General features: G+C 38.6%; 72 protein-coding genes, 1 pseudogene, 1 riboswitch and 1 other annotated feature (2 of these 75 cut by a window edge). Of the genes and pseudogenes, 47 read left to right on the forward strand and 26 right to left on the reverse strand.

All coding sequences use genetic code 11. The features are described 5' to 3' along the window. The 5 genes in view from CEY16_RS13390 to CEY16_RS13410 are tightly spaced (at most 40 nt apart) and all read left to right on the forward strand, a layout consistent with a single transcriptional unit that may run on beyond the window. On the forward strand, nucleotides 1-153 hold the end of the coding sequence (locus tag CEY16_RS13390) for an ABC transporter ATP-binding protein (RefSeq protein WP_101332555.1). The gene continues 765 nt to the left of window position 1, outside the view; only the last 153 of its 918 coding nucleotides appear in the window; the start codon falls outside the window, past its left edge; it ends in the stop codon at nucleotides 151-153. Then, nucleotides 153-1100 (forward strand): ABC transporter permease, encoded by a 948-nt coding sequence (locus tag CEY16_RS13395; protein ID WP_101332556.1) that lies wholly within the window; start codon nucleotides 153-155, stop codon nucleotides 1098-1100. The genes CEY16_RS13390 and CEY16_RS13395 overlap by 1 nt, the downstream gene beginning before the upstream one ends. Nucleotides 1101-1140: 40 nt before the next feature. Next, on the forward strand, nucleotides 1141-1836 hold the full coding sequence (locus tag CEY16_RS13400; protein WP_101332557.1) for a response regulator transcription factor: 696 nt from the start codon (nucleotides 1141-1143) through the stop codon (nucleotides 1834-1836). Between the two features lie 3 nt (nucleotides 1837-1839). Continuing rightward, nucleotides 1840-3180, forward strand: a complete 1341-nt coding sequence (locus CEY16_RS13405) for a sensor histidine kinase (RefSeq protein WP_101332558.1) — start codon at nucleotides 1840-1842, stop codon at nucleotides 3178-3180. 21 nt (nucleotides 3181-3201) lie between these two features. After that, entirely contained in the window at nucleotides 3202-4188 is a 987-nt protein-coding gene (locus tag CEY16_RS13410; protein WP_101332559.1) for an HNH endonuclease signature motif containing protein, read from the forward strand. Here CEY16_RS13410 and CEY16_RS13415 read toward each other — a convergent pair. Continuing rightward, entirely contained in the window at nucleotides 4185-4508 is a 324-nt protein-coding gene (locus tag CEY16_RS13415; protein ID WP_101332560.1) for a nucleoside triphosphate pyrophosphohydrolase, read from the reverse strand. The genes CEY16_RS13410 and CEY16_RS13415 overlap by 4 nt on opposite strands. Before the next feature lie 96 nt (nucleotides 4509-4604). Between CEY16_RS13415 and CEY16_RS13420 the strand changes: the two genes are divergently transcribed. From CEY16_RS13420 to CEY16_RS13430, 3 genes are read left to right on the forward strand one after another with little or no spacing between them, the layout of a single operon-like run. Then, entirely contained in the window at nucleotides 4605-5021 is a 417-nt protein-coding gene (locus tag CEY16_RS13420) for a (deoxy)nucleoside triphosphate pyrophosphohydrolase (RefSeq protein WP_101332561.1), read from the forward strand. 2 nt (nucleotides 5022-5023) lie between these two features. Beyond that, nucleotides 5024-7918, forward strand: coding sequence for a DEAD/DEAH box helicase (locus CEY16_RS13425; protein WP_101332562.1), 2895 nt, complete (start codon nucleotides 5024-5026; stop codon nucleotides 7916-7918). 29 nt (nucleotides 7919-7947) lie between these two features. Further along, nucleotides 7948-8724: a Cof-type HAD-IIB family hydrolase gene (locus CEY16_RS13430; protein WP_101332563.1), complete on the forward strand. Its 777-nt coding sequence runs from the start codon at nucleotides 7948-7950 to the stop codon at nucleotides 8722-8724. A gap of 46 nt (nucleotides 8725-8770) precedes the next feature. On the opposite strand, the gene CEY16_RS13435 is transcribed toward CEY16_RS13430, so the two are convergent. The 9 genes from CEY16_RS13435 to CEY16_RS13465 all read right to left on the reverse strand — a co-directional run bounded on the left by CEY16_RS13435 (nucleotide 8771) and on the right by CEY16_RS13465 (nucleotide 12657). Next, nucleotides 8771-9403, reverse strand: coding sequence for an SdpI family protein (locus CEY16_RS13435; protein ID WP_162297943.1), 633 nt, complete (start codon nucleotides 9401-9403; stop codon nucleotides 8771-8773). Between the two features lie 5 nt (nucleotides 9404-9408). Beyond that, nucleotides 9409-9678 (reverse strand): autorepressor SdpR family transcription factor, encoded by a 270-nt coding sequence (locus tag CEY16_RS13440; RefSeq protein WP_202908639.1) that lies wholly within the window; start codon nucleotides 9676-9678, stop codon nucleotides 9409-9411. Nucleotides 9679-9791: 113 nt separating this feature from the next. Next, nucleotides 9792-10433 carry an alpha/beta hydrolase gene (locus CEY16_RS13445; protein WP_101332566.1) on the reverse strand — a complete coding sequence of 214 codons (642 nt, stop codon included), beginning with the start codon at nucleotides 10431-10433 and terminating at the stop codon, nucleotides 9792-9794. 226 nt (nucleotides 10434-10659) lie between these two features. Next, complete coding sequence (locus tag CEY16_RS15350; RefSeq protein ID WP_202908640.1) at nucleotides 10660-10830, reverse strand: hypothetical protein; 171 nt, start codon at nucleotides 10828-10830, stop codon at nucleotides 10660-10662. 44 nt (nucleotides 10831-10874) lie between these two features. Next, complete coding sequence (locus CEY16_RS13450; RefSeq protein WP_101332567.1) at nucleotides 10875-11069, reverse strand: hypothetical protein; 195 nt, start codon at nucleotides 11067-11069, stop codon at nucleotides 10875-10877. A gap of 124 nt (nucleotides 11070-11193) precedes the next feature. Next, nucleotides 11194-11451, reverse strand: coding sequence for a hypothetical protein (locus CEY16_RS13455; protein ID WP_202908641.1), 258 nt, complete (start codon nucleotides 11449-11451; stop codon nucleotides 11194-11196). 15 nt (nucleotides 11452-11466) lie between these two features. Beyond that, nucleotides 11467-11718, reverse strand: a complete 252-nt coding sequence (locus tag CEY16_RS15060; RefSeq protein WP_143484631.1) for a hypothetical protein — start codon at nucleotides 11716-11718, stop codon at nucleotides 11467-11469. A 73-nt stretch (nucleotides 11719-11791) separates the two neighbouring features. Continuing rightward, nucleotides 11792-12142: an NIPSNAP family protein gene (locus tag CEY16_RS13460; protein ID WP_101332568.1), complete on the reverse strand. Its 351-nt coding sequence runs from the start codon at nucleotides 12140-12142 to the stop codon at nucleotides 11792-11794. A gap of 176 nt (nucleotides 12143-12318) precedes the next feature. Next, nucleotides 12319-12657 (reverse strand): NIPSNAP family protein, encoded by a 339-nt coding sequence (locus CEY16_RS13465; protein ID WP_101332569.1) that lies wholly within the window; start codon nucleotides 12655-12657, stop codon nucleotides 12319-12321. A 182-nt stretch (nucleotides 12658-12839) separates the two neighbouring features. Here CEY16_RS13465 and CEY16_RS13470 point away from each other — a divergent pair, with 182 nt between their 5' ends. The 5 genes from CEY16_RS13470 to CEY16_RS13490 all read left to right on the forward strand — a co-directional run bounded on the left by CEY16_RS13470 (nucleotide 12840) and on the right by CEY16_RS13490 (nucleotide 16165). After that, entirely contained in the window at nucleotides 12840-13691 is an 852-nt protein-coding gene (locus CEY16_RS13470) for an aminoglycoside 6-adenylyltransferase (RefSeq protein WP_238378860.1), read from the forward strand. A 67-nt stretch (nucleotides 13692-13758) separates the two neighbouring features. Then, nucleotides 13759-14070, forward strand: coding sequence for a hypothetical protein (locus tag CEY16_RS13475; RefSeq protein ID WP_101332571.1), 312 nt, complete (start codon nucleotides 13759-13761; stop codon nucleotides 14068-14070). Beyond that, complete coding sequence (locus CEY16_RS13480) at nucleotides 14057-15046, forward strand: Gfo/Idh/MocA family protein (protein ID WP_101332572.1); 990 nt, start codon at nucleotides 14057-14059, stop codon at nucleotides 15044-15046. Before CEY16_RS13475 ends, CEY16_RS13480 begins: the two co-directional genes overlap by 14 nt. Nucleotides 15047-15056: 10 nt before the next feature. Further along, a complete protein-coding gene (locus CEY16_RS13485) occupies nucleotides 15057-15578 on the forward strand; it encodes an NUDIX hydrolase (RefSeq protein ID WP_101332573.1) in 522 nt (173 codons plus the stop codon). Continuing rightward, the gene (locus tag CEY16_RS13490; RefSeq protein WP_101332574.1) at nucleotides 15575-16165 is read left to right on the forward strand and encodes a tetratricopeptide repeat protein; all 591 of its coding nucleotides are present in this window, start codon (nucleotides 15575-15577) and stop codon (nucleotides 16163-16165) included. Before CEY16_RS13485 ends, CEY16_RS13490 begins: the two co-directional genes overlap by 4 nt. Nucleotides 16166-16485: 320 nt before the next feature. Here the strand turns inward: CEY16_RS13490 and CEY16_RS13500 are convergent, their stop codons facing one another. Continuing rightward, nucleotides 16486-16779, reverse strand: a complete 294-nt coding sequence (locus CEY16_RS13500) for a flagellar protein FlaG (protein WP_162297944.1) — start codon at nucleotides 16777-16779, stop codon at nucleotides 16486-16488. A gap of 29 nt (nucleotides 16780-16808) precedes the next feature. Then, nucleotides 16809-17063 (reverse strand): DUF2164 domain-containing protein, encoded by a 255-nt coding sequence (locus CEY16_RS13505; RefSeq protein WP_101332577.1) that lies wholly within the window; start codon nucleotides 17061-17063, stop codon nucleotides 16809-16811. A 363-nt stretch (nucleotides 17064-17426) separates the two neighbouring features. Between CEY16_RS13505 and CEY16_RS13510 the strand changes: the two genes are divergently transcribed. After that, the gene (locus tag CEY16_RS13510; RefSeq protein ID WP_101332578.1) at nucleotides 17427-17828 is read left to right on the forward strand and encodes a SecDF P1 head subdomain-containing protein; all 402 of its coding nucleotides are present in this window, start codon (nucleotides 17427-17429) and stop codon (nucleotides 17826-17828) included. 139 nt (nucleotides 17829-17967) lie between these two features. After that, nucleotides 17968-18714: a coiled-coil domain-containing protein gene (locus tag CEY16_RS13515; RefSeq protein ID WP_101332579.1), complete on the forward strand. Its 747-nt coding sequence runs from the start codon at nucleotides 17968-17970 to the stop codon at nucleotides 18712-18714. A gap of 128 nt (nucleotides 18715-18842) precedes the next feature. Here CEY16_RS13515 and CEY16_RS13520 read toward each other — a convergent pair whose 3' ends face one another. Next, a complete protein-coding gene (locus CEY16_RS13520; RefSeq protein ID WP_101332580.1) occupies nucleotides 18843-19709 on the reverse strand; it encodes a hypothetical protein in 867 nt (288 codons plus the stop codon). Between the two features lie 164 nt (nucleotides 19710-19873). Here CEY16_RS13520 and pepF point away from each other — a divergent pair, with 164 nt between their 5' ends. Both pepF and garR read left to right on the forward strand, forming a co-directional pair. Then, a complete protein-coding gene (pepF, locus tag CEY16_RS13525; RefSeq protein ID WP_420795537.1) occupies nucleotides 19874-21700 on the forward strand; it encodes an oligoendopeptidase F in 1827 nt (608 codons plus the stop codon). Beyond that, on the forward strand, nucleotides 21697-22578 hold the full coding sequence (gene garR, locus CEY16_RS13530; RefSeq protein WP_338015933.1) for a 2-hydroxy-3-oxopropionate reductase: 882 nt from the start codon (nucleotides 21697-21699) through the stop codon (nucleotides 22576-22578). Before pepF ends, garR begins: the two co-directional genes overlap by 4 nt. A gap of 75 nt (nucleotides 22579-22653) precedes the next feature. On the opposite strand, the gene dapA is transcribed toward garR, so the two are convergent. Beyond that, complete coding sequence (gene dapA / locus CEY16_RS13535; RefSeq protein WP_101332582.1) at nucleotides 22654-23544, reverse strand: 4-hydroxy-tetrahydrodipicolinate synthase; 891 nt, start codon at nucleotides 23542-23544, stop codon at nucleotides 22654-22656. Between the two features lie 108 nt (nucleotides 23545-23652). Then, nucleotides 23653-23831, reverse strand: a riboswitch (Lysine riboswitch). A gap of 299 nt (nucleotides 23832-24130) precedes the next feature. Here dapA and CEY16_RS13540 point away from each other — a divergent pair. The 11 genes and pseudogenes from CEY16_RS13540 (at nucleotide 24131) to CEY16_RS13570 (ending at nucleotide 32193) form a co-directional block, all read left to right on the forward strand. Further along, the gene (locus CEY16_RS13540) at nucleotides 24131-24322 is read left to right on the forward strand and encodes a hypothetical protein (protein WP_101332737.1); all 192 of its coding nucleotides are present in this window, start codon (nucleotides 24131-24133) and stop codon (nucleotides 24320-24322) included. Between the two features lie 111 nt (nucleotides 24323-24433). Further along, nucleotides 24434-24796 carry a hypothetical protein gene (locus tag CEY16_RS13545; protein WP_101332583.1) on the forward strand — a complete coding sequence of 121 codons (363 nt, stop codon included), beginning with the start codon at nucleotides 24434-24436 and terminating at the stop codon, nucleotides 24794-24796. Between the two features lie 133 nt (nucleotides 24797-24929). Next, the gene (locus CEY16_RS13550) at nucleotides 24930-25286 is read left to right on the forward strand and encodes a DUF3221 domain-containing protein (protein ID WP_101332584.1); all 357 of its coding nucleotides are present in this window, start codon (nucleotides 24930-24932) and stop codon (nucleotides 25284-25286) included. A 102-nt stretch (nucleotides 25287-25388) separates the two neighbouring features. Next, nucleotides 25389-25493, forward strand: a complete 105-nt coding sequence (locus CEY16_RS15465; protein ID WP_238378861.1) for a YobA family protein — start codon at nucleotides 25389-25391, stop codon at nucleotides 25491-25493. Beyond that, the gene (locus tag CEY16_RS15285; protein WP_162297945.1) at nucleotides 25490-25636 is read left to right on the forward strand and encodes a hypothetical protein; all 147 of its coding nucleotides are present in this window, start codon (nucleotides 25490-25492) and stop codon (nucleotides 25634-25636) included. Before CEY16_RS15465 ends, CEY16_RS15285 begins: the two co-directional genes overlap by 4 nt. Nucleotides 25637-25690: 54 nt before the next feature. After that, the gene (locus CEY16_RS15290; protein WP_162297946.1) at nucleotides 25691-25843 is read left to right on the forward strand and encodes a hypothetical protein; all 153 of its coding nucleotides are present in this window, start codon (nucleotides 25691-25693) and stop codon (nucleotides 25841-25843) included. A 43-nt stretch (nucleotides 25844-25886) separates the two neighbouring features. Then, nucleotides 25887-26243: pseudogene (locus tag CEY16_RS15065) on the forward strand (DUF6010 family protein); the annotation flags it as partial. A gap of 11 nt (nucleotides 26244-26254) precedes the next feature. Further along, nucleotides 26255-26731 carry a DUF4188 domain-containing protein gene (locus tag CEY16_RS13555; protein WP_101332585.1) on the forward strand — a complete coding sequence of 159 codons (477 nt, stop codon included), beginning with the start codon at nucleotides 26255-26257 and terminating at the stop codon, nucleotides 26729-26731. Nucleotides 26732-26857: 126 nt separating this feature from the next. Then, entirely contained in the window at nucleotides 26858-27415 is a 558-nt protein-coding gene (locus CEY16_RS13560) for an NADPH-dependent FMN reductase (RefSeq protein ID WP_162297947.1), read from the forward strand. Nucleotides 27416-27653: 238 nt separating this feature from the next. Continuing rightward, nucleotides 27654-27970 (forward strand) — a binding site (T-box leader). 50 nt (nucleotides 27971-28020) lie between these two features. Continuing rightward, nucleotides 28021-31107, forward strand: a complete 3087-nt coding sequence (gene ileS / locus CEY16_RS13565) for an isoleucine--tRNA ligase (protein ID WP_101332587.1) — start codon at nucleotides 28021-28023, stop codon at nucleotides 31105-31107. A gap of 219 nt (nucleotides 31108-31326) precedes the next feature. Continuing rightward, nucleotides 31327-32193: a DMT family transporter gene (locus tag CEY16_RS13570; RefSeq protein WP_101332588.1), complete on the forward strand. Its 867-nt coding sequence runs from the start codon at nucleotides 31327-31329 to the stop codon at nucleotides 32191-32193. A gap of 116 nt (nucleotides 32194-32309) precedes the next feature. On the opposite strand, the gene CEY16_RS13575 is transcribed toward CEY16_RS13570, so the two are convergent. From CEY16_RS13575 to CEY16_RS13590, 4 genes are all read right to left on the reverse strand, one after another. Further along, nucleotides 32310-33443: a zinc-dependent alcohol dehydrogenase gene (locus tag CEY16_RS13575; protein WP_101332589.1), complete on the reverse strand. Its 1134-nt coding sequence runs from the start codon at nucleotides 33441-33443 to the stop codon at nucleotides 32310-32312. 69 nt (nucleotides 33444-33512) lie between these two features. Then, nucleotides 33513-34670: an MFS transporter gene (locus tag CEY16_RS13580; RefSeq protein WP_101332590.1), complete on the reverse strand. Its 1158-nt coding sequence runs from the start codon at nucleotides 34668-34670 to the stop codon at nucleotides 33513-33515. A gap of 102 nt (nucleotides 34671-34772) precedes the next feature. Further along, nucleotides 34773-35756, reverse strand: a complete 984-nt coding sequence (gene guaC, locus CEY16_RS13585; protein WP_101332591.1) for a GMP reductase — start codon at nucleotides 35754-35756, stop codon at nucleotides 34773-34775. A 98-nt stretch (nucleotides 35757-35854) separates the two neighbouring features. Further along, entirely contained in the window at nucleotides 35855-36754 is a 900-nt protein-coding gene (locus CEY16_RS13590) for a DMT family transporter (RefSeq protein ID WP_101332592.1), read from the reverse strand. Nucleotides 36755-36908: 154 nt separating this feature from the next. Here CEY16_RS13590 and CEY16_RS13595 point away from each other — a divergent pair, with 154 nt between their 5' ends. The 9 genes from CEY16_RS13595 to CEY16_RS13635 all read left to right on the forward strand — a co-directional run bounded on the left by CEY16_RS13595 (nucleotide 36909) and on the right by CEY16_RS13635 (nucleotide 42851). Then, nucleotides 36909-37373, forward strand: coding sequence for a DUF2243 domain-containing protein (locus CEY16_RS13595; protein ID WP_238378862.1), 465 nt, complete (start codon nucleotides 36909-36911; stop codon nucleotides 37371-37373). A gap of 12 nt (nucleotides 37374-37385) precedes the next feature. Next, a complete protein-coding gene (locus CEY16_RS13600) occupies nucleotides 37386-38156 on the forward strand; it encodes a cytochrome c oxidase assembly protein (protein WP_101332594.1) in 771 nt (256 codons plus the stop codon). A gap of 95 nt (nucleotides 38157-38251) precedes the next feature. Further along, a complete protein-coding gene (locus tag CEY16_RS13605; RefSeq protein WP_101332595.1) occupies nucleotides 38252-38827 on the forward strand; it encodes a hypothetical protein in 576 nt (191 codons plus the stop codon). Nucleotides 38828-38844: 17 nt separating this feature from the next. After that, a complete protein-coding gene (locus CEY16_RS13610; RefSeq protein ID WP_101332596.1) occupies nucleotides 38845-39375 on the forward strand; it encodes a DUF4269 domain-containing protein in 531 nt (176 codons plus the stop codon). A 16-nt stretch (nucleotides 39376-39391) separates the two neighbouring features. Then, nucleotides 39392-39817, forward strand: a complete 426-nt coding sequence (locus CEY16_RS13615; protein ID WP_101332597.1) for an NUDIX hydrolase — start codon at nucleotides 39392-39394, stop codon at nucleotides 39815-39817. A 2-nt stretch (nucleotides 39818-39819) separates the two neighbouring features. Next, complete coding sequence (locus CEY16_RS13620) at nucleotides 39820-40758, forward strand: phosphotransferase (protein ID WP_101332598.1); 939 nt, start codon at nucleotides 39820-39822, stop codon at nucleotides 40756-40758. 4 nt (nucleotides 40759-40762) lie between these two features. Further along, nucleotides 40763-41770, forward strand: a complete 1008-nt coding sequence (locus tag CEY16_RS13625; RefSeq protein WP_101332599.1) for a S66 family peptidase — start codon at nucleotides 40763-40765, stop codon at nucleotides 41768-41770. Nucleotides 41771-41791: 21 nt separating this feature from the next. After that, on the forward strand, nucleotides 41792-42364 hold the full coding sequence (locus tag CEY16_RS13630) for a nucleoside/nucleotide kinase family protein (protein ID WP_101332600.1): 573 nt from the start codon (nucleotides 41792-41794) through the stop codon (nucleotides 42362-42364). Further along, nucleotides 42348-42851 (forward strand): GNAT family N-acetyltransferase, encoded by a 504-nt coding sequence (locus CEY16_RS13635; RefSeq protein WP_162297948.1) that lies wholly within the window; start codon nucleotides 42348-42350, stop codon nucleotides 42849-42851. Before CEY16_RS13630 ends, CEY16_RS13635 begins: the two co-directional genes overlap by 17 nt. 128 nt (nucleotides 42852-42979) lie before the next feature. Here CEY16_RS13635 and CEY16_RS13640 read toward each other — a convergent pair whose 3' ends face one another. After that, nucleotides 42980-43951, reverse strand: a complete 972-nt coding sequence (locus tag CEY16_RS13640; protein ID WP_101332602.1) for an RNA polymerase sigma factor — start codon at nucleotides 43949-43951, stop codon at nucleotides 42980-42982. A 237-nt stretch (nucleotides 43952-44188) separates the two neighbouring features. On the opposite strand from CEY16_RS13640, the gene CEY16_RS13645 reads away from it, so the two are divergent. From CEY16_RS13645 to CEY16_RS13655, 3 genes are all read left to right on the forward strand, one after another. Next, a complete protein-coding gene (locus tag CEY16_RS13645; RefSeq protein WP_101332738.1) occupies nucleotides 44189-45070 on the forward strand; it encodes a vanadium-dependent haloperoxidase in 882 nt (293 codons plus the stop codon). A 219-nt stretch (nucleotides 45071-45289) separates the two neighbouring features. After that, nucleotides 45290-45406 (forward strand): YjcZ family sporulation protein, encoded by a 117-nt coding sequence (locus CEY16_RS13650; protein ID WP_101332603.1) that lies wholly within the window; start codon nucleotides 45290-45292, stop codon nucleotides 45404-45406. Nucleotides 45407-45651: 245 nt separating this feature from the next. Next, nucleotides 45652-46083: a DinB family protein gene (locus CEY16_RS13655; protein ID WP_101332604.1), complete on the forward strand. Its 432-nt coding sequence runs from the start codon at nucleotides 45652-45654 to the stop codon at nucleotides 46081-46083. A 70-nt stretch (nucleotides 46084-46153) separates the two neighbouring features. Here CEY16_RS13655 and CEY16_RS13660 read toward each other — a convergent pair whose 3' ends face one another. The 4 genes from CEY16_RS13660 to CEY16_RS13675 form a co-directional block, all read right to left on the reverse strand. Next, complete coding sequence (locus CEY16_RS13660) at nucleotides 46154-46702, reverse strand: histidine phosphatase family protein (protein WP_101332605.1); 549 nt, start codon at nucleotides 46700-46702, stop codon at nucleotides 46154-46156. A 90-nt stretch (nucleotides 46703-46792) separates the two neighbouring features. Continuing rightward, on the reverse strand, nucleotides 46793-47083 hold the full coding sequence (locus tag CEY16_RS13665) for a hypothetical protein (protein ID WP_101332606.1): 291 nt from the start codon (nucleotides 47081-47083) through the stop codon (nucleotides 46793-46795). Between the two features lie 114 nt (nucleotides 47084-47197). Beyond that, nucleotides 47198-47728: a GNAT family N-acetyltransferase gene (locus CEY16_RS13670; protein ID WP_101332607.1), complete on the reverse strand. Its 531-nt coding sequence runs from the start codon at nucleotides 47726-47728 to the stop codon at nucleotides 47198-47200. A 15-nt stretch (nucleotides 47729-47743) separates the two neighbouring features. Then, on the reverse strand, nucleotides 47744-48679 hold the full coding sequence (locus tag CEY16_RS13675) for an acetamidase/formamidase family protein (protein ID WP_101332608.1): 936 nt from the start codon (nucleotides 48677-48679) through the stop codon (nucleotides 47744-47746). 146 nt (nucleotides 48680-48825) lie between these two features. Between CEY16_RS13675 and CEY16_RS13680 the strand changes: the two genes are divergently transcribed. Then, nucleotides 48826-49902 (forward strand): M42 family metallopeptidase, encoded by a 1077-nt coding sequence (locus CEY16_RS13680; RefSeq protein WP_101332609.1) that lies wholly within the window; start codon nucleotides 48826-48828, stop codon nucleotides 49900-49902. 12 nt (nucleotides 49903-49914) lie between these two features. Then, a complete protein-coding gene (locus CEY16_RS13685; RefSeq protein WP_101332610.1) occupies nucleotides 49915-50946 on the forward strand; it encodes a Gfo/Idh/MocA family protein in 1032 nt (343 codons plus the stop codon). 102 nt (nucleotides 50947-51048) lie between these two features. Here CEY16_RS13685 and CEY16_RS13690 read toward each other — a convergent pair whose 3' ends face one another. After that, nucleotides 51049-51483, reverse strand: coding sequence for a hypothetical protein (locus CEY16_RS13690; protein ID WP_101332611.1), 435 nt, complete (start codon nucleotides 51481-51483; stop codon nucleotides 51049-51051). Nucleotides 51484-51642: 159 nt separating this feature from the next. On the opposite strand from CEY16_RS13690, the gene CEY16_RS13695 reads away from it, so the two are divergent. The 5 genes from CEY16_RS13695 (at nucleotide 51643) to CEY16_RS13715 (ending at nucleotide 54004) form a co-directional block, all read left to right on the forward strand. Further along, on the forward strand, nucleotides 51643-52116 hold the full coding sequence (locus CEY16_RS13695; protein ID WP_101332612.1) for a hypothetical protein: 474 nt from the start codon (nucleotides 51643-51645) through the stop codon (nucleotides 52114-52116). A 31-nt stretch (nucleotides 52117-52147) separates the two neighbouring features. Continuing rightward, a complete protein-coding gene (locus CEY16_RS13700) occupies nucleotides 52148-52630 on the forward strand; it encodes an NUDIX hydrolase (RefSeq protein ID WP_101332613.1) in 483 nt (160 codons plus the stop codon). A gap of 153 nt (nucleotides 52631-52783) precedes the next feature. Further along, the gene (locus CEY16_RS13705) at nucleotides 52784-53134 is read left to right on the forward strand and encodes a VOC family protein (RefSeq protein WP_101332614.1); all 351 of its coding nucleotides are present in this window, start codon (nucleotides 52784-52786) and stop codon (nucleotides 53132-53134) included. 20 nt (nucleotides 53135-53154) lie between these two features. Further along, nucleotides 53155-53532: a DUF4440 domain-containing protein gene (locus tag CEY16_RS13710; protein WP_238378863.1), complete on the forward strand. Its 378-nt coding sequence runs from the start codon at nucleotides 53155-53157 to the stop codon at nucleotides 53530-53532. Nucleotides 53533-53551: 19 nt separating this feature from the next. Then, complete coding sequence (locus tag CEY16_RS13715; protein WP_101332615.1) at nucleotides 53552-54004, forward strand: DinB family protein; 453 nt, start codon at nucleotides 53552-53554, stop codon at nucleotides 54002-54004. A gap of 16 nt (nucleotides 54005-54020) precedes the next feature. Here the strand turns inward: CEY16_RS13715 and CEY16_RS13720 are convergent, their stop codons facing one another. Then, nucleotides 54021-54539, reverse strand: coding sequence for a D-glycero-alpha-D-manno-heptose-1,7-bisphosphate 7-phosphatase (locus CEY16_RS13720; RefSeq protein ID WP_101332616.1), 519 nt, complete (start codon nucleotides 54537-54539; stop codon nucleotides 54021-54023). 60 nt (nucleotides 54540-54599) lie between these two features. Further along, nucleotides 54600-54753 carry the 3' end of a LysM peptidoglycan-binding domain-containing protein gene (locus tag CEY16_RS13725; protein ID WP_238378864.1) on the reverse strand. The gene runs 728 nt beyond the window's last position, so only the last 154 of its 882 coding nucleotides appear in the window; the start codon falls outside the window, past its right edge; the stop codon is at nucleotides 54600-54602.

The following is a 54753-nucleotide window of genomic DNA, read 5'->3' on the forward strand; positions in this document are numbered from 1 at the left end:
AAAGATACAGTCTATGTCGAGATCGATGATTCAGAAGATATCCCAATGATAGCTACATCTATAGTAGGCAAGGGTTATCACTTGTATCAATTAGATGAAAAACATATATCGTTAGAAAATACATTCCTGGAACTGACGAAGGAGGAATCATAATGCATTTCCCGAGAATTCTACAGAACGAAAATATCAAAATTTATCATAAATTAGGCACTTGGATCATGATTGGAATCATGGTTTTGATTCTCCTTGTTTTTGCAATGGTTTCTAAGTTCATTATTAATGATGAAAGCAATGTTGATTGGGAGATGAAGACTCAAGCAGAAATTACTCAGATAGAAAATAGATTAAATGAAGGAGTAGCGTTCAAAGTTGAACAAGATTATTTGGAACAGGAACTTGCTATTTTGAGTTATCGTTTATCTGAAGATATACCACCTGTGTCATCTAATTCGATGTGGGGCTTCATGGCCGATACTACTAACTTAGTTGGCATCGCTACATTATTTACGATCGTTATTGCTGCAAGCATTGTCGCAAGCGAATTCTCCACAGGGACCATCAAACTATTGTTAATCCGTCCGGTTAGCCGTGGGAAGATTCTTCTCGCAAAATATTTATCGATGATCGGTTTTGCATTCATGATGTTAGTACTCATGTTTAGCGCATCATTTATATTTGGGGCAACCTTCTTTGGAGGATTCAACACCGAGGCACTCTATCTTTCTTATAGCAACGGCAGTGTTCAAGAACAATCGGTTTTGAGTTATATCATCAGTCTATTTGGATACAGTAGCATTGAGTTAATCATGATTTCAACATTGGCATTTATGATCTCAACCGTGTTTCGAAGCAGTTCACTGGCAATCGGATTTTCACTATTTCTTATGTTTACAGGACCACAATTCGTTCAGCTATTAAGTTCCTACGATTGGGTAAAATATATTCTTTTTGCGAACACGAACCTAATGCAATACGTCAATGGCACGCCGGCTGTAGAAGGAATGACGATGTCATTTTCGATCATGATGCTGATCATTTACTTTGTCATATTCACAATCCTATCTTGGACTATTTTTAAATATAGAGACGTTGCCGTATAATATGAAAATAATAGTTTAGGTTTAAAAGGGAAGGGATCAAATGTCAGCTGAACGTATATTGATAGTAGAAGATGAAGTGGAAATCGCAGAATTAGTCAGTGATTATTTGAAAAGAGAAGGCTATGATGTCTTGCACGCTAAGGACGGAGAAGAAGGTCTGTCAATTTTTCATGAACAAGACCCTTCTCTAGCCATTCTTGATCTTATGCTCCCGAAAATAGATGGGATTGAACTGTGCAGGAGAATTCGTGCGACATCACAAATCCCAATTATCATGATGACGGCGAAAGGAGGCGAGACCGATAAAATCGTCGGCCTAGGGATTGGCGCAGATGACTACATTACCAAACCATTCAGTCCAAGTGAATTGGTCGCCCGTACGAAAGCTCAACTACGCCGCTACCGCCACTTTTCTTCTCCGGTTGAAAATAAGGACCGTCTGACGTTCGGTGACCTAGTCATTGATGCTAAGGAGTACCGAGTGATTAGTAGTGGGAAAGAAGTTGAAGTATCTGCCAGAGAGTTCAAATTACTCTATGTATTAGCAAGTCACCAAGGTCAAGTGTTTACCAAAGACCAGCTGTTCGATAAAGTATGGGACTATGACCACATGGGAGACTATAATACCTTAACTGTATACGTTCGCAAGCTTAGAGAAAAAATAGAGCCTGACCCTTCTAAACCAGTTTATATCAAAACAATATGGGGTGTCGGTTACAAATTCGAGGGGGAATAAGACGTGGGAAAACTTAAAACAAGACTGATCTTAGCTTTCTTATCGATTATCCTCCTTCCTATTTTAACGACTGGAGCGACATTAGCTCTACAATCTTCCAATATTGAAGCACAAGAAGAAAGAGTATCCCAATCGCATCAACAAGTAGAGGAATGGGTCAACCAAGAGCTTGCTGAGAATGAGATCTCGCATGTTGATTTTAATGGTGCCGTTCGAGAGTACTCTACAGATATAGTGATAAAAAACACGAATGAAGAAGTTATCTACCAGTCTTCTGACGAGGAGTTTAGTGAAGGGTCTATGGAGAACCTTCCTCCACATTCGTTTAGTGTAACTGCAGGAGATGGAACCACCTACAACGTGGAAGTCAGAAGCCAAATCGATCTAACCCAGCAAATTCTCCAATCCATTTTCATCAGTTTAGGTGTCGGACTTGTTACATTAATATTGTTGATCACCCTATGGACGTGGTACATTGCGCGAACTATCCTTCTGCCTCTTAGAGAAATTTACATAGCTACTGAAGAAGTGAAAGAAGGGAATCTAGATTATCCTCTACAGTATAAAAAGAAAGATGAAATCGGAAGGTTCGTAGGTGGCTTCAACAACATGCGACTTCATCTCAAACAATTACGCGAAGAGCAGCAGCAATATGAAGATTCAAGAAAGCAACTGATCGCAAGTATTTCCCATGACTTACGAACACCACTGGCATCCATTAAAGGGTATGTGGAAGGCCTTCAAGATGGGGTGGCAGATACCGAAGAAAAACAACAAAAATACTATCAAGTTATTAACCGTAAAACCGATCAGCTCGATCGTCTAATTGAAGACTTATTCAAATTTTCGAAAATGGAACTACAACAATTTCCGGTCAACCAAAAGCTGATTGACAGCAGAGACTTTTTAAAAGACGTATTAGAAGAAATCGAGACCGAAATGGACAAGAAAGATACTCACCTGATCGTACAACAGCCAATACCATCAGTGACATTATCCATTGATCCCGACCGAATCGTCCAAGTAATCACGAATATCACAGAAAACGCCATACGGTACGGAGCTGAACACTTAACGGTAAGTGTGGAAATTAATGAAAATGGTGAATACCAAATTTCCTTCCAAGACGATGGTTCTGGGATAGGTGAAAACGAACTAGACAAGATATTCGACCAATTCTATCGAGGCGAAAAATCCAGATCACGCGAACTAGGAGGTTCTGGATTAGGTCTCTCTATTGCACAATCAATTATGAACCAGCATAGTGGGAGAATTGAGGTCCAAAGCAAGCATGGGCAGGGAAGTACATTTATTGTTATACTTCCTATAAAAGGTAACAGTTAAGAGGAAAAGCTAGGTGATCCCATGAGCCACAAGTTAAAAGTCGGAGAACTACAAGTAGATTATATGACAGATGAAGAGATTTGGAGAACACTGACAAATGTTCTGTCTAACAAATCAATGAAGTCATCTACATACAAATTTGCATTAATAAAATCTATTATCGAAAACTTGTATCAGGTGAATGATAAGTATGAGCTCACGTATGATCAGCTTGCCTATGGGTTCGCCAAAGTATATTGGAATCTTGTAGTACATCATAATTTGGTGAAGCAAAATAGAGGACAAAAGAGTGCTCAAGCTGTAACAGTGATGCTGGATTTTCAAAGGACTTACGGAATCCCTAAAGAATTTAGCTTCGATAAAATTAACAACAGCCTCCAGCTGAAGCTAGTATCGAAGATGAAAACCGTTATGAAATCAAATGTATATGGTGCATTATATGGGGATACCAAAGGGCAGTTCTACGCTTTTGATCATAAGACAGAGCACTTTAAAGTCAAGCCGAGCGTCCTTGAATTCATGAGGAAATATCAACGATTAATCGTTAATTTAACCAACCATCACATGGCAAAAATGATCGAGGACTTAAACGAAGTTCCATCAATTAATTATCTTTTAGATAAAGTCGAAAGCATCGCAAAAAGAAGCTCATTAAAGCCATTTGAAAAAGTCCTGCTTCATCATTTCGAAGCAAGTTGTTTTTATTGTGGGAAAGATCTATCTAACAGGAATCGTAAGACAGAGGTCGATCATTTTATTCCGTGGTCCTTTGTTCAGTCCGATCAGATCTGGAATCTAGTACTTTCATGTAGGACATGTAACAACAATAAAAGAGCTAAGCTTCCTCATGACCAATATTTAGAGCTTATTGTAGAGCGTAACGACGCTTTAAAAAGCTACGAATCAGAAATGCTAATGAAAAATTATCACGATCAAAAGATTATTCTTTTATATGATTATTCTATAAAAAATGGTTTTGATGACATTTGGGTGCCTCAAAGAAGCTAATCTTCTACATTTTCAAGGAAGATTCGTTTCTCGAAAGCGCCTTTTTCTTGTGCCTTTTCACATCTGACTTTCTCTACTGTATCTATCGAAGAGCCATGAACTTTTGACAAGGCATGTAGTAATTCAAGGATATCCGCAAGTTCTTCTAAAGCTTCAGGTGAGGTTTTAGCTTCTTGATATTCTTCTACCTCTTCGTTTAGTTTCTTCTTCAATTCTTGTATGTATTCTTTTTCATTTAAGGTTCTTGTATTAAAACTTGAACCTGTAGAGTCTATTATTTCTGGTATTTTGTCTCGAATGAGTTTGTTGTAAGTGGGCATGGTTATGACTCCTTTTGCTAGTTTGGTATTATTGTATATAATAGGTAAATTAATCGCAATATTTTATTAGTAATCAGAGAATGGGAGAAATATCAAATGAAAAAAGATATTCATGTTGTTGGAGCAGTAATCATAAAGAACGGAAAAATCTTATGCGCTCAAAGAGGGTCAAAATCCACTTTACCTCTTAAGTGGGAATTTCCTGGTGGAAAAATTGAGGAAAATGAATCGCCTAATGACGCTCTTAAAAGGGAAATCAATGAGGAGTTCAAATGCGGCATTAGTATTGGTGAACAGGTAGAGCACACTGTTTACGATTATGATTTCGGAACGGTTCATTTAACTACCTATTATTGTAGTCTACATAGTGGCGAACCTGTTTTAACGGAACATGAAAGAATAGAGTGGCTCCCACCTTCAGAACTTTCTAGTTTAGATTGGGCCCCAGCGGATATCCCTGCTATTGATCAAATTGAAAAGGATTCAGATAAAATAATGGAAGGAGGAGGGTAAGTTTGAATAAGTTAGTCAATGATATTGAGACTTCTTTAAGAAAAGGCTTTATCGATCAACATATTAAAACAACAACAAAGTATCAACCTCAATTATTGGTTAATAATCAAAGAAACAACCAGAATGTATTATCAAGCTTTCTTGAGGAATTGGAAAACTGTAACTCCTTTATCTTTTCCGTTGCATTTATCACAGAGAGTGGCCTTGCTACACTAAAAGCTCTACTACTAGACTTAAAGAAAAAGGGAATTAACGGTAAGATATTGACTTCCACCTTTTTGAATTTTAACCAACCTAAAGTATTTAGAGAATTAATGAAAATAACAAATGTTGAAGTAAGAATGACCACTATAGAAGGTTTTCATTCTAAAGGATACATATTTGAACATGATTCTTTCCACTCTCTGATTGTCGGAAGCTCCAATCTTACTGCACAAGCTTTAAAAGTAAATCATGAATGGAACATTAAGTTGACTTCCCATGATAACGGTGAGGTGATTCATCATTTTAAAAGACAATTCAATGAGGTTTGGGATTCGTCTCTACCGCTAACTGATGAATGGATTAATTATTATGAAGAAGTATACAAACCTTTAGAACAAAAAGAATACATAGAAAATGTTGTGGAAATGCCAGAACAGTATAAGATTAATTCTCTCGAAGAATCACTCAAAATCAATCCTAATAAAATGCAAGAAGCAGCATTGCGGGAAATACAGACTGTAAGAGATGAAGGGCATGATAAAGGTTTAGTTGTATCTGCGACGGGTACGGGTAAAACTTATCTCTCTGCATTTGATGTTAGACGATTTAATCCTAAAAGACTGCTTTTTATAGTGCACCGAGAACAAATATTAAAAAAAGCCAAAGATGATTATAAAACTATACTTGGTGGGATTGATAGCGATTTTGGTATTTTATCAGGAACAAACAAAGATATTGACGCCAAATATTTATTCGCTACAGTCCAAACAATTTCAAAAGAAGAAACTTTAAGTAAGATTGATCCGAGTGCATTTGACTATATTATTATAGATGAAGTTCATAAAGCAGGTGCAAAATCATATCAAAAAGTGATTGATTATTTTGATCCACAGTTTTTTATGGGAATGACAGCAACTCCAGAGAGAACGGATGATTTCAATATTTATGAACTATTTGATTATAATATTGCCTATGAAATAAGGTTGCAAGAGGCGCTTGAGGAAGATATGTTATGTCCATTTCATTACTTTGGTGTAACTGATTATGAAATTAATGGTGTAACAGTGGACGAAACTAGCACTCTATCCAAACTTGTTACCAATGAACGTGTAGAACATATATTGGATAAGGTGAGTTATTACGGATATTCAGGTGACTCTGTTAGAGGATTGATGTTTTGTAGTAGGAAAGATGAAGCTGAAAAGTTATCGGAATTATTAAATGAGAGAGGTCTAAGTACAGTTGCTTTAACCGGGGATCATTCACAAGACTTTAGATTAGAGTGTGTGACTAAACTCGAAAGTGATGAGCTTGACTATATTATAACTGTCGACATCTTCAATGAAGGTATAGATATTCCAAGTATCAACCAAGTTGTAATGTTAAGACAAACAGAATCTAGTATTATTTTTGTGCAACAACTTGGAAGAGGACTCCGAAAACACAATTCAAAAGAGTTTGTTGCAGTAATTGATTTCATAGGAAATTATAAAAAGAACTATCTTATACCGGTTGCACTTTCGGGAGATAAATCCCAAAACAAAGACAATATTCGTAGGAAAACGGTTGATACAAGTTATATCAATGGTGTCTCCACCATCAACTTTGAAGAGATCGCTAAGAAGAGGATTTATAATTCGATTAATAATGAGAATCTCTCCCAAGCAAAAATGTTAAGAGAAGAGTTTAAACAATTAAAGAATAAGATTGGAAGGGCACCATACTTTTATGATTTCTATAAAAATAATTCTATAGATCCTGTGGTCATTGCTGATAAGTATGATAACTTTTATGAATTTTTAATCAAAGTGGGAGAAAAAGACCTACCTATCATTAGCCAAGAAGAATATAAAACTCTCACGATGTTTTCAAAAGAATTATTGCAGGGTAAAAGGTTGCATGAGATTGAACTGTTTGAATTACTTATTAAGGAAAGTGCAGTAGATAAAAAAGAATACGAAACCCAGTTGTTTGATATGAATTGCAATACAGACGAAGGAACAATTAAGTCTGTCGAAAATATACTCTCAAAGTCATTCTTTACTCAGAATGATTTAAAAAGATATGGCAATGAGCCTTTAATTCTATTTAATGACGGTTACTACGTATTAAATCAAAAGGTTGCAAGTGCGTTAGCTAATAACGATTTCTTTGTAAAGTTAGCAATTGATGTGGTTAATACTGCGAAAGAAAAAGTTAAAAAGTATGCCTATGATCAGCCATTTACCTTGTATGAAAAATATTCTAGGAAGGATGCATGTAAGTTATTGAACTGGGATAATGATGAAAGTTCTACAATGTACGGTTATAAGATCAAACACGGAACTTGTCCCATCTTTATTACTTACCATAAGCAAGATGATGTTGATTCAAGTGTAGATTATGGTGACGAACTTATTAGTCCAGATTTATTGAAATGGTACACAAGAAGTAATCGTTCTTTAAAGTCCCATGAGGTTCAGAACATTATTGAAGCGCAGAATAAAAATATTGATATTCACATTTTTATTAAAAAAGATGATGATGAAGGCAAAGATTTCTATTACTTGGGTAAAGGATTACCTGATAAAGATACGGTTGCAGAGGATATTATGTCTGACAAGAATGGAAAGAACATCCCAGTAGTCCATATGAATATGTTGCTAGAAAATCCTGTTGAATATAAACTATTTAAATATATAACTGAAGAATAAATATCATTAAATAAATCATGGAGGCACCTATGCAAAAACACATCATCTTTTTCGACATCGACGGAACATTACTAGATCAACATAAAAAACTACCTGCGTCAGCTAAACAAGCGATTCTTGATCTTCAAGCTAAAGGTCACGAAGTTGCAATCGCTACTGGACGTGCTCCATTTATGTACGAGGAGCTTCGAAAAGAATTGGGAATCAATACTTATGTCAGTTTTAATGGACAGTATGTGGTCTTGGATGGAGAGGTTATTTACACAAACCCTCTAAACCATGAGTCACTGGAGTCATTGACTGAAATGGCTCACTCGAATGATCATCCTGTTGTCTATCTGGATGAAGAGGATATGAAGGCGAATGTGCCGCAACATGATCACATTGATGAGAGTATTGCGACATTGAAGCTTGGACAATTCCCATCTTATTATCCCGAATATTTTCGGGAACGGTCGATCTATCAGTCCTTATTGTTTTGTGAAAAAGGTGAAGAGAAGCCTTATGAAGAACAATTCGATCATTTCGATTTCATCCGTTGGCACCCTTACTCTGTGGATGTGATTCCAGCAGGTGGATCGAAGGCTGAAGGGATCAAAAAGATTACCGACAAGCTTGGAATTCCATCTGATCGCCAAGTTGCGTTTGGTGATTCACTAAATGACCTGGAGATGTTACGTGACATCGAGCATAGCGTAGCCATGGGGAATGGGCATGATCGTGCGAAAGAAGCTGCGAAGTATGAGACGGATGCTGTTGATAACGATGGAATATTGAAGGGCTTGAAAAAGTTAGGATTGTTGTAACGAAGGAAAGGTACCCAAGTGATCGGGTACCTCTTTTTACTTATATTTAAGTTGCCACTTCTTTGTAAGTCAGATATGAGTGGATGATACTGATAACAGTAACAACAATTAGTAGTCCAAGCGAGATTGGTGTTATGTGTTCTGGAAAAATGAAGGTCAGGATAATGATTATAATCCCTATGATAACAAGTAATTTAGATGCGAAGCGGTTGGATTTTTTCCATACACGCTCATCTTTCAATGTCCAGGGTGTTCGTAATCCATATATGTGGTTTGGTTTTAACTTTGGCATAGGGTTCGCTATGCCAATGGAGACACTACCTACTAGTAAACCAACGAACATATTGATGCTGAATTCCACGCCGAGGCCAAAAGCAATCGTCATAAGATGGATCATAAACAAAAATATCATATAAAGGTTGAAAGCGTTCATTAAGATAGGCGAATTTTTTTGATTTTGAGCTTTTAAGTCGTTTGATTTTACATACAAATTCATTAAAAAGAACGATAAGACCATTATTACAGGTATTAGAAATGTAGCCCAATTTTTATTTCCGAAATTATCTGCCTCACCATTAGACCAGTGAATAGCAACCTGTTCTGGAAGGAATGGATAGGCTATTAAGCAGCTAATAATTGCCAATGTGATAACACTAAGAGATACTTTTTTTGAATTCAATTGTTTCACTCCTCATTTGTCTTCTGCTGGAAGGTCATCAACCACCGGATGGCATCCTGGAAAACGGTCGTATTCAAGGAATAGAAGATATGTTGACCGTGCCTTTCAGCATATACTAGATCGGCATTTTTAAGTATGGTCAGGTGGTGAGAAATACTTGGCTTACTGATAGTAAAACGGTCATAAATTTCACCAGCAGTTGCGTCTTTTTCCTGCAGTATGTCTAAAATCTCTCTTCTTGTGGGGTCAGCTATTGCTTTAAATATATCGTTCAAAATATCACCGTCCATTGTTAATTAGATATTTAGATAGTTATCTAATTATATAAATATAGTATACAAATTTTATCGGTTTAGCAAGAGGTAGATGAAATTTTTAAAAAAAGTACTTAATAAAATTGGTCAATTTTTTTTAGTGCTTCTTTCAAAATTTCAATCGATTCTATAGGTTTATCGTCATACTCTAAACGATGATTTACATTCGGGATAAGCATCGGAGTGATATTTGAATTTTCCTCTATTGTTAGGTATCTTTCTTCGGTGTAACAAGGGTCTTTATCTCCAATGATCATTAGTCCTTTGTTTTCACTTTTTACCATAGCATTCAAAACATCTTCTATTTGAATTAAAGGGGTTAACCAAATGGCTTTAGCATTTTTAAAAACTTTTTTATTAAGTTCAGAGCTCATTGCAATCGTCCCGAGTGATTTTCCGATCATGTAAAAATTGTTGTACGATTTATTAGATAAAAAATAATCAAGAACTTTGCTTACATCTGTCTTAATTGCTTCACTGATTTCACTGAAGTCCTTATACTCTTCGTGGTTATAGTTATAATTCACTTGCAGAATATCAAATGACTTATTGAGGAAAACACCTGTGGAGTAATGTAGAAGAGGTGCTTGCGAGGTATAGCCAGCCCCTGGCAATATGATTGCTAAGCTTTTAGAATTAAGATTCTTACTAAGAGTCTTAATGGGAATGTCTATGCCTTTGTAGCCTTTTACTAATTCCGTCTTAATATCAACCATATTTTTTCCTCCTCTTTTCCACTTATAGGTGGTCCGACTCTTCAACAATTTTATTTAGAAACAACCTGATAATACATTAGATTGGACGCAAAATATTGCCTCACAACCATCGAAAAAAGCTGAGAAGCAGGAGAATGATGTTTGAGGTAACCTTGGATTATTAAAGGTTTGAGTAATATAGGTGATTAAAAAGAAAAAGGCACCCACCGCTTGGGCACCTTTGGAGTTAAGGCTTTGCCGATGGTATGATTTTGTTGATTTTCATAAAGCCAATTCCTGTTACTAGTGAAGAGATAGACCCAATTAGTCCTGCGATGGCGATATCTCCGTACATCATAAATGATAGTATAATTCCAACTACGCCTAAAATTATTAAAGTCATTCCGATTCCTTTCATCATATGGCCTCCTTTCAAAAGTGGTATCTTTATTTTATCATTACTTAATAAACTCCAGCTGAAGCCACGATCGTCAAACTCCACACTATAAGCGTGAATGAAACCGTCAACCAAATGGTGTTCTTTTTGGTGGCTTCTTCGCTATTGATCTTTTTTAAGATAGAAACTAAATTCAAACAAAAAATGATGCACAGAAACGGCATCAGGTACCAAGCTATGTACAATGATGCAAGAACCATATGTAATCCCTCCTTAACTTATTTTACCATATTTTGTGTTGGTGGTTTGAACGAATTAAAGCCCTCATTTATATATGAAGGCTTTTTCTTTATTTCTCTATAATCCAGTAATTTTTATTATGAATTACCCCATCTTTTTACTTTCCATGAGTAGTTTCGATTCGCCTTTTTCCCATTGTTCGACGAGCTCAATCGCCTCGTGTGGACTCATGCCTTTTCCGACCAACACTCCTGAAAGAATAAACTCTTGGAAGAGGTGAGTAAGATTGATCCCTTCCTCGACTTCCTCAAGGGCTCTATCTACAAGAGGCTGAATATGCATAACCCACTGATCTGGTACGCTCATCTTGTTACGGTAATAATCGTAAGGATGATACATCATTTGTCTCCCTTCCTTTTAATAGCCCATGCAACCGTGGACACAGCTTCTCCAAGCGTTCGTTCCTGGTGTGTAACCTAGTTGCAAACACCTATTTCTACATCGCTGCCAATCTGGATTATTTGGATTTTGGTAAGGTCCTGATGGATTATTGTAGGGATTCGGATTCATAGGGTTCATATAATTATTCATCTGTTCGTTATTTTGATTGGAATGATAGGGACTCCACTGAGGAGGGTAGTTGTTATTACAGCCACAATCTCTATACATTCACATCAACTCCTTCTTTATCAAATGTCAATAATAGCCTATGATGGCCATAAGGAGTTGGTGTGCCCAATAACTACGATATGTCTTTAGTTACAGTATCGAAAATCTCTTCGTTTTTTACATAATGGAATAACTTATTCACGACATGTTCCCGACCTCCAAGTTCTTCATACCATGCTTCCACACGTTCTACGTGATCAACGTCACCTCTAATTCTCTTTTCGATTTTTGTATAGTGGTCGTGACTCTCATATTCGTATATGGTGAAAATCTCTACTCTGTCATGATCGATTGGTACCATCCAGCGCCCTACCAATTTAGCCCCGTACTTCAATTGGGTAGGCAGCAGTGATTGATTGAAATGATTGTTAAAGGACTCCACACAATCTTTATCGACAATGTAATAATGTCGTCTGTAAAACATCGATATTTCTCCTTTCATGAACTTCCATGAACACTGTTATAGCTGTTATGCGCCATTAAGGTTATAAATAAGTATGAATATAAAAATTTTATGTTTCTATAAGGGAAAGTGTGCGGGTTATGGGAGGTTAAGTGAGGAGGTCTGAAGAAGGGGGGCGTTAAGATGATGGGGTTAAATCAATCTACAGTATCTATAATCTCCTCGTTTTTGACTATATGTATTAAATTATTTACCACGTAATCTCTTCCACCATGCTCATCGTACCATTTGGTGACACGTTCTACATGAGCTTTATCCGCTCTAACCTGTTTTTCAATTTTGAGGTATCCTTCATGACTTTCATATTCCCATATCGCAAAAATTTCAACTCGATCATGATCGACCGGCACCATCCATCGTCCAACCAATTTGGAACCATATTTAAGTTGAGTTGGGAGTAGATTATCATTAAAGTGTTTGTTGAATGCTTCCGCGAAATCCTTCTCTAGAATGTAATATTTTCTTCTATAGAACATACGAATTCCCCCTTGCATAAATTACATATTTTCATAATAAAAGGTAAAAGTCAAAGTGAGAGTTAATCACTGAAAGAAGGATATAGGCTATGAATCTAGAATAGATATTAATATAAAGGTTATGTGTTTTCTTTGTAATATCTAAAGAGAGAGAGCTGAATAAATAGAAAATGAACCGTTCGATGTACGATAAGATAATTGAAAATTTTGTCCTTTTTTCTGAAGAAGATGATGATATTAGGGCGGCACTCATTGTAGGATCCCGAGCGAGAAAGGAAAAACCTGCTGATTCTTGGTCGGATTTGGATCTAGTAGTTTTTACTCAAAACCCTAAACCCTTATTAAATGAAAAAGAATGGCTTCAGAAAATAGGAGACCCTAGAATCACATTTCTTGAGAATACAGCGGTAGGCGGAGGAACAGAACGTAGGATCCTATTTGAAGGCGGTCAAGATGTTGACTTTGCGGTCTTCCCCACAACCTACATAAAACATTTAGAAAAAGATACCCAAGCTCTTGGAGTACTCGCTAAAGGAGTAAGGGTGTTGATAGACAAGGATAAAATGACAGATTCATTGATTGAGAGTGCGAAAAATAAGGATAAAGAAAATCATAGTATATCCCAAGAGGAACTTAATAATTTCATAAATGATTTTTGGTACCACGCTGTGTTAGCGGCAAAAAAACTCCGTAGAGGAGAGCTACTATACGGGAAAAATATAAGTGACTCTTATATGAAGAACATTCTCATCTTTTTTATTAAAACTCAGAAAAAATTGCAGATGGGAGATGAGTTTAAACATTGGCATGAAATGCGTTTTTTTGAGGAGTGGGCAGATTCCCAAGTCATTCAATCATTTAAAAGACTATATTCTAGATACGAGGAAGACGAAATTTGGGAGACATTGAGGAATACGATGCAAATATATCATGAGATAGCGGTCGATGTATGCAAGATGCTGAATACTCCTTATCCATTTGAAGCAGATAGATATGCCAATGAACTTGTCGATTCATTATATGAAGAGAGGTGATTCTCTCAATGAAGAATTAGTTGTTTGCGTCAGATTTAGATAGTTTTTATGTGAGGAGTGGACGTTTATGCTTAAAGGACCATTATTAATGGCTATCGGGCCAGGTTTGTTAGCAATCTTGATTACCTGGATTCTAGGGAAATTCAAACTACCTGTTTATGTTCGGATTATTCCAGGAATTCTAGCATTGTTTGGGGCATTTTATATTGCCTACAATGGCTATGTAAACATTCGAGGATTTGAAGGTGGAGCACATCTATTTCTCGCATTCTTTTTGTTTATGTTTGCGACGATTGCACTGCTAATGGGGATTAACCACCGTAAAATCGAAGAGGTCGTAGATGATTATAAGGAAGGTGAACTTCATGAGAAAAGTTAAATTCGGTATTTTAAGTACAGCAAATATAGCAAAAAAAGCACTCATCCCAGCCATGAAGCGTGCAGAAAATGTGGAACTCGTGGCGATATCGAGTGGGAGTGGAAAGGCGAAGCAAGTGGCTGAGGAACTCGATATTGCGAAATCCTATGAATCTTACGATGAGTTATTACAAGATCCAGAGATTGAAGCGGTGTATATTCCTCTTCCAAACCATTTACATAAGGAATGGGTGTTCAAGGCGGCTGAAGCGGGCAAGCATATTTTATGTGAGAAGCCAGCTGGTTTGAATGTCAAAGAAGTAGACGAGATGGAGGAAGTATGTGAAAAACATGGAGTTCAGTTCATGGAGGCATTCATGTATCAATTCCATTCACAACACGAACGCGTGAGGGAAATCATCGAATCGGGTGAGATCGGTGACGTAAAGCTGATGAAAGCGAGCTTTTCTTTTCCTTTGACGAAACCTGACGGAAATATTCGTGTGGACGCCGAGAAAGGTGGGGGCAGCATTTATGATGTAGGTTCCTATTGTCTTCATACCTTCCGCACGATTTTAGATGAAGTTGGGGATGAAGTATGGGTTCAAGGGAGTATCGATTCTAAATTCAAAGTGGAAACTTCCGCAACTGGAATGGTCCGAATGAAGAGCGGTGTTGAGGCTCTATTCGACTGTAGTTTCCATACGAGCCTTCGACATGAATATGAAGTAATCGGGACAGAAGGAACGATTCGGGTGCCGAGAGCCTATCGCCCAGATGCATTCGCTGGGGAAGGCCATGTCATTGTTGAAAAGGGAAATTCGATGAGAACAGAACGACATTATAGTGATCAGTACATGGAAGAAGTCGTTCATTTTTCAGATGTGGTAATGAACGGTGGAGAGTTACGTAATAGTTTTCGAGACTCAAAAGAGAATATGCAGTTCATCGATGCATGTTATGAATCTTTGAAAAATGGTAAGAGTGTGAAGGTATAAGACGAGGGGAATGAAAACGATTTTTAATCAAACCATTGGCATACAAGAGATCGATCCACAACTTAAACTGAATGTACGCGAGGCTGTGAGAGCAGTAGTAAGATTCGAAGAAAAACTATTGTTAGTCTATTCCAATCAAGGAGATTATCGTTTTCCAGGTGGTGGCCTTGAAGAAGGGGAAACGTATACAGAAGCAGTCATAAGAGAAATTGCTGAAGAGACAGGTTATCAGGGTGGAATCGTACTTGAGAAGATTGGACTTATAACTGAAAATATGAAGGATTCATTTGAGGATCATGCTATCTTTCAAATGAACTCTCATGTCTATCTGTGTGAAATTTCGGGTGAGACAGCTGAGCAAAAATTGGATGGTTACGAACTGGAACAGGAGTATGAACCTTTTTGGAGGAGCCCAGAATATGCACTGAAGATTAACCAAGAAACCCTTAAGCAGAACCCATCGCACCGTTGGATACTCAGAGAAAATTACATACTGAGCGAGATGGTTAAGAGAGAAGTTAGAAGCGGGTGAGTACTATTTCAAATCTGAACGTCTTAATTGAAAAAATCAAAAAAGCATCTGAGTCGATATATTTCGACCCAAAGGATTCTTTGAGAGAGAAGCCGTCTGATCCAGAGTTATTGAAGAACATCATGGAAGAAATCAAGTTCACTATACTTGAGGAAAATCTAACAGAAGATAATCAGAATTACTTACATGGGGTGCTTGGGAATTTTTATAGAATTATTGGCGAGCCTAAAGAAGCCATTAGATATCATAAGCAGTGCTTGAGTTATGCCAAAGAAACTCATAATGAAAGAAAAGAAATAGTCTCTAGCATCCGATTAGGGGAAGCACTCAAATACGCGGATCAACCACTCCAAGCGATGAACCATTTCAATCAAACGTTTGATCTGTGCAAAAAATATGGAGTGGATGAATACAAAGATTTCGTCTTGCAGCATAAAGGGAAGTGTTTGCTTGAGATGGAGGAATACGAGGAAGCGGAGAGATGTTTCAAGAGGGTATTAGAGATTCGAAAGGAAAAGAATGACCCATCTCTGATTCAATCGACCGAAGCTGCGGTGGACTTTGTTTTTGAGCTTAGGGAAAGATAAACTCCATATGATTAATATCGAGTTTTTATAGTGTGGATTTCTCTTCTATTGGAATGCGATAAATAGTGAAAGAGGGTTCACTGTCTGAAACCCCATATTAACCCTCTAAATATCATATTAATAAGCCAGTTATTTTTCTCTAATATCAGATGACTTACAATCATTGAAAGTAGAAATGCTACCGTCGGTGTATCAGTTCGAAATATATTAGAAACAGTTAAAAAGAGTATAGTAGACACAATTATTAAGACTATTAAATACGATAACCCCTTTACCATATTATCCTCACTCCCTATTCTTTCGCCTTGTTGAGGGTTAAATTAACAAACTGTTTCTTCAGCTTCTAGTATTTCTCCATTCTGAGCATCTACATGAATTGTTCCGAATTCACAAACCTCATCGACTTCCCATTTAACTACATATTTGCCTGAATCATTGTGCACTGATTTTATCGTAACCTCGTCTTTATTTTTATTGAGATTTTCAGTAAGATGATTCAAAACAATTTTCTCTACTTCTTCTTCAGTAATTTCAGGTGCTTGTTCTTGAGCACTTTGGGTCTCTGAATTCCCGCATGCACCTAAAACGAGAACGAGACAAACAAATAATGCCATGAGGAACCTTCCCATAACTTTCATCTCCTTTAATTTCTACCCCTCAAAATTGGCCTTTCCAATGACTGAATGTCTTCATCCAGATTCATCACTTTCTGTTCGACCATGCCTTTCGCATCTTTTACACCTTGGTTATAGAAATGAGGGCCGATTTCTTTAGAGATCAAGTCCAGCAAAGTTTCAGCTGCTAGATCACCAATTTCCTCAGCACGCTCATTATAAAAGTATTCTTTCAAGGTTTCTTTTATTTGTTCTTTTTGATCTTGTGATAGTTTGATAGTCACTGAATTCTCTCCTTTAGTAAAGGCTTTGGATTTTCATCCAAAGCCTATTGTTACCTCTACTGTACCAAATGTTGGTCCAAGAATTCCTTGATTGCTTTATATTGTCTAATTCGATTTTTTCACTAGAATCCCCTTTGTTTCTGTAAATATTTTTCTATAATAGGAAAATTAATGGGATTTATATGTTAAAATAATTTTAAAACGACTTTAAATAGAGGTGGAATTTACAGAGGAAGAGGTACAGCAAATTTAAGATGCTGAGAATAATTGACCAAGAACTGAAACTATATACATAAAGTCAACGTCTATAAAAATAGAACATTTTTTATAACAACATCGAAGAAACATAGAAAGGATGATCATATGATTAAAAATGTTTTTATTTTAATCGGGTTGGCATCACTTTTAATGATGGCGGCTTGTGATGATTCGGAGAGTATAAGTGCCAGTGGTGAAGAAGAGTTATATATAGCAACTGAAGATGGTGAAAAATTAGCGACCGAGGAGGATTTTGAACGAACTTCAGTTGAACAGATTGAGCGAGATGGTGAATCCATCGTAACGATAAGTATTGAGTTTCGACGAGCGGATAAATTGTATCGAATGACAAGTGATCATATAGGTGAAGTTACGCATGTCTATTATGGTGATAAGATTATCAGTAGCCCGAAGGTCCATGACACAATCGAAAGTAAGAGCGTCATGATTGAAGGCGATTTTACTAAAGAAGAAGCGGAAATTATTGTGGAATCTGTGAATGGGTAAAGCTATAGAGATATAAAGAATAAAAACCAGACGTTATGGGCGTCTGGTTTTTATATTTGCTGTTGCGAATGTATTTGGAATAAAAACGGTTTTGAATCAGTAAATTATTTTAATTAATGTTTACTGAGGAGAGGAAGAAATGGAAAAGTTGAAAGGTTGGTTCAAATCTAAAAAAGTGTGGATGGGCGTTGCTGCAATCATTGTAGTGATAGTCGCATTTGGCATTGGCAGCAGCAGTGCGAAGGTCACGCTAGAAGGGGAAAAGGTTTCCTATAATGATTTGCTTGAAAAAGTAGAGGAAGCAGAAAAGGATTTGTCGGATGTTGAGCAGCAAATTAAGGGGAAAGAAGAGGAATTAGAAAGCGTAAAGAAAGATAAAGAGAATCAAATCAATGATTTAGAGGAAGAGATTAAGGCCACGAAAAATGAGCTACAAGGGGAGGAGTCGAAACTAGCAGAAAGACAGGATGAGTTTGATGAACTGATAGCCTTAGTTGAACAACGTGATGATTTAAAAAATGAAATTGAAGAGCTGGATGGACATTTGACTGGAAGAAAAGATGAATTAGAAACGATTAATAATGAAATATCGGACAAAGAAAAAGAATTGGAAAAATTACAAGGTGTGATTTCGGAGACAGGAGAACAGCCGATTGAACTGATCGCTGGATTGTATACTGTCGGAAGCGATGTACCAGCTGGAAGGTATAGAGCAACAAACGTGGGAAGAGGAACTAACTTTTTCGTTTATGATTCAAGTGGATATCCGAAAGTGAATCAAATATTGGGCGATGGTACGTATGCAGACGGTGACTTCATTTTTAACGCAAACGATGGTGACACAATAGAGACCCTAGGTCATATCAAGCTGATTCCAGTTGAATAGAACGGGATTAGAAAATCCCGTTCTATAGTTATTGATAATACATTTTCAAAGGTGCAAAGAAGCAATCATACTGGTTGTAAAATCCGTGGTAAACTATGATGTCGATTAAATTCGGTATCGTTGAAGGACTACTTCATGAATTTAACTATGAATTCCGTTTCTTCTGGGTAGATCTCTGCATCTTTCACCTTTCCGTCGGCATATTCAACATTTAATATAATTGAATCAACTTCTCCGTCAAAAGAGTCGATGAATAAACTCCATACTCTGATATTATTTTCTTTGTAAAACTCAGTTTCATGTTCCATTTCGGAATCTCCGACTTTCACTACATCAATTTCTTCTTTGCTTCCATCTTGATAATGGATGGTCGCAAACATATTTTCGATTTCGTGAAATGGAAATACGACCTCGCCGTGTTCTTCGATATCTTTATGTAGCGATTGGAGTTGGCCGTTAGATTGGGTAGTTTCCCCACCTGATAAAATTAAATCTGAGCGTCTATTGTTATGTTTGGTGATTCTTTGGGCTTCTCCAGATTTGATGGTTTCCCCTTCAGAGTATATTTGATATTCATAATCTTTTTCAGGTGAAAGCTTTAATTGTGCTCTGAAATTAAGCCCTTGTAATTGTTCAGCAGGTGCTTCTATCCAATCTCCTGAGCCTTCTTCACGATAGAGTAAGGTAACCTCACTATCTTCTTCTAACTCACTAAAAGACCATTCCATGTCGAATTGTAGTTGTTCAGGAGTTGAATTCTCCACGTCAGGTGTGAACTCTTCAGAAGTAATCCATTGATCTTCATTATTGATTTCCTGTATCTGATTTCTTATGTCGTTAAACTCACCACTCAGACTATTAATCTGTGAATGAGTGTTATTGCTGTTCATTTGAATTTGCTCTTGGAGAGAATTACTTAGGTTCATATATAGAAGTAGGTTTAAAACTATGCTCCCAGTAAGTAGTCCTATCAATATTTTTTCTGTTTTTGTCATGTATATCCCCCTAACATTTCAATTGTATTTTAGCAGATATTACAAATAAATTAACCTAAAATTGAATTAAATTCAGAAATTTCATGCATCTACATTTATATTCAAATGAATTACATTTATAATGGTCATATCATTCGAAAGACGAAATATTTTTCAAAAGGGGAATGGATATGGCTAAGAATTTTACTATGACACGTGATGAGGTACCAGTTGAACAGACGTGGGACTTGAGTGATTTATTTAAAACAGAAGCTGAATGGGAGAAAGCACTGAAGGATGTAGAAAATGCAATCAGGGCGGTCACTCATTTTAAAAGTAGATTGAGCGAAAGTGGCGAAACGTTAATTCATTGTTTACTTGAAAAAGATGCACTCGAGGCTGATTTCATGCGAGTGGCTACATATGCTAGTTTACTTGCTTCAGCGGATGGGACGAACACAGAGAACCAGGCGAGGGTGGCCCGTGTGTCATCTGTTGGTGCTGAGGTGCAAGCGGAAACAGCTTTTGTGTCCTCTGAAATTCGCGGGTTGGACGAGATGACGATTAAACAGTTTTTGAGTGAAGAACCGGGGTTAGAAGTTTATGAGAAAAAGTTGAACGATTTAATGGAAGGAAAAGCGCATCAGTTATCACCTGAAGTAGAAGAGACATTGGCTGCCTTCAGTGAAGTGTTCGATTCTCCATATTCTGTTTATCAACAGAGCAAAACATCGGATATGACGTTTCCATCTTTCACAACTTCAGATGGGGAGGAACATTCCCTTACATTCAATAACTTCCCGGTCTATGAAGGTGCTGCAGATACGGAGTTGCGCCGTAAAGCTTATGAGGCGTTTGTTGGTATATTGAATCAGTATAAAAACACGTACGCTGCGACTTATGCGACTGAAGTGAAAAAGCAGGTCACGGAAGCTCGGTTGCGTAACTATGATTCAGCGACGGACATGCTGTTGCATAAGCAGCAAGTGACAAAAGAGATGTACCATAATCAGCTCGATACCATCCAAAAGGAACTGGCACCACACATGCGTCGCTTCGCCAAATTAAAACAACGGGTACTTGGTTTGGAGAAAATGAAATTTAGTGATCTGAAGGCTCCTTTAGATACAGATTATGACCCACAAGTAACTTATGAAGAAGCGGCTTCAATGGTCCGTGAATCGCTTCAAGTAATGGGACCTGAGTACATGGAAATCATGGAAAAAGGATTGGACGATCGTTGGGTCGATCTCGCTGATAATGTCGGGAAAAGATCGGGTGCTTTCTGTGCAAGTCCTTATGGTGTACACCCTTATATCATGATGACTTGGAACGGTTCGATGAGAAATGTGTTTACGCTAGCTCATGAGTTAGGTCATGCGGGGCATTTCTATTTAGCTGGAGAAAATCAGAAGCTGTCCAATACAAGGCCGTCGATGTATTTTGTTGAGGCACCTTCTACGATGAACGAACGGTTATTGAGCCATCATATTTTGCAAAAAACGGATGATCCTAAGATGAAGCGGTTGGTGATTTTGCAATCGCTAGGAACGTATTATCATAACTTCGTGACACATATTTTAGAAGGGGAACTGCAGCGAAGAGTCTATGAGTTGGCTGATCAAGGCACTCCAATTACGGCGGATCTTCTATGTGAACAGAAGACGGAAGCATTAGCCAACTTCTGGGGAGATACTGTTGAAATGGATGAAGGTGCTGGACTTACTTGGATGCGTCAGCCTCACTATTACATGGGGCTCTATCCATATACCTACTCTGCAGGGTTGACTGCTTCGACAGCGGCAGCCGAGGTGATTCAAGAAGAAGGACAGCCCGCGGTTGATCGCTGGTTGTCAGCGCTAAAAGCTGGAGGCACTTTGAAGCCTCTTGAATTGATGCAACTGGCAGGTGTGGATATGTCAACACCTGAACCGATCCAACGTGCTGTTGCATATGTCGGAACACTGGTTGATGAGCTGGAAAAAAGCTACGACAGTGGAGGTGCTGAATGATGAAGATAGGATTCATTGGATTAGGAATTATGGGAAAACCGATGGCGAAAAACTTGCTGAAGGCTGGATACTCAGTAGTTGCTTCGAGTAGCAATCCCTTAACAAATGAAGAGATCAAAGCCAATGGTGGACAAGTGGTGGACTCTCTTAAAGAAATAGCTGCAGTGTCCGAAGTAGTGATTACGATGGTACCGAATGCACCAGAGGTAAAGGATGTTCTTTTTGGTGAAGAAGGTATTGTAGACTCTCTGAAACCTGGGAGCATTGTCATCGACATGAGCTCGATCGATCCACTAGCAAGTAAGGACATTGCTGCCACCTTAAGAGAACGTGATGTGCAATTTCTAGATGCGCCAGTCAGCGGTGGTGAACCGAAAGCGATCGAAGGTACCGTTTCTGTGATGGTAGGTGGGGATGAAGTGACTTTTGAGAAATGTCTGCCTATCTTGCAAACGGTGGGAGCATCTGTCGTTCGTGTAGGCGATGTCGGTGCAGGGAACTCTGCGAAACTAGCCAATCAGATTGTTGTCGCGACAAATATTGCAGCTGTTTCGGAAGCCCTTGTGCTGGCGGATAAAATGGGTGTGGATCAGACTCAGGTGTACGAAGCGATTCGTGGAGGTTTAGCCGGCAGTACCGTGATGGATGCAAAAGCACCTATGATGATTGAAGGTGATTTCGAACCTGGCTTTAAGGTCGATCTGCATTTGAAAGACATTAGGAATGTTATGAAGACTGGAGAAGCTCTTGATTTAGATTTACCACTTACAAAGTTTGCGAGCGATATTTTAGAAGAATTAGATGAAGCGGGCTATGGTAAAGAGGACCATTCTGCCATTTATCGGTACTTTGAGAAGTTAGGTAAGGAGAAAAAGTAGCGATCAAAATGATAGTCAGATTGAAAAAGCACAAGCGAATGTTCGCTTGTGCTTTTGTATGATCATAATATATTTTTACCCAGTTGCTCCCTGAGAGAAATGTTGATCAATAATGTCAAACAACGATGCTCTTTCTGCTTCGTTTAGTGGAATAAGTGGCAAACGCACACTTCCAACTGGCACGCCAATTCTTCCCAATGCCTCTTTCACGGGTGTCGGACTTGGAGCTGAAAATATTGCGTTCATGACTGGCAAAATGTATCCATGGATGGCTGACGCTTGAGCTACATCACCCTTTTGATAACGGTTCACCATGTCTTGCATCTCATTTCCTATGACGTGAGCAGAAACAGACACGATACCTGCACCTCCTACAGCAAGTGTAGGAAGGGTCAAGCTGTCTTCACCACTATACACAGTGAAATCTTGTGGTGTGTTGTTGACTATTTCTGTTACCTGATTTAAATCTCCACTTGATTCTTTGACTGAAACAATATTTTTAATTCTTGAAAGTCTAATGGTTGTCTCTGCATTCATGTTCACAACACTTCTACCAGGAATGTTATAAAGCATGACCGGTAACTCTATGCTTTCTGCAATTGTAAGGAAATGCTGATACATTCCTTCCTGTGAAGGCTTGTTGTAGAAAGGTACTACAAGCATAACTGCATCGACACCTATGGATTCAGCTTCGCGGGAAAGTTCTATGGAAGCTTTCGTGTTGTTTGATCCAGTACCCGCGATAATAGGCACTCTACCATTCACTTCAGCTACAACGAATTTAAACAACTGCAATTTTTCATCATGGGTAAGTGTTGGGGATTCTCCTGTAGTCCCCGCAACTACCAATCCATCAGACCCGTTAGAGATCAGATGATTAACTAGTCTTCTTGTTGCCTCGAAATCAATTTCACCATTTTGATCAAATGGTGTCACCATTGCTGTTAATACACGACCGAAATTCATAAAATTCCACACACCTTTATTAATTTGATTTACCCTTGGGTGTGGAGGACCAAAAAAAGCAACAACGAAAGGGCCCGTTGTTGCTTTTAGAACTTTTTATATCGTCCTAAACCAGATAGCCCTCCATATAGTTTCCTATATGACAGCCCTGCATTTATTCAATGTCAGAACCAGCTTCAAGAGATGAGTCTCTATTCACTTCGGCGAATTCCCCTTTCTTTATGCTTACCCGGATCTCATTACTCCTACACATAAATACTAATGGTTTCCGCACCTCTACCCTTACTTTAAAGTTACTTTAAAATAAGAAAGTATTAAATTGTTAAATATACTGTATCAAACATAAATATGAATTACAAGAGTAAAATTGCTTGGTTAATTCTATAGAATGAATACCAGCATTTATTCTAAACATAAGGAATGGTAGAATTAAATAAAATGAAAAAATTAACAATTATAGATGTAGATGAAGTATTCCTACGGTAATCGCGATTTTAAAAATCAATGGAATATTAATTTTTCATTTATACTAGATTATTTAGAAATTATGATTGAATTCAATAATGATAAAGTAAGGATTGATAAAATGACGAGACATAAAGAAGGACCTGAAAAACCTTTTAATGATGTTATGGAACATATGCGAAACGTTGAGGGGTACCCAATCAGTAAAGGGGGGAAACTTCCCTTACCTATTAAAGTTTTAGGTATTATTTTATTCGGGACATTTATCTTGATGATGGTTGGTGGATTTGTTGTGAACATTATCTTTAACTGATTGGATATTTAAAGATATTTGTCACCGTACAGAGCCAGTGTTTTAGGTGTGATTTCTTCCATCGGTGAAACATATTGAGCAGTGGTCTTATTAGGTAGGAGTGGAGCACGAATGAAGGGGAAATTTGCACGCTTAGTTATTCTTGCTTTTGTATTAATTCAATTTGTGGGTTGTAGTGACAGATTAGATAGCCAATTGGAGAATCGATCGGATAAATATAATGATGTAAGGAATATTGCTTGGGAATTTGTTAAGGAAAATGGATGGAATGAGCAAGCGAAAGGTGATTGGAAAGACGCAAAGGTTATAAAAATTGTTGCAGATGATCAATACGAACTTTTAGATGACTCATATGAAGGAGAAGAAGTGTTATCCGTCATTTCTGAAGAGGATGGTAATTATGTAACAGGCACCCCTACTATTCTGATTGATTCTACTAAAAATGAAGTTATAGGTTACATTGCGACTGAATAAGAGTATTTTAGATAAAGTATTTGTTCATAGCTGTGGCCAACTTCATGATTGCGGGAATATTGTTCGGACTTTTTAGTTGGATGAGCAGCGAGAGAATGTATAAAGAAAGTCGAAGTTAGAGGAGAAGGTCTAAGTGAAACTTTCAATCATATTTTTTACAATCTTAACTCTTTTCGGGGCTTGCTCAGAAATCACAGATGAAGAGTTGGATCCAGAAGAGGCGGATGTGGAAGAAGGTTATATCGTTGATAAAGATGAGTCTCGGATTCTAGTAGTAGGTGATATTACTAGAGAAGAAGCTACAAAAATGGATGAACAGAAATTGATGAGTAGATCAGAGTCATCAATACAACCTCCAGCTGTATGGTTTGGGGTGAATAATCCTGGTGATTATGAGCTCGGGCAGTTAGTTAGAGTGGAGTTCGAGGGTATGGATGCTAGTTACCCTGGGCAGGCAGGAGCCGAAAAAATTCAAATTGTTGGAGAATAATTTTTATAAAATTTAGAGGGGTGGATTAGAATAAAACTCTCAATCATATTTTTTACAATTTTAACCCTCTTCGGGGCTTGCTCAGAAATCACAGATGAAGAATTGAATCCTGCAGAGGCCAATGTTGAAGAAGGTTATATTGTTGATAAAGATAAGTCTCGGATTCTAGTAGTAGGTGATATTACTAGAGAAGAAGCAATAGAATGAATGAACAAAAATTGATGAGTAGATCAGAGGCATCATTACAACTGCCAGCAGTATGGTTCGCGGTGAATAACCCCGGAGATTATGAGTTGGGACAGCTAGTAAGAGTCAGTTTCAATTATATGAATGATAGCTATCCTGGCTAGGCAGAAGCAGATAAAATTCAGATTGTTGAAGAGTAACTAAATTAGGAGGTTTTTATGGATATTTGGGTAATGATTTTGATGTTTTTAACCGTATTTGGAATTGGTGGCATTTATCAAGAGTTAGTAAAAATGAACAAGAACAAAGCGGACGAGATGGAAGAGTTGAAGGAAATAAGAGAGGAATTAAAGAAATCGAAAGAACAGTAATCAACTATATAGCCGTACTCATTTTAATTATGTTTTAGCTGGGTTATTAGTTGCTTTCTTATTGATCAGAGTCTTTCATTTAACTTCCGAACCTGTTTCGGTCCAATTGTTTGCTATGTTTTTAGCGTATACTTCTTGTGTTTATTTTGGTGCAGCCTTAAGCGATCAACGAAAAGAATTAATAACTATTGAAATTATATTTTCATTCATCATCTTTACGATAGCATGCCTCGGCTTAATATATTCACCATTCTGGTTAGTAGTAGGGTATGCATTACACGGGGGATGGGATATCTTGCACCATCTTGAAGGGATTAAAATGAGGGTAGTCGTTTGGTTCCCGCCAGTATGTGCGGTAGTTGACTTTATTGTTGCTGCTTTCATATATACGAACTATTAGGAGTGAGAGAAATGGGTTCAAAAGTTTACCCTGGTCGATATACGGTGGAAGGTGAAAAGAGTATCACAGTATTTATCATAGGAATGCGCATAAATAAATGGTGGGCGATACATAAATGGTTTCCAGTGTTTTTGGCCATGCCTCGAATGATTAGAGAGTTATATACAAATGATGATTTAGGATTTCTATCTTTAGAGAGCTTCTATGGGTTTAGAACAACACTAATGGTTCAATATTGGAGATCAGAAGAGCAATTGTTAAACTACGCCAAGGCACCAACTCATTTGAAGGCTTGGAAAGATTTCAACAGAAAGACTAAAGGAAATGACTCGGTAGGCATCTATCATGAGACATACAATGTTATCGGTGGAAACTATGAGACAATCTATGCGAACATGCCTCAATACGGGCTAGGGAAAGTCTTCAATCATGTTCCAATTACTCCTTCAACGAATTCAGCAGCTAAACGTTTGAAAGTTAAATCGTGAATAGAAGATTAAGAGAGCTAACACTAAGAGGTTTTTGATTAAAGCAGAATCCTTGCACTGAAAAGCTATCTTTTCTACGATATTCTTGTTGTTAAAAAAAATAGAGATGCAACAGGAGGACTTATTGTGAGTAGAAAATTGAAAGTGGTAGGAATCAGTGGAAGTTTACGTGAAGATTCCTTTAATAGAAAATTATTAGAGTTGGCTGCGTCAAAGCTTCCAGAAGAAGTGGAATATGAGTATGCAGACTACTCGGACGTACCTTTATTTAACCAAGACACCGAAAATCCAATGCCGAAGTCGGTTATGGATTTTAAAGCGACGGTGGATTCTGCAGATATCTTATTGTTCAGTACACCCCAGTACAACGGGTCCATTCCTGGAGTTTTGAAAAATGGTATTGATTGGTTGACTCGACCGTACGGGGAAAACTCATTGAGTGGCAAGGTTGCTGGTGTAATTGGAGCGACTCCAGGAGGAACTGGAACAATCAATGCTCAGGACCATCTCCGAGAAATCTTGAGCTTCATCAACGTGCTAGTTCCGCCACACCCTAGAGTGTTTGTTAGCGAAGTTCATAATAAAGTGGACGAACAAGGCGACTTACAACTCGGGGATCAGATTGAGACCTCATTAATCAACCAACTTGAAAAACTCGTCGAGCTAACGAAAAGCGCTGTATAAATTGATCGCTCCCATGCTTGGGGGCGATTTTTTCATACTTTAAGAAAGTTTAACTTTGTTTAAGGATTAAAGTATGTGAAAAACAAAGGCTTTCGCCATTAGGACTTGGCGATAAGCCAAGTTTTTCTCATCATTTTTTTGAGTTCTTATAGGATAAAAATAGTTTTTCCTGTTATAATGAAAACGTGAGATTTTGACACGAACTTATGAACATTGTAATATATTTGAAAGCAAATACAATTATTCGTTGAAGAGAAGAGTAGACTGTTATGTAGTCTTCAGAGAGTCACCGCAATGCTGGAAGGTGATGGCTGCTTATGGTTGAAGATCATCTCGGAGAAGTTTGGCTGAAGTTTTCAGTAAGCTGGACCGGTTAGGAGCCGTTATCTTTTTTTATACTTTAAGATTGTTTAACTTTGTTAAAGGGTTAAAGTATGTGAAAAACAAAGGCTTTCGCCATTAGGACTTGGCGATAAGCCAAGTTTTTCTCACAAGTGCTATAGGTTGAAACCTATAGAATTTGGGTGGTACCGCGGAAATTCATCCGTCCCTATTTATATATTTAGGGACGGTTTTTTTATGGAAAAAATAAATGAGGTGAGAGTATGCAACGTGTAAATACGAAAGAAGCGGCATTTGACCGCGAGAATCGTGTGAAAGATTATTGGAATCAAGAGAATGTGTTTCATCGATCGATGGATGAGCGCGAGGGAGCAGAAACTTTCGTCTTTTATGAAGGGCCTCCGACCGCGAATGGTTTGCCTCACGCTGGGCACGTATTGGGTCGAGTGATTAAGGACTTTGTGGCTCGCTATAAAACGATGCAAGGCTATCAGGTATTAAGAAAAGGTGGCTGGGATACACACGGCCTGCCGGTAGAACTAGAAGTGGAGAAACAGCTTGGGATCTCCGGTAAACAGGAAATCGAAGAATACGGTGTAGAAAAGTTTATTGAAGAATGTAAAAAAAGTGTTTTCAACTATGAGCGTCAGTGGCGTGAGTTTACGGAGTCGATCGGTTATTGGTTGGATATGGATGACCCATATGTAACCCTCCAAAATCGTTATATCGAAAGTGTCTGGTATATTTTGAGCGACCTTCATAAGCGTGACTTACTTTCAAAAGGGCATCGAGTCACTCCTTATTGCCCGAGCTGTCAGACGACATTGAGCTCTCATGAAGTGGCGCAAGGTTACGAAGATGTCAAAGACCTATCTGCAACTGCGAAGTTCAAGGTAGTGGATTCAGAGAATGAATTCTTCCTTGGATGGACGACGACGCCTTGGACGTTACCTGCGAACGTGGCTTTAGCGGTTCATCCCGAATTGACCTATGCGAAAGTGAAACAAGGGAAAGAAGTCTATATTTTAGCTGAAAAGCTAGTAGAGAAACATTTCGATGAAGATTATGAAATTCTTTCGACTCATAAGGGAAGCGAATTCAAGGGCGTTTCTTATGTGGCTCCATTCCCTTTCATCAAGCCAGAACGTGGCCATTTCGTCGTTGAAGCGGACTTCGTCAATGCTGAAAGTGGTACTGGGGTCGTGCACGCTGCTCCTGCGTATGGTGAAGATGACTATGAATTGGTGCAAGAACACGATTTGTCATTCTTCAATGTTGTTGACGGTCAAGGGCGCTACACATCTGATATCCCGCCATTTGAAGGGAAATTCGTCAAAGATTGTGACGTCGATATCGTGAAATACTTGGCTAGCGAAGGGCTTCTTTTCCATAAAGAAAAGTATGAACACAGCTATCCTCATTGCTGGCGTTGTGATTCACCGCTACTTTATTACGCAATCGAAAGTTGGTTCATCAAAACAACTCAATTGAAAGATCAATTTTTGAAAAATAATCAGGACGTAGAATGGTATCCGGATCATATTAAAGACGGTCGATTCGGTAATTTCTTAGAAAATATGGTGGACTGGAATATCGGACGAAACCGTTTCTGGGGAACACCTCTCCCGATCTGGATTTGTGATTCTTGCGATCATCAATATGCTCCTAACAGTCAGGCTGATCTTCAAGAAAAAGCAATCGGCGACATTGGAGATGTCGAGTTGCATAAACCTTATGTAGACCGTGTTCAGCTAAAATGTGAAAAGTGTGAAGGCACGATGAACCGTGTTCCAGAAGTTATCGATGTATGGTTCGACAGTGGTTCGATGCCTTTCGCTCAGCAGCACTATCCTTTTGAAAATAAAGAGGAGTTCGATAAGCAGTTTCCGGCTGATGTCATCTGTGAAGGGATTGACCAGACACGTGGTTGGTTCTATAGCTTGATGGCGGTATCGACTTTATTTACAGGAAAAGCACCTTACAAACGCGTATTGTCTACGGGCTTCATTCTAGATGAAAACGGACGCAAAATGTCTAAGAGTAAAGGGAATGCGCTCGATCCTATGGACTTAGTGAACCAGTTCGGTGCAGATGCTTTCCGCTGGGCACTTCTAGCGGACAGTGCACCTTGGAACAATAAGCGCTTTTCTGAGCGAGTGGTTGTCGAAGCTAAATCGAAAGTGATCGATACGTTAGTGAATATGCACGGCTTTTATGCGCTGTATGCTGATATCGATGGCTACGAGATCAGTTCTAAGGACAGTGGGGAAAAGACGTTACTTGACCGCTGGGTATTAACACGCATGAATAGTGTCATTGAGACGGTTGAAAAGGCTTTAGATGATTATGATTTCACAAAAGCAGCAAAAGCTCTTGAAGATTATGTGGATGAGGTCAGCAATTGGTATATCCGTCGTTCACGTGATCGTTTCTGGGAAAGTGGCATGACAGATTCGAAAAAAGCTGCTTACCATACACTTCATAGTGTCTTGGTCAATCTAAGTAGATTGCTTGCGCCATTCATCCCATTTGTTGCAGAAGATATCCATGTTAATTTGACTGGCCAAAGTGTGCACCTGGCTGACTTCCCAGCTGTGAGAGAAGAAGATGTCGACGCGCAGCTTGAAGAAGATATGGATGCAGTACTTCAAGTAGTAGAGCTTGCTAGAAGTGTGCGAAATGCTGAGGCGATCAAGACGAAGCAACCATTATCCGAACTAGTCGTTATTCCGGTCAATCCTGATCGAGGAAAGGCCTTGGAAAAATATCAATCAATCATCCAGGACGAGTTGAACGTGAAATCAGTCGTGGTGAAACATTCATCAGAGGATTTGGTCAAATACCAGGTGAAGTTGAATTTCCGTGAAGCTGGGCCGGTGTTAGGTAAAAACGTCGGTAAGGTGAAAAAGTATTTGGAGAACCTATCTGATGAAGAAGCGAATTCGATTGTCGAACAAGAAAAAGCAGTCGTTCTAACGGATGATGGAGAGGTTGAAGTACCACTGAATCTGTTGAATGTTGAACGTGTAGCAGATGCTGGGTTGTCGATGGAATCCAACCAGAACTTCCACGTAGTATTGGATACGACGATCACGGAAGAACTTCGTTTAGAAGGATTGGCTCGAGAAATCGTACGTGTCGTCCAAGATGAACGAAAAGCACAAGATCTCCCGATTGATAAACGAATTGATATCACCTTATCTGGGGATGAAGATTTGAAACAGGCGGTCGAGAAAAATGAAAACTTGATTCGCGAAAACTTACTAGTAAATGAACTTGTAGTGGATGAGGTAGCAGAAATGAAAGCATTCACTGTAGGGGATTATGAGTTGAAATTGTTATTTAAATAAAATATTAATATTTTATAGCCACTGACTTAGACGTCAGTGGTTTTTTTTATCCAATATGATACAAAAGACCAGGTTTAGAATTGTAAAAATAAAGGAAATGCCGTTAATACCTTTTGTAAAAAATGTATCTTAAATTTACTTGATTGAGGTCAAGTTGAGTTTCATACATTTAACTCAAAGTTTATATCATCACGAATCACATGCTTGAGGAGGAATTTAATGAAGTATGCAGGTATAGGTTTAGTTATATTTACCGCTATATGTTGGGGGATTACCGGAGGAATTGCAGATATATTAATGAGCAAAGGCTGGGACCCCATTGTAATTTCATTTTACCGAGGGGCTGTAGGTCTTTTATCATTTTTCATATGGTTCCTCGTACGCTATAGACAAAGTTGGGTTAACTCTACTCATTTATACTGGTGGTCCATCTTGGCAGGTGTCGGCGTGGCAGGGAATTTCACTTTTTATTTTTTAAGTATCGAAGCTTCAAGCGTACCTGTGGCTGCCACTCTAATGTACACTGCGCCTGTGATTGTCCTTTTAGCCTCCTTTGCGCTAGGAATAGAACGCAATACTTGGTTTAAATGGGGGTGCATAGCAGGTGTCCTTCTGGGAATCGTTCTGCTTACAGGTGCCTACAACCTGGAATCTATTTCTGTTAGCTTTTTAGGGGTGGCTACAGGTATTGGTGCTGGTCTTTCCTACGCTATATTCATTTTCGGTTTTAAAAAGGCGTCTTATAAAGGACAACCACAGCCATCGTTACTCATCGCCTTTACAACATTCTGTCTGATCCTTTTTATTTTTTCAGACAAAGGTCAGACGGCCTCTGTCTTAACTTCGAGTGATATTGGTTGGTTTATTCTATTAGGAATTATAGGGTCCGGATTATCATTTATTCTATATTTTTATGGTATTCGTCGAACTGCACCTTCCACTGCTTCGATGGTTGCTATGGTAGAACCGGTCACAGCTTCATTATTTGGCTTATTGCTTTTAGGAGATCAATTGGGTATAGTTCAACTTCTGGGAATGGCACTCATCTTAGTTACTGTTACAGTGCTTAGTGTGAAACAGGCCTAAGTGAATAAGTGCCTATCACTCAAACTAAGATTTCACCAGTGAAGGTCCACATTTCATATAAATAATCCACACAAAAAAGCCGCAATCGATTAAGATTGCGGCTTAGTTTATTTATTCTATGGCTTCAATACCACTTTAATATTTCCGTCTTCTTTTTTATCAAAGATATCGTAACCTTTGGCGGCTTCATCTAGAGAATAACGGTGGGTAATGATATCAGTCGGATCGAATTCATTGTTTTCGACCATTTCATATAGTTTTGGCATCAGGTGAATGACGGGTGCTTGTCCCATTTTCATGGATACGTTTCGGCTGAAGAAGTCCCCGATTGGGAATCCGTTTGCCTCTGTACCATAAACACCGGTCAGTTGCACTGTCCCGAATTTACGGACTGCTTGAGATGCTGTCTTGATTGGGCTGATCGTGCCGAATTGATTGTCATGTTCTGAACCGAACTTTTCATCCGGAGGAACGGTACCATCCATACCGACACAGTCGATAACGACGTCAGCTCCACCTTTCGTCTCTTCATGAAGAAGGGAGCCGATATCTTTTTCTTCTTTAAAGTTGAATGTATCAACCCCATTCGTCTTCTTACCGTGTTCTAGTCGGTGGTCGACTTGATCGACTGCTATGACTCTTTCAGCGCCTTTCATCTTGGCAAATTTCTGAGCCATCAGTCCGATGGGGCCACTTCCTAGTACAATGACTTTGTCTCCCTTTTTCACACCGCTATGTTCAACACTCCAGTAAGCGGTTGGAATTACGTCTGATAAAAATAGGACGCTTTCATCATCTAGTTCACTGGTGTCAGGAACCTTGAAAGATGTAAAGTCTGCATATGGTACACGTAAATACTCTGCTTGTCCACCTGGGTAGTTACCGAACATTTCGGTGAACCCGAAAAGTCCGCCCATTTCAGCGTGAGGGTTTGATTCGTCACACTGGCTTTCCATTTGGTTTTTACAGAAGAAGCATTCACCACAACCGACGTTGAATGGGATGACTACACGGTCTCCCTTTTTAAGAGATTTCACGTCCGGTCCGACTTCTTCAACGATTCCCATTGGTTCATGACCAACTACATAATCTTGTTCTGGCTCGATGCCACCTTTATATAAATGTAAGTCTGAACCGCATATTCCACTTGCGGTGATTCGCACAATCATATCACTATTCTCTTGGATGGAAGGAGTCTCAACTTCTTTCGTAACCATCTGGTCTTTTCCTTGAAACGTTACTGCTTTCATTGTTAAAAACACCCTTTCTTATGAGGTAGTTTTTAACAATTGCCGATTTTAAGAGTGCCTAAACATTCTCTAAACTCGTTTTCCGAACGGTAAAATATGATACACCAACAATAAAATCGTTCCAACAGTTGCGATCACACCCATGAAAAAGTAGAGGGTTTCGCCGCCATATACATCGATTAATGCTCCTCCAAGTAGGGAGCCAATGATGCCTGAAACACCGAAGAATACGGAATAATATAGCAGATGTCCGGTTGATTGAAGTAGTTTTGGTATCAATCTAGTGACATAATCAAGTGAAGCTAGGTAGAGTACGCCGAATGTAAGGCCGTGGGTTACTTGTAAGGCTATGACTACCCACGGGTCATCTGTAGCTGCGTAGGCAAACCACCTGAAGCTATACAAGATTCCAGCAATAATAACGAATATCAACGTTTTATATTTTCGGAACCAGTAGGCTGCTGTCGCAAAGACGATTGCTTCACTTGCGACCCCGATAAACCATGCCGTACCAACGATTCCTTCACTACCTCCGAGCTGTACAATATAAACGCCTATAAAACTATCATTTGCGCGGTGGGAGATCGTCAAAAACATCATGAAAAATAGAAAAATGATATAGGGCTTATTTTTTAATAAAACTTTTATATCGCTAAATTTGGTCGGTTCCTTTGCTGCTTCGACATCAGTCAACTTGAGAGTTACAAGTAAAGCCATTAGCCCAAAGGCGAGATAAGGCCAAATCATAAATTGGATACCGAACACTTCCAATACTTGACCAATAACGAGTGCAGAAAATGCAAAACCGATCGATCCCCAAGTTCGGATACTCCCGAAAGATACCCTTAAATCATCTGCTCGCCGTTGAGCTAAACTATCAGCTAATGCACCAACTGGCATAGAGAAGAAAAATAGGAAGAATCCGATGATCAAGATCCAAAGCAAACTATCCATATTGAAGAAAATGATGCTGGATAGGAGAAGTCCGATGATCAAAATCAGCAGGATCTTCTTAACTGTTTTAAATTTATCACTCATGTAGCCCCAAAAAGGTTGGGAGATAATTGCAGCAAAAGGTCCAATTGCTAATACCCAACCAACCTCTGAGCCATCCAGCCCTTTATAGTTCATTAAATATAAAGGTAGAAAGCTTATAATGATCGTGTTCGTCGCATGGAAAGCGAATATTAAAGATTTTAGAGGTGTTAATGATTGTGGTTTTGACATTATGTACTCTCCATTTTCTATGAAAGTGAATAAAACATAAAAGCGAGCAGGCCTCGAGTCACCCCCTCACTATTACAAATTACATTTATTTTCTACTATCTACTAATATACCTTATCTCCGTTGAAAATTGAATTTTTTACTACGACATAATCGACATGGCGGATTGCGTCAATTTTTGAACCGCCTGCATAAGAAATAGCTGACTGAAGATCTTGCTCCATTTCGGTTAACGTATCTTGAAGGGCACCTTTGTGCTCAACGAACATTTTCTTACCTTCGACGTTTTTCTTTTCACCTTTTTGGAACTCTGAAGCCGAACCGAAATATTCTTTATAGAGCTTGCCGTCTCGTTCAACAGTTTCTCCTGGTGATTCTTCATGACCTGCAAAAAGTGATCCGATCATGACCATCGTTGCACCGAAACGTACAGATTTTGCAACATCTCCGTGAGTACGGATGCCACCGTCTGCAATAATTGGTTTACTTGCAGCTTTCGCACATAGACGAACTGCTGCAAGCTGCCAACCACCTGTACCGAAACCAGTTTTAATCTTTGTGATGCAAACTTTTCCTGGACCAATCCCAACTTTGGTTGCATCTGCACCAGCGTTTTCTAATTCGCGAACAGCCTCTGGAGTTCCTACGTTTCCAGCAATCACAAACGTTTCAGGTAAGTGAGACTTGATATGTTTGATCATGTTGATGACTGCATCTGAGTGTCCATGAGCGATATCGATTGTAATATAATCAGGGCTCAATTTTTCGCTAGCTAATTGTTCAACGAATGCGTATTCTTCATCTTTGACGCCGACACTGATCGATGAGATCAATTGACGGGATTTCATATCTTTTATAAAAGAAATTCTCGTTTCAGGTTGAAACCGGTGCATAATATAAAAGTAGCCGTTTTCCGCCAAGTAGGTTGCGATTTTTTCATCAATAATTGTCTGCATGTTTGCAGGAACGACAGGTAATTTGAATGAATGACCACCTAATGTCACTGAAGTATCGCACTCAGAACGACTGCTTACCACACATTTAGCCGGAATTAATTGAATATCTTCGTAATCAAACACATTTTCCATGATTATCTCCCCTAAAAACGAATGTTTTTAATTAATTATTTATAATTGTTCGTCCAATGTTAATTTACATGAATTCCAGGGAGATGTCAAAATTCTTTTTATTCATTTTTAATCGAGTAATAACTCATGGCGGTGACTGTGATTAAGATGATCACCATTCCAATTAACTCAACAAAATTTAGTACCTGTCCAAGTATGAAAATGCCTACAATTCCTGCCGTAACTGGTTCGACCATGGCAATGACCGAAGCGGTACCTGGGTTCACATTAGATAGCCCAGTATTATAAAACAATAGTGACATGCTGGCACTAATTCCAAGGAAAAGAAACCACTGAACATCTTCGAAGGAAGTGAGTAGTTGCGCGTAGTCACTTTTATCCGCAAATAGAGTAAGTAAGGTGGCCTCTGTGATGGAAGAGACGATTACTACTGTTATCAGACTTCCGTTTTGCAAACCATTTTTGTAACCAAAAATAAATAAGGCATACATAATACCTGCCATCAAACCGAAAAATATCCCTAATACATTCAGCTCAGCCAAATCCATCTTATATACTCCGGTCAATAGAACAATCCCGGACAATACAACGATAGATAGAGTAGCCTTTGATTTAGTGACTTTCTCTGTTCCAAATATGATCGCGATCAAAAATACGAATATGGGGGCTGAATACATCAGAGTAGCCGCCACAGGAACATTTATTTCAGAGATACTTAAGAAATAAAAACCCATGTTTCCAGCCATCCCGGCACCTCCGACAACAGCCCAAAATATAAGGTTTTTATTTAGTGTAAGTCGGTGTTTGTTGTGTGTTGCATACCAGATAAATAATATCATTAGGGCTACAGTTGCTCGAAAAGCTGCGATCAAGATCGGGTCCCAATCTTGATTCATTAAAAAGCCAGCTATACCAGCGCCACCACCCCACATTAATGCGGCAAGGGTGACGAATATTAACCCATAATAATTCGAAAAATCCATTTTAGTAATTTTCATGAGGCAACTCCTTACCCCTGATGAGGGAAAGCTTGTAAGGACTACACTACCCGGGCTTTTGAAAATTAAAACAGATAAAGAAATTACGAAAGTTTCCAATGAAAATAAGCGGGTAATAAATATTGATACTAGGCGACTAGAAGGAGTGACTTCTTTGAGAGAAATAAGAGATCAATACGTTGATCAAAAAAAATACTGGAAACGAAATATTTTGTCGGGTGTATTGTTCGGTTTTGGACTGGCAGCCTTTGTTGATGAGACGGTATTCCATCAATTGCTTCGTTGGCATCATTTTTATGATTTATCTACGACGGATATCGGTTTGATTTCAGATGGTCTGTTCCATGCTTTCAGTTGGTTCGCTACCATCGGAGGACTATTTCTATTAGCAGATATTCGCAGACGTGAATCCTATAGTGGTAAACGTTGGTGGGGAGGAATGTTAGTGGGTGCTGGTAGCTTTCAGTTATATGATGGAATCATCCAGCACAAATTGATGCGGATCCATCAAATACGCTATGTAGATAATCTGATTGTCTACGATATCGTTTGGAATGTCCTCGCTGTGATGATGATTATTGCTGGGGCAATCCTTCTTAAATTTGCGAAAAAATATTAAGGGAATGATGATATGGAACATTTCAATTCCATAGGAACCTTATCTGAAATTTTGTTGGCAATTCCATTTGTGGTGGTCGCAGCTGTATATTTTGGCTCGCTTAAACTCTCGAAATACCGAGAGAGGCAGTGGCCATTTTATAGGTCGGTTTTAATGATGGTTGGCCTGCTCAGTGCTTTGTTAGCAGTGGTTGGGCCCATTCCTCAACAGGCACATATGGATTTTGAAATGCATATGCTCGGGCATTTACTCTTAGGAATGCTTGCGCCATTGATGATTGTACTTTCAGCACCAATGATACTTATCTTAAGGGCACTTTCTGTTAAAAAAGCAAAAAAGGTGACCCGTTTATTGAATTCAGCTCCGGCACACTTTTTCACGGACCCATTAGTTGCAACTCTACTTAACGTGGGTGGACTATGGGTTCTGTATACTACAAATCTATACGCGATGATGCATGACTCTATTCTTTTATATCTATTTGTGCATCTGCATGTATTTTTGGCGGGTTATCTATTTACTATTTCGATGATTTATATTGACCCAATGCCCCATAGAAGAAGTTATTTCTATCGTTCAGTCGTTCTTATTCTTGCTTTGGCAGGCCACGGAATTCTATCTAAGTACATTTACACGAATCCTCCGATTGGAGTAGGTGTACAGGAAGCGAGAAGCGGGGGAATGTTAATGTATTACGGTGGTGATGCGATTGATATCTTCATTATAATCATTTTATGTTATCAATGGTACAAATCTACCGCCCCAAGAAGGCAAATAGCATAAATATTTGTGGGAATGAATAGCAGGAAAATTACAGAAAATGTAGAAGTTTGTAAAAAGACAGGTGATGGTTTGATAAGTAAAGAGAGGTGATCTTATTGATTGGTCTAGCACTTCCTAATTTTAAAATTCAAAACGGTGTCACATCGAATTTACTTATTAATATTGGAATTTCAGACTTTCATCAATCGTTGGAGTATGTAAAAAAACTGCCTTATGGGAGAAATACAATAAGGTCAGATTTCCGACTCGTTATAGAGGAGATGAAGGGCACCTGTAGCACAAAGCATGCGCTATTAGCTGAAGTATGCAAAGAGAGTGGTATGGATTCTATTAAACTCATGACAGGTATATATGAAATGGATGAGGAAAACACTCCAGGTGTGGGTGAGGTGTTGCGAAAGTACAAGTTGGACTACATACCAGAAGCACATTGTTATCTTAAATATAATGGTAAGAGATATGATTTCACCATGCCTGTTTCAAGTGGAGAAAAGAACATGAGAATCGTTAGTGAATGTGAGATCGGACCAGCTCAAATAGGTGAATACAAAATTAATTACCATCGATCGTATATTGCGAACTGGGTTCATGACCAGCAACTTACTTCCCGATTTGACTTAAATAGATTATGGGCGATCAGAGAAGAGTGTATAAAGAATTTATCAAAGTAAGTGTCTAAGGAGAAGAAATGTATAACTCAATCGACTACTTAACAAATGGTTCTAGTAAACAAAAGCGATCGTTTGATGTAATAAATGAATTGAAAATAATGAGTGCACTCTCAGAGTTTGACCCTGTGCTATGTGGCACCATTCCCTTGAATATAGATATTAAAGATTCCGATCTCGATATTATTATGGAGGTCCATGATTTTGATCTATTCGGGAAGATGGTCTTGAACCTATATAGTGATTATCAAGATTTCCGTATAAAGCGAATAATGATTCGTGAATTGCTCGTCATTAAAGCTAATTTTAAATATAGAGAATTTGAGTTCGAATTATTCGGTCAGCCTAAACCGGTAAAAAAACAAAATGCATACTTACATATGATTATAGAAGATTTTTTGTTGAAAGAACGGCCTAGATTGAAAGAAGAGATCATTCAATTGAAAGAGAGTGGATTTTCAACCGAAGCTGCATTTTGCGAAGTTCTCGGCTTAAGCGGAGATCCGTATGAACAATTGATTGTCTATGGTGAGGAAAGAGGAATCATTTAGTAGAGGGGAATCAAAGATGAAAAAATGGGAAGGTTCTTCAGGAGTTTGCGTTAATGAGAATAATGAAATTCTTATGGTATTACAAGGCAAGCCAGAGGAAACAAAGATGTGGTCCGTACCGTCTGGTGGAAAAGAAGAGGGCGAATCTTTTGAAGAGTGTTGTATTAGAGAAATAGAAGAAGAAACAGGTTATCATGTGAGGGTTGTCGATCGAGTAAAGGTTAAGGATATGAAATCGCCCCGAGCAGATATTGACGTGGAAGTTCACTATTTTCAAGTCGAAATAGTGGGTGGGGAGGAAAAGATTCAAGATCCTGATGAGTTGATCTACGAGATTGATTGGAAATCAGTTGAAGAAATTCGTGAATTAGATTTAGGTTTTCCGGAAGACAGAGAGTTTTTGATTCATTGCATTCAGTCGGCGAAATATGGAGGAATTTAGAGATGAAAGCTAGTTCAATTTTAAACCATTTTTATATAAAAACAGACGTTGAACCTGAAAGTATTTACTCTTTTTCACCCGTTTATAAGATTAATCATAATCAACGAGAACTAATCTTAAAAACAACCCAACATCCATTGGATCGAGCTGAAAACTTGGTTGATTATACTAATTACTTACATAAAAAAGGCGTGAGTGTGGTTACACCTGTTCATATTGATGCTCCCAACCCTCAAACAATTGGAGAAGACACTTTTGTTGTTTACCCTTTCATTCAGGGAACTACATACTCTGGAACTTTATCTGAAATATATAAAGCTGGTAAGTTATTAGGACAGATTCACTCTCTGGCCCCCGTAGAGAATGAATATCGTCTACCTGTTTATGATGTGTATGACTTCAACAGTGAAGAGATAAAAGGGAGTATAGCAAATATTAAGGAGTATTCTGATCAAGAAAGAGTTCCAATAAATATTGATTTGTTGGAAAAGAAATTTCTTCAAGCTGTTGAAAACCAGGAGCAATTGAAAAACTCAAAACTTCCTTATGTTTCTACACCGCATGACTTTAAAGCGAACAATCTTATTTATACACCCGAACCTTATTTAGTAGATCCAGATAACGCAACGTACATCCCAAGGATTTTCGATTTAGCTTTGGCTCTTTTGCTTTTCCACAATGAATTGAATACAGCGCCAAATCGAATGTTCACTATAGATGAATGGAAGACATTTTTGAAGGGGTATTGTGAATCGGTAGTCCTTACAGATCTTGAAAAAGAGTGCTGGAAAGCGGCTGTTGAACATGTTTTTTTAGATGAGGTAATGTGGTTGATGGCTGAAGTTGAAGAAGATTGGAAGAGGGATGACCAAAAAAGTTTATTCGTGAGTTTGATTGATTTTATCTTGTCAGAGAACATATATACTTTAATCGAGGAGTGACTTTATGATCAAATATCCAATACTAAAAAATGACGCTACAATTGGGGTCACAGCCCCTTCATCGGGTGTGCCTGCTGAGTTGCATCATTTACTTGAAGGCGCGAAAGAGCAAATGGAGAAAAAAGGTTACAGCCTTGAAGTCGGCGAAACTGCTTGGACGCAAAGTAAATCAAAATCAGCTTCAGCAAAAAAACGTGCGGCAGAACTGATGCACATGATGACTAACAATGAGATTGATGCAGTTATACCTCCGTGGGGTGGTGAATTACTAGTCGAAATCTTAGACTATATAGATTTTGACCAGTTGAAGCCGAAGTGGATACTAGGATACTCAGATACTAGTTTGTTGCTGATGGCTATAACTTTGAAAACAGGGATAGCAACTGCTCATGGAACGAATCTAGTTGATTTAAGAGGTGAGTATTCAGATAAAACCACCGCCAAATGGGAAGATGTTCTTTCAACAAGTAAAAGAGAGTCAATCGTTCAGTACTCATCTGAAAAATATCAAAAAGAATGGGATTTTGAGAATCCTACTCCACAAATATTCGACTTAACCGAAACGACAGAATGGAAGGCCATTGGTGGAAAAAGTGTTTCTGGCAGACTGCTAGGTGGATGTGTCGATACCGTAAGGCATTTGATTGGAACCCCATTTGGTGAGGTGAAATCTTTTCAAAAAGAATATCTGAATGAAGAACCCATACTTTGGTATTTCGAAAACTGTGATTTAGCTACTCCAGACCTAAGGAGGTCACTTGTACAGATGAAATTGGCAGGTTGGTTCGACCATTGTTCAGGCATAATGTTTGGTCGAAGCGCAGCCAATACTCCTGTTGATGGTTACACTGCTGAGGATATTTATGAAGAATTAGCTGAGGAATTACAAATTCCTATCATTTACGATATCGACTGCGGCCATGTTCCACCACAAGTTACTTTGGTGAATGGAGCTTTTGCAGAGGTTGAAGTGAATGATGGTAAAGGTGTCGTTACTCAATACTTCAATTAATTTGGAAGGGAAAACGAGGCTATGCCACAACAACCATTTGTAATATCAATCGCATCTGTTTCGGGTGGAGGAAAAACGACGATAACTGAATATCTTCAAGAAAAGCTTTCTTCCTCCTGTGCACTTTATTTTGATGATTATAGTTTTGAAGGTGAGCCTGAGAACATATTGGTCTGGGTTAATAGCGGGGCTGATTATAATCAATGGGACCTTTCTCCCCTGGTGGAAGATGTAGAGAAATTTAAGGGTGGGGGAAGATTTGAGTATATCATTCTCGACTATCCATTCGCATATATGAATAATCAAATGAGAGAATTAATAGATTTTGCAATTTATATTGATACACCATTAGATATAGCAATGGCAAGACGAATTAACAGAGACTTTCATTCCTCGAATTCTGATGATATTATATCTGACTTATCTTTTTATCTTGAAAAGGGTCGGGAAGCTTATTTAGAAATGGAAAAAATCAAATCAAGTTCTGATTATATTATCGATGGAAGTCTATCAACTTTTGCAATATCAGAAGAAGTATTGGAAGAAATAAATGCACATAAAAGGAGGAGATCAAAACATGCAAAAAACCAATAATTATACGATTCGTTTAGCAACTAAGGAGGAAGTACCTCAAGTAATCTCCTTATTGAAAGACGTAGCGGCATCTTTGAACAAGAATGGAATAGAGCAATGGGGCTTCTTGCTTCAAGGAGGAGATGATGCTGAAATAGAACAAGCGATTAAAAATCAAGATACTTATGTGTTATTAGATGAGGATCGAATGATCGGGACGTTCACGATATATAACCAACCTGAGGAATGGGACTTACATATATGGAGGGATAAAGCGCACGATTCGAGTTATTTACATCGATTAGCAGTGGCGCCTAGTTATCAAGGAAACGATTTAGGTGGAATTATGTTGGATTGGATAGATGACAATCATATGGGGTTCAGTAATACTCTTCGATTAGACTGTGTAGCTAATAACGATCGATTAAAAGATTATTACTTGCAACAGGGTTACCAGCTGATCGGTACATATGATGACCACTACATGTTGGAAAAGAAGATGAATTAGAATAGCCTGCGACATAGGAAAATCCGAACTGTGATTCGAAATTCTAGAACAGAATTAGAATAAGTTCGGATTTTTCTTATGGAAATATCAAAAAATAATTTTTCTGCATGATTCATTGTATTCCTCTATTAACTTTCCCAATTGATATTTGGGCCTTTCACTGTTTGTACTGGATCTCCTAATTCCTTACCTGCTTCTAACATCAATTCCTTACAAAAGTAGAATGTTCGGCTATAGGAAACTTTGCCATCGACCACATAGTGATACTGGATGTTGTGTATTTTCTGAACTCCATTTTCTTCCATGTATGCGACCATGACTTGCCTACCCCACAAGTTTACTTGTTCAACCACAATGTTAGACGGCAATCCATGTGCTAAAGAACCTGATTTTGTTTCTTCCTTGTCGTATTCTTGGAAACCAGGAGTTGCATCGGTGTGGATGGTCTCGTGCATCAAACCTAATAATTCTTCCACGTTTCCTTCATTCAGTGCATGCACATACGCTTGTAAAATTTTTTCTTCTTCTTTAGAAGGCGGGATAACTTTACGATTATCGCTTTCTTGAAGGTTCATTTCATTCAATTTCTCTTTTGCCCTCCTGGTTGATGCATACACTGCCCCAGGTGTTGATTGCAAGAAACTTGCGGCTTCTTTTGCGTTGAAAGAAAAGACTTCAGTGAGCAAAAAGGCAACACGTTGTTTTAGAGGTAGATTTTGAGTGAGGTCTTGAATGGCTCTTTGAGTCTCCAATTGAGAGATGACTTGGTCATCTATTCTTATGTTTGTATTTATATCGTGGGGGATAAATGCCTCATCAAATTCGGTCTCAAGTTCCTTGTTGCGTCTTTTTTGATCAATCCACGTATTGGTGGCAATTCTGAAGACATAGGCTTTCGGTTGAACAGGGTGCCATTGTTGGCTTAGTTTTCCATACGCTTTCAGTAAGGTTTCTTGAAATAAATCTTCCCCATCCCATGGTGATCCAGTGATGTATCGACAGTATTTCCATAAATCTGTCTTAAAATCACTTATAAAATCCATGAATTTGCTTTGAGTTTCTCTTGTGTTCGCAATTAATGAATCCGTACTAATTTCCAAATGAATGCCTCCTAGTACCAAAAAAGTATCTTTCAAAACATATAACGATAACGATGAACAAAATTATACTTATGTATGAAAATTTTTATAATTTTATCAATCATATCATGTTTTTATTTTCTTCACTAAGGCTGTAAAACGCACGAACACAACCTGTATATGCTGTATGGAGTCCAACCACAATTAAAATTTTTGCATATGATGAATGAAAGAAATGGAATCGGAGGTGTAAAAATATTGGGAATAGAATATTTAAAATGGTCACAAACCCGTTCAGCTGGGGAAAGAGGTGTCCCTACTGATCCAGTGACCCCATCAGCTGGTAATTGGCCACTTTTTTTTCTTAGAAGAAATAAAGAGGGAGTATTTCTTGAACCCAGTGGAGAAAAATTAAAGCCATATATAAAGCACCCAAATAAAATCAATTTTGAGGAAGAGTTGAAGGTCGTCCAACGAACACTTGATAATCTTTCTCCATCGCAAAAAGATATTGCTATTTATTATGGCACAGGAGTTCCAACGAAACAGTGGACACCAATTGCGGACCGTTTGATCGACACTTATGATGTTACTCCGACACTTGCCGCAAGAATCTTGGCTAATCTTCATGGGGCTATCAATGATACTATGGTGGTCGTCTGGTATTTGAAATATAAATGGGATGTAGCAAGGCCTAACCAATATGATCAGACACTCGAGACAATAATCTGCACACCAAATTTCCCGACCTATCCATCTGGGCATGCAGCAATGTCGGGTTGTGCTGAGGTCGTTTTGAGTTATTATTTCCCTCGAGAAGCGAATAAACTTAGAGAGATTTCTGAGACCGATGCTGTCAGTCGTTTATATGCTGGGGTTCATTTTCCATCTGATAATGATGAAGGACTCTCTTTCGGCAGATATATTGGGGAAGTAATTGTGGAATATTTGAAAAATCAAGATCGTCAAGCCCATAGAAGTGATCAACGGAAGACTAGCTATCGAAATGCAGATATTTTTCCTGTTAATTTTGAGCAGTTCATTCCGTTCGATTTTCCGGATAAATGTAATACGCTAGTTAGAAGTAGTAGGTATGAAGATGACTTAGATGAAATATTGTCGCATTTAGACTTAGATTAAACAGTTCTTACTGGAGGCAGGTAGATTTATTGCTACCCCCTTTGCACTTTTATCTGGCTACAGGCTTTAAAATCATCAATATAAAATAGTTACACCAAAGGTTGATGCACACCAATATAGTCGATTGATCTTTCAGTAAGCGGAATATTTATCCTACAGTGTGAAAATTTCTGTGTAAAAAGCCCTCCCGTTTTATTGATGGAATCATAATGTAAATTAATGAGAGAAAGGGTGGTGAGTAATATGGGTTATGGTCAAGGTTACGGCAATGACTTCGTGTTGATTATAGTATTGTTTATTCTACTAGTTATTGTTGGTGCAGCTTTCTTCTACTAAGTTTAGAATTATAGGATAAAGCCGGAGCTTTTGCTTCGGTTTTTCTTTTATTATGCAAATTACAGGAGGAAAACTTCTCGTGAAGGTGAATATCGTATTTAGTAAAGTGTTCTAAAAGGAGAGGAAAGATGATCCAATTTAAAAAGATTAACTGCTAATTTCGGTAATTTTGTGAAAAAGGTGACTTATTATTCTGTTTCTGGGGTATATAATCTTTGAAGATAAAAAAACTTGGAGGACGGATGATGGACACACAAGGATTTCTATATACCGCAAGGATGTCCAATTCATTGGCGAAAGAGGTCCCCGAGGAATACTGGGACAAACAGTTGATTGATGAAGTGGGCACATTAAGGGAATTATTCAAGCATATCATTCGAGTCAGAGATGTATATACGGACGGCCTAAGAGCCGGCTTTATTGAATTTCCAGGTCAAATGCCATCCGATGAAGAGAACATTGTAGACGAACTCGAGAGAAGTATGATTGACTTATTCAATGAATTGGCAAAAGAAAGAGTTGATAAGATTCAAATGAATGGACAGAGCTTGACGTTGATGGAGACTTTGACAACTGCTGTTCATCATGAAGGGATCCACCAAGGGCAATATTATGTGGCCCTGAGGCATGCAGGAATAGATCGACCGAAACAATGGGAGACAGACTGGGGGATGTAGCCATACATCCTCTTTTTTTTTGATCATTTTTACAATGGATTAAGTTGATATCCCTTACAATATACATACCTCATGCCTGATCCCATATCCGTTCAACAGTGGTTTCACCATTTTCAGCCGTCAACAAATAGACGTCTGGGTTCGTCAAGCCTCTCCAACGATCGAAGCCTTCATCGCGAGAATAGTGATTGATTAATAATGGAATAATCCCACCATGTGACACAATGACTGTATTTTCTGAGTCACCTTCAAGGATTTCTTCAATTACCGCTACGGCACGAGTCGAAGCTTCCCGGGTGGACTCACCGCCTTCGAATTTCAAATCCACGTCATCAAATGTATCTTTTAATTTTTCTTTCCAATCAGGCATATGGGTAGTACTCAACATTCTCTCTGCTAGACGGGGATCAATATCGATTGGGAGGTTTCGAGCATCGCTCAATGGTTTAATAGTTCCGACTGCACGAATAAAAGGGCTTGAGACAAAGCGGTCAATTTTCCGCTCAGAGAAAAAGTTCACGAGTGCTTCTGATTGTTGTTTACCTAACTCAGTAAGTTCAGCTTCTGGAGCTTGTCCTTCAGCTTTGCTGTGTCTGACAATATAGATATGTTTTGGCATGGAATCACCTCTGTTATATGGTTTTTTCATTATAACATTGAGGTCAGGAAGGGGAGTAGTAATGGAGCATGGAATTCTGTGGAGAAACTATCATTGCATTCTTCTAACTCTTCTTCGTATAGATGAAATGTCACGTTCATTCTCTTGGGATTTCTCTTCTATAAAAATAAAGCGATCTTCTAAACGGTCAAATCTGTCATAAGTTTCTTCTTGGAATTCTAGCATTTTACTCTTGAATTCCAGCATATCAGCTTTAAATTCATACATCTCTGCTTTAAACTCATACATTTCATTCTTGAACTCCCGAAACTCTTCTTGAGATCTATTGAAATCATGAGATAGCTCATTGACTGCTTGTAAAATCTGTTGTTGGATGTCCATTGAATATCCTCCTCTCTAGCTTGTGTAAATTGATTTTACCATGCGGTTTTCAGGAAATAAAGTAGAATCATAGACGATTATGACCGAAGCTAGGCCGCTCTAAGAAATAAATCTTTACCCTGAAAAAGCTTCAGGATATTGGACTACTCCAGTAACGTCTGCTAGTGATTTTTCTTCAAGTTCGAGGGCCATGAAAGCATCATCTGGCACATCGAAAGGGGCTTTAATTCCCCATAGTGATGCATTTCTAAAGCCCAATTTTTTATAGTATTCAGGGTGACCTAAAACAATGACAGATTTAAAGTTGAGTATCCTAGCCTGATTCAACGTTTCCATAATCAATTCTTTGCCTATTCCTTTTCCTTGATAATCTGGGAGAACAGAGACTGGAGCTAGCGCTAGTGATTCAATAGATTTGCTTTCAGAGTTTATCCTTATCCTCGACAACATTATATGCCCAACTAATTGATTATCGTCCTCAGCAACAAGTGATAGCTGGGGAACAAAAGCTTCTGACTTTCTAAGACGGGCGACTAGGTTATGCTCATCATGGTCAGTAAATTCTGCGTTTTTAAAAGCAGCCTCAACAACTTTTTCAGTAGCTTGGTAATCGTTAGGTGTTTCTTGTCTGATTGTTATATTCATATTAAAATCCCCCCCTTATCGAATCACACCATGAGGCAGAATTGCATGTACGCCTTTCACGCCATTTACAACCTGCGTGATTCGTAGATCCACTGCAGCACTGGCGAGTGCAGTTGCTTCCGTCTTTTCTACATTAAATAGTTGTTCCATCCACTTGACCATTTCATCAAGTGCAACTGCTGTCGCTTCATTCAAATCTTCATGGAATCCGAATGTAATCCATCCACTTGGAGTCCAGGCTCTAGGTGTTGTAAGGTGCATATTTTCGTGGACCTTTAACGTGATATCAACATGATCCATCGGTGCTTCAATGGCCGTCCCGGACACTTCACCATCACCTTGTGCAGCGTGCCCGTCACCAATAGAAAATAAGGCTTTATCCACTTCTATTGGTAAAAAGAGGCTGCTTCCTCTTGTGAGTTCTTTGCAGTCAATATTTCCCCCACAGTTTCTAGGTGGCGGGGTGGGGTGGACACCTGGTTCTGCTGGAGCATTTCCCATTAATCCCATGAAAGGTTGAAGCCCTACCTGAAATGTTCGGTCACCAATTTTGGTTGATCCAGTCATCGTTTCAGGGTTCAATTCCCAGTCAAGTTGTACTTTTTCCTGATCAATTAACCCTAGTTTATCATTTTGCCAGCTTTCAAATCCGCCTGACCAGTTCGTGCCATACCATCCTGGAGTGAGGTCATTCAAACGCACTTCAAGTACCATACCTTTTTTAGCTTGTTTGATGGCGATTGGTCCTATAATCGGATGGGCTCTCTTTTCCTCTTGTTCTCTAGAGTCAAAAAAGGTCCGATTTTCTTGATTGGATTTAGAATACCCCCATTGGATATCAGGGGTAGTTAACTGCACAGTATCTCCAGAATCTATAGTCAAAATCGGTTTGTATTCATTACTGAAACTCCCATGTAGATTCAGAGAGTAGAGTTCAAGTTTATGTATCATATTTTTCCTCCTTGGGTGCTAGCGTGTTTAGTAAATATTAATATGAATAGGGTTGATATTCAATCCAGGTCACTTGAATTGTGCTCTTCAATCGAGTGTGGCAATATATAAAGAATAATCTGCAAATTTTCTAATGGAGGATATATATGTTCAAAGAAAATTTTCTAACGCAACTCCAATCTCTAGCAAGAATCCAGGGTACACCTGGTCAGGAGATGAAGGTAGTAGAAGAACTAGTAGACCTTTTCAAACCAGTAGCAGACCACGTAGAAGTCGATCAAATGGGAAATTTATATGCCTATTTAGAAGGAAATCAACCCGGTCCTACGATGATGGTTTCTGCCCATTCTGATGAGATAGGATGTATGGTAAAAGATATTGATGATAATGGGTTTATACACATCGATCGTACTGGTGGAGTACTTGAATCGTTGTTGGTCGGACGAAAAGTGAATGTGAATGGAAATTTTGGTGTCGTGGGAGTTAAAGCGGGACATTTACAGACTCCGGAAGAGAGGAAAGGACAACCTTCGATCAGTCAGTTGTATGTGGATGTAGGTGCCAAGTCGAAGGCTGAAGTGATCGAGATGGGTATTCAAATTGGTGATCCCATTACGTATATCAGTGAAATTGAACAATTCGCAAACAAAGACCTGATCTGTGGTAAGGCGATTGACAACCGTAGTTGTTGTGTTCTTTTGGTTGAATTAATGAAGTCTCTAGAAAACCGGAACTTTGCTGGAACATTGGTAGGTGTAGTAACTGTACAAGAGGAAGTAGGGTTACGAGGTGCCAAGGTTGCAACCTATAAATTAAACCCTGATTTCGCGTTTGTGATAGATACAATTCCGTGCGCGGATACACCAGATAGCATCGGAACAGGTTTGCCAGTTGGAATCGGAGGAGGACCAGTCATACCTGCTTTGGCAGGAAGTTCTGTACGGGGAAACATCATGGCTCCTCAGATGAAAAAATTAATTATTGAACATGCTGAGAAAGAAGACATTCCTTATCAACTTGCAGTGTTGCCAGGCGCAAGCTCAGATGTTTCAGCCGTACACCTAGAACGTGAAGGAATTCTGGCTGGTGCCATCACTTTTGCTAGAAGATACTCCCACTCACCTGTTGAAGTCGCTGACCTGAATGATTTTGAACAAGGATTGAAACTTTTGACTGCCTTGATAGAGAAGAATGACCAGTGGGGTAGTATGGAATTTATTTAAGGAGGAAATGAAATGAGTACATTAAATGTTGGCGTTATTGGTGGGGGATTCGGTTTAAAGGTACAAGCTCCGATGATTAATCTTCACCCTTCAATGAAAGTGACAGCTGTTAGCACGGTGAATAGACATGAATTACCTGATGATTTGAAAAATGAAGACGTAAAACCGAATCACTATACGGATTGGAAAGAGATGTTGGACACAGAGGATTTGGATTTAGTTTTTATCAGTTCGATGCCTGTCCTTCACTTCGAAATGGCAAAGTATGCACTTGAGAAAGGATTCAATGTCGTTTGTGAGAAACCTTTCACAGTAGACAGTTCTGAATCTGAACAATTAGTGGAATTGGCCGATAGGAGTGGCCAAAAGTTTCTGTTGGATTTCGAGTGGCGATATATGCGAGCACGTCAAAAAGCTAAAGAACTCTTGAATGAAGGTCGAATAGGAAACTTGCTTCACTTTGAATACCACATGTCGATGGCCCAATATCAGCGCTTGGCAACTGCGAAACGTGGTTGGCTTAGCCAGAAATCTAAAGCCGGCGGGATGTTAGGGGCATTAGGTTCACATTTGATTGACGGAATGAGATGGTTGACTAATAGCGAAGTGAAAGATATAGCGGGGCTGCTTCCAACACATGTTCCAGAAGGTGATGGAGAGACACGTGATGCAGATGACGGTTTTCTTATACACGGTGTGCTAGAAAATGGATCTACTTTTTCAATTCAATTTTTATCTGGAATCAATCATGGCTTCGGTTCAATGATGAAGATCTTTGGTACTGAGGGTACGATCGTCCTTGAAAAAGATGAGGAATTGAGATTTGGGGAAGCAAATGAACCGCTCGAAACTGTGCAATATGAAAGTGTAGGAGACGTACCTAGTGAATTATCGGACGTCGCTAAACGCTATTACGAAGCACTCTACCCTTATCTCGAAAAAGTTTATGAATACATTGCTGAAGACAAATTGGATAGCGATCTACCTACGATTCATGACGGGCACGAGAATCAAAAGGTATTGGATCGAATAAGAAAACAATAATCAGTTGGAGCGCACAAGAATTTGTGCGCTTTTTATTTACTGAATAGTAGGTTCAGTTTGTATTTCTCCTCTTTACTTAATATAAGGTGATTAATCCAAAACCTATTTCGTCTCCACAACCACAGTTCCAAAAAGATTATTGTTTATATAAGCATCTAGCTCCCAAATTCCTTCACTTGGTACAGACATTGAACTTGGAGTATGCGCGTCAGCAGTATTATGTGCGCCACCTAATACTATGTCGTCAATAATGACTTCTTCTTCACCAGTGTCTTGGTTTGTACCGACTACTTTCAGAGAATCCCCTTCAGATACATCCCCCCAAAAATGCCACATATATTTATTTCCTTCTCCTGGAATGAAGGGGGGACCCTGCTCATCATAAATGAAACCGAGTTTTCCTTCTTCACCAATCATCTCATAACTTCCAGCTTTGAAGGTAGAGCTGGGGTCCTTTGTGTTGCTAGACTCATTCGTACAACCGAACAGAGCAATAGTAGAAAAAATTAGAAACAATAGTACTAAAATCTTTTTCATATTAAACCTCCTAATTCTACTATTTATTTTATGGATTATTTGTATAAAGTATAAATGAAAAAAGGAAAAAATTGAACATTTTTCCTTTTTTAAAGAGGGAAAACGAAATTTCTCTAGAAGTAAATAGTTGTTAAGTATATCTGGAGAGTGTGTTTTTAAATGAGAAAAACTTTACCTTACGTAGTAGTGTCGTTACTGGTGATTACAAGTATTCTTACAGTCTATTATTACGACAAAAATCAAAAGGCAGAGAGTGAAATCATTTTTAAAGAAATGTTGATATTCAGAAATCATGTCACTGGAACCGTACGTGCGGTTAATGCTCAAGATGAAAACATGATGAAGGACACTGCTCATAGAATCATTGCGTTTGAAACTTTTCATTCGAAAAGGATTGAATTTGAACATAGTGAGCTTGCATTGAATAATTTTGAATCAGCCGTTCGAATGTTGGCAACGGTGGAACCCCAACAATATCCAGAGGTATATGAAGTTTTGGATGATATTCATGATGTTGTTATTAATTATCTACGGAAAGATATGAAAGAAAAAGATATCATTCATTCTTCTGAGAACGTTGAGCCTTATATTGAAACGTTTGTGAACCAGGTTGAACAATTAAGTAAGAAGTAACAAATTACATATTCTTAAGGAGGAAAAGGTTATGGCTATGCCAACACATATTGTTGCAGCTGCGGGAGTTGTTGAAGACGGAGAGGGAAATATTCTATTAGTGAATACATACAACGGAGGATGGGTATTCCCAGGAGGCCAAGTTGAGATCGGAGAAAATTTGATGGATGCAGTGGTAAGGGAGATTAAAGAAGAAAGCGGAATCGATGCAGAGGTAGTAAGTTTGATCGGACTCTACTCAAATACTGGTACACATAAATGGTATGACGGTGTAACGGAAGTACCGACCAAACTGATGTCAGACTATGTATGCAAGTTGATTGGTGGTTCATTGACCACCTCAGAGGAGACCTCTGACAGTCGATGGGTTCCAAAGGATCAAGTTCTTGATTTTATAAAGACACCCGCGATTCGATATCGGTATAAAAAGTACTTGGAATTCAATGGTGACATTAATTATTCAGAGTATGTCACTCATCCGGAATTTGAATTGAAAGCTAGTAGATCAGTTTAATAAATTTTGCTCAGGGCGAGCCTGAAAGTACAGGCAATAAAACAGTAATTGAAATGAAAGAAAAGTTAAAAAAATGTACCTTTAATGTTTAGAAAGAATCAAAAGTGGTAAACAAAAGTAAATTTCAATATTTTGAAAGTTTGAGGTGATTAAATGAAAACTAATCTTATGCATGTCCGTATCAACGTATCTGATTTGAAGAGGTCCGAGAAGTGGTACACGGATATCTTGGGATTCAAGGTTGATACAGAGTGGCCCCCTGAGAGACCAGAGTATATTCGTTTCGAGTCCGAAGGTGGAGCGGTGTTTGCTATTATGGAGGCGGATGATTGCCGTGCATTACGTGGACGAATTGATTTTTATGTCGACGACGTTGATGCACTATGGAAAAAGTTAAGAGGAAAAGCTCATGTGGCAGAGGATCTCCATACTACATCTTACGACACAAGAAAGTTCACCATTCAAGATCCAGATGGTAATAAATTGAGCTTTGTTCAAGGTTAATTAGAGAAGGAGAAAAAATATTGGTTGAAGCAGAGACTATAATGGAACAATATTTTCAAGCTTGGAATACAAGCTTAATCAGTAAAAATGGAGATGGAATTAGAAATTTCATGTCCAGAGATTTTGTAGGGTATTGGGCTCACTCAAAGACTAAGCAGCCCGACCCTTATTTTTTTGATTACGATCTTGAAGCTGTTTTGAAACAGATGGATGATGCTGAAAAAAGCTTTGAGACTACCTCGGTGGCTAAAAGAGATGGTGATCAGCAGATGACTATTCTCGGTAGAGAAACTAATATGATTGCTGGAAAACCTTATCGAGCACAATGCATGTTTGTCTGGAAAAATGAACATGGCAAATGGAAGCTGTTGAGGGAGTATATTGAATTAGAAGGGTAGATTTATTGGGGGAATAAATATGAATAACCAATTAGTTGCTAAAGTTATCCACGGGGCGCATGCTCATGTGGATCCATTAGCAGTTTTTGAAGGACTTACTTGTGAACAATTACAAAAATACGAATCAGACCATTCATTTTCGGTATGGCAATTACTTAATCATATGAATTATTGGCAATTGTTCGTGGTAGAGATGCTGGAGGGAGAGAACCCAAATCCCCCTGAAAGAGATGAAGATTCTTGGATTTCTAGTGAATTCCCGGACGGAGCAGAAGAATTAAGTCAAATAGTCGATGACTTTAAAAATGGTATAAAAAAACTTATTGAAGAAGCCGAAAAACCGATGGAAGAAATTATCCCTCATACTGATGGCACCTCAAGAGAAGAGATATTGATGGATATCGCTTTACACAATAGTTATCATGCGGGACAGGTTGTACATATTCGAAAAAGGCATAAGGACTGGAATTAGGTGAAGAAGTCTCCACCTAATTATCCAATATCCATTCGACTGCTTCTTTTAAATTCCTGAAATTTTTATATGCTAATGTTGATCGGCCCACCACCATCAAGCTTTTAAGACCTGCAGAAAGCCCGGCTTTTATGTCGGGCTCTCGGTCTCCAATCATGTAACTTTGTTCGATATCAATGTCATACTTTTTGACAAGATCTTTAATCATACCTGCTTCAGGCTTCCTGCAGTCACATCCCTCATCAGGTCGATGCGTACATGCTTTGACCTCAGTGATCATCGCTCCTTTTTCCTCGAGAGCACTTACCATGTAGTCATGAATTTCTTCCAAGGTACGCTCAGACATGTACTTGAGCCCTACTCCGCCTTGGTTAGTTACTACAAAAACCTCGTAACCATGGTCATTCAGTTTTTTGATTGATTCTGCAACTCCATCTAGAAAATAAAATTGCTCAGGTTGATTAACAAACTTCACCCGTTTTGTTTTAACTTCATTTATAACTCCATCTCGATCTAGAAATACAGCCTTATGCATAATTAAGATTCCTTCTTTATTTTTTTCTATCAGTATTTCCTATGGAATTTTTTTAAGTCATTAAGTGTTGAATTGTATTCCAAGTCGCACTAGATCCTGTACAGAACCATCTTGGGCACTTCTAGTATAGACTTGTAGTTCACCTCTTTGGGTAGACGGTGCTCTGTCGAATGTCAGGTTTGTTCTAAAACGTCCATAGGTTGGTGCACCATAT

Source organism: Halalkalibacillus sediminis (assembly GCF_002844535.1).
Lineage (GTDB): Bacteria > Bacillota > Bacilli > Bacillales > Alkalibacillaceae > Halalkalibacillus_A > Halalkalibacillus_A sediminis.

What these genes read in the sequence shown, in the direction of transcription:
- CEY16_RS13430 (WP_101332563.1), top strand. Translation starts at nt 7,948, where the DNA reads ATGCAAAAACACATCATCTTTTTCGACATCGACGGAACATTACTAGAT.
- CEY16_RS13720 (WP_101332616.1), bottom strand. Translation starts at nt 54,539, where the DNA reads ATGCATAAGGCTGTATTTCTAGATCGAGATGGAGTTATAAATGAAGTT.
- ileS (WP_101332587.1), top strand. Translation starts at nt 28,021, where the DNA reads ATGCAACGTGTAAATACGAAAGAAGCGGCATTTGACCGCGAGAATCGT.
- CEY16_RS13715 (WP_101332615.1), top strand. Translation starts at nt 53,552, where the DNA reads ATGAATAACCAATTAGTTGCTAAAGTTATCCACGGGGCGCATGCTCAT.
- CEY16_RS13630 (WP_101332600.1), top strand. Translation starts at nt 41,792, where the DNA reads ATGCCACAACAACCATTTGTAATATCAATCGCATCTGTTTCGGGTGGA.
- CEY16_RS15285 (WP_162297945.1), top strand. Translation starts at nt 25,490, where the DNA reads ATGAATGAACAAAAATTGATGAGTAGATCAGAGGCATCATTACAACTG.
- dapA (WP_101332582.1), bottom strand. Translation starts at nt 23,544, where the DNA reads ATGAATTTCGGTCGTGTATTAACAGCAATGGTGACACCATTTGATCAA.
- CEY16_RS13400 (WP_101332557.1), top strand. Translation starts at nt 1,141, where the DNA reads ATGTCAGCTGAACGTATATTGATAGTAGAAGATGAAGTGGAAATCGCA.
- CEY16_RS13690 (WP_101332611.1), bottom strand. Translation starts at nt 51,483, where the DNA reads ATGAAAAAGATTTTAGTACTATTGTTTCTAATTTTTTCTACTATTGCT.
- CEY16_RS15290 (WP_162297946.1), top strand. Translation starts at nt 25,691, where the DNA reads ATGGATATTTGGGTAATGATTTTGATGTTTTTAACCGTATTTGGAATT.
- CEY16_RS13520 (WP_101332580.1), bottom strand. Translation starts at nt 19,709, where the DNA reads ATGACAAAAACAGAAAAAATATTGATAGGACTACTTACTGGGAGCATA.
- CEY16_RS13615 (WP_101332597.1), top strand. Translation starts at nt 39,392, where the DNA reads ATGAAAAAATGGGAAGGTTCTTCAGGAGTTTGCGTTAATGAGAATAAT.
- CEY16_RS13460 (WP_101332568.1), bottom strand. Translation starts at nt 12,142, where the DNA reads ATGTTTTACAGACGACATTATTACATTGTCGATAAAGATTGTGTGGAG.
- CEY16_RS13575 (WP_101332589.1), bottom strand. Translation starts at nt 33,443, where the DNA reads ATGAAAGCAGTAACGTTTCAAGGAAAAGACCAGATGGTTACGAAAGAA.
- CEY16_RS13510 (WP_101332578.1), top strand. Translation starts at nt 17,427, where the DNA reads ATGATTAAAAATGTTTTTATTTTAATCGGGTTGGCATCACTTTTAATG.
- CEY16_RS13515 (WP_101332579.1), top strand. Translation starts at nt 17,968, where the DNA reads ATGGAAAAGTTGAAAGGTTGGTTCAAATCTAAAAAAGTGTGGATGGGC.
- CEY16_RS13545 (WP_101332583.1), top strand. Translation starts at nt 24,434, where the DNA reads ATGAAGGGGAAATTTGCACGCTTAGTTATTCTTGCTTTTGTATTAATT.
- CEY16_RS13445 (WP_101332566.1), bottom strand. Translation starts at nt 10,433, where the DNA reads ATGGTTGATATTAAGACGGAATTAGTAAAAGGCTACAAAGGCATAGAC.
- CEY16_RS13700 (WP_101332613.1), top strand. Translation starts at nt 52,148, where the DNA reads ATGGCTATGCCAACACATATTGTTGCAGCTGCGGGAGTTGTTGAAGAC.
- CEY16_RS13685 (WP_101332610.1), top strand. Translation starts at nt 49,915, where the DNA reads ATGAGTACATTAAATGTTGGCGTTATTGGTGGGGGATTCGGTTTAAAG.
- CEY16_RS13420 (WP_101332561.1), top strand. Translation starts at nt 4,605, where the DNA reads ATGAAAAAAGATATTCATGTTGTTGGAGCAGTAATCATAAAGAACGGA.
- pepF (WP_420795537.1), top strand. Translation starts at nt 19,874, where the DNA reads ATGGATATGGCTAAGAATTTTACTATGACACGTGATGAGGTACCAGTT.
- CEY16_RS13670 (WP_101332607.1), bottom strand. Translation starts at nt 47,728, where the DNA reads ATGAATATAACAATCAGACAAGAAACACCTAACGATTACCAAGCTACT.
- CEY16_RS13480 (WP_101332572.1), top strand. Translation starts at nt 14,057, where the DNA reads ATGAGAAAAGTTAAATTCGGTATTTTAAGTACAGCAAATATAGCAAAA.
- CEY16_RS13610 (WP_101332596.1), top strand. Translation starts at nt 38,845, where the DNA reads ATGTATAACTCAATCGACTACTTAACAAATGGTTCTAGTAAACAAAAG.
- CEY16_RS13500 (WP_162297944.1), bottom strand. Translation starts at nt 16,779, where the DNA reads ATGGCATTATTTGTTTGTCTCGTTCTCGTTTTAGGTGCATGCGGGAAT.
- CEY16_RS13620 (WP_101332598.1), top strand. Translation starts at nt 39,820, where the DNA reads ATGAAAGCTAGTTCAATTTTAAACCATTTTTATATAAAAACAGACGTT.
- CEY16_RS13675 (WP_101332608.1), bottom strand. Translation starts at nt 48,679, where the DNA reads ATGATACATAAACTTGAACTCTACTCTCTGAATCTACATGGGAGTTTC.
- guaC (WP_101332591.1), bottom strand. Translation starts at nt 35,756, where the DNA reads ATGGAAAATGTGTTTGATTACGAAGATATTCAATTAATTCCGGCTAAA.
- CEY16_RS13555 (WP_101332585.1), top strand. Translation starts at nt 26,255, where the DNA reads ATGGGTTCAAAAGTTTACCCTGGTCGATATACGGTGGAAGGTGAAAAG.
- CEY16_RS13570 (WP_101332588.1), top strand. Translation starts at nt 31,327, where the DNA reads ATGAAGTATGCAGGTATAGGTTTAGTTATATTTACCGCTATATGTTGG.
- CEY16_RS13705 (WP_101332614.1), top strand. Translation starts at nt 52,784, where the DNA reads ATGAAAACTAATCTTATGCATGTCCGTATCAACGTATCTGATTTGAAG.
- CEY16_RS13655 (WP_101332604.1), top strand. Translation starts at nt 45,652, where the DNA reads ATGGACACACAAGGATTTCTATATACCGCAAGGATGTCCAATTCATTG.
- CEY16_RS13580 (WP_101332590.1), bottom strand. Translation starts at nt 34,670, where the DNA reads ATGTCAAAACCACAATCATTAACACCTCTAAAATCTTTAATATTCGCT.
- CEY16_RS13395 (WP_101332556.1), top strand. Translation starts at nt 153, where the DNA reads ATGCATTTCCCGAGAATTCTACAGAACGAAAATATCAAAATTTATCAT.
- CEY16_RS15060 (WP_143484631.1), bottom strand. Translation starts at nt 11,718, where the DNA reads ATGTATAGAGATTGTGGCTGTAATAACAACTACCCTCCTCAGTGGAGT.
- CEY16_RS13540 (WP_101332737.1), top strand. Translation starts at nt 24,131, where the DNA reads ATGACGAGACATAAAGAAGGACCTGAAAAACCTTTTAATGATGTTATG.
- CEY16_RS13475 (WP_101332571.1), top strand. Translation starts at nt 13,759, where the DNA reads ATGCTTAAAGGACCATTATTAATGGCTATCGGGCCAGGTTTGTTAGCA.
- CEY16_RS13455 (WP_202908641.1), bottom strand. Translation starts at nt 11,451, where the DNA reads ATGATGTATCATCCTTACGATTATTACCGTAACAAGATGAGCGTACCA.
- CEY16_RS13635 (WP_162297948.1), top strand. Translation starts at nt 42,348, where the DNA reads ATGCAAAAAACCAATAATTATACGATTCGTTTAGCAACTAAGGAGGAA.
- CEY16_RS13470 (WP_238378860.1), top strand. Translation starts at nt 12,840, where the DNA reads ATGTACGATAAGATAATTGAAAATTTTGTCCTTTTTTCTGAAGAAGAT.
- CEY16_RS13485 (WP_101332573.1), top strand. Translation starts at nt 15,057, where the DNA reads ATGAAAACGATTTTTAATCAAACCATTGGCATACAAGAGATCGATCCA.
- CEY16_RS13590 (WP_101332592.1), bottom strand. Translation starts at nt 36,754, where the DNA reads ATGAAAATTACTAAAATGGATTTTTCGAATTATTATGGGTTAATATTC.
- CEY16_RS13695 (WP_101332612.1), top strand. Translation starts at nt 51,643, where the DNA reads ATGAGAAAAACTTTACCTTACGTAGTAGTGTCGTTACTGGTGATTACA.
- CEY16_RS15350 (WP_202908640.1), bottom strand. Translation starts at nt 10,830, where the DNA reads ATGAAAGGAATCGGAATGACTTTAATAATTTTAGGCGTAGTTGGAATT.
- garR (WP_338015933.1), top strand. Translation starts at nt 21,697, where the DNA reads ATGATGAAGATAGGATTCATTGGATTAGGAATTATGGGAAAACCGATG.
- CEY16_RS13625 (WP_101332599.1), top strand. Translation starts at nt 40,763, where the DNA reads ATGATCAAATATCCAATACTAAAAAATGACGCTACAATTGGGGTCACA.
- CEY16_RS13680 (WP_101332609.1), top strand. Translation starts at nt 48,826, where the DNA reads ATGTTCAAAGAAAATTTTCTAACGCAACTCCAATCTCTAGCAAGAATC.
- CEY16_RS13450 (WP_101332567.1), bottom strand. Translation starts at nt 11,069, where the DNA reads ATGGTTCTTGCATCATTGTACATAGCTTGGTACCTGATGCCGTTTCTG.
- CEY16_RS13665 (WP_101332606.1), bottom strand. Translation starts at nt 47,083, where the DNA reads ATGGACATCCAACAACAGATTTTACAAGCAGTCAATGAGCTATCTCAT.
- CEY16_RS13465 (WP_101332569.1), bottom strand. Translation starts at nt 12,657, where the DNA reads ATGTTCTATAGAAGAAAATATTACATTCTAGAGAAGGATTTCGCGGAA.
- CEY16_RS13415 (WP_101332560.1), bottom strand. Translation starts at nt 4,508, where the DNA reads ATGCCCACTTACAACAAACTCATTCGAGACAAAATACCAGAAATAATA.
- CEY16_RS13650 (WP_101332603.1), top strand. Translation starts at nt 45,290, where the DNA reads ATGAGAGAAAGGGTGGTGAGTAATATGGGTTATGGTCAAGGTTACGGC.
- CEY16_RS13410 (WP_101332559.1), top strand. Translation starts at nt 3,202, where the DNA reads ATGAGCCACAAGTTAAAAGTCGGAGAACTACAAGTAGATTATATGACA.
- CEY16_RS13660 (WP_101332605.1), bottom strand. Translation starts at nt 46,702, where the DNA reads ATGCCAAAACATATCTATATTGTCAGACACAGCAAAGCTGAAGGACAA.
- CEY16_RS13600 (WP_101332594.1), top strand. Translation starts at nt 37,386, where the DNA reads ATGGAACATTTCAATTCCATAGGAACCTTATCTGAAATTTTGTTGGCA.